This is a genomic window from Candidatus Accumulibacter phosphatis, assembly GCF_012939955.1.
GTDB classification, from domain to species: Bacteria; Pseudomonadota; Gammaproteobacteria; order Burkholderiales; family Rhodocyclaceae; genus Accumulibacter; species Accumulibacter delftensis.
In genome coordinates, this window is sequence record NZ_SPMY01000013.1 from 1 (window position 1) to 51,136 (window position 51,136).

Here is a 51,136-nt window from a genome sequence, read left to right on the forward strand (position 1 = left end):
CCCCGGCTGGCCGGTGATGGCCTCGATCGGAGCCGGCACAATGGAAGGATGTCCGGCGACGGCCGGGAAACGCATCTGCCGACCGTCACCGCGGCGTTGGCCGAAGCACAGGACGCTCGCCCCGCCGCAATTGTCTCCGTCGGTTTTCTGTGTGCTAACGAACAGACGACGGGGGCTTCGTCGCCACAACATGGCACTCGATCGGATTTTGCCATGCGCACTGCAAGCACGACGCGGCGCAACTTCCTCCTGACATGCACAGCAGGGCTTCGGCCCATCAATCGGAGTTTCGACATGAACAAAAAATTTCTCCTCCCCGGCCTGGTGATCGCTGCGATCACCTTTGGATCATTCGCGACCGGTGCCAGAGCTGGCGATGGACCCATTGTCCACGAGGCTGGTGGTTTGTCCTATGTGTCGGGCGGTGTGGGCGATGAGTCGCTGCAGCGGCTCAGGGAACAGGTCAGTGAGTTCAATCTGAAGCTGGTTTTCGCCATGGCGTCCGGGGCATTTCTGAGCAACGTGCGGGTTGCCATCGCTGACGGGAACGGCAAGACGCTTCTCGAGGCGATCGCCGATGGGCCGTGGTTCCTGGCGAAATTGCCGGTGGGCAAGTATCGGGTGGTCGCCACTTACGCCGGCAAGGCGATCGAGCGCTCCGTTGCCGTTGACGCAACGGCGCTCAATACGGTCGATTTCCGTTGGGAGCACGAGTAATAGCGGCGGTACGGTCGCTGCAAGCTAGCCTGGTACGCCACTGTACAGACTGCGCCGGGTCATGCGCCCAGACTTACCGTCTCAGCTGGCGTGGCCAGGAAATCCGTCCACCTGTGTGGGTTGTTCCCCGCTGGTCGCCGTGTACGCGGCCTTGGTGGCGAAGCACCTGCTGCGACGCAGGATGATGATGGCCGGTCGGCCATTTCGCCGTTCGGGTAATGAACACTAGGGGCTTGATATGGACTGGAAGGTCGTCGAAGGGAACTGGAAACAGTACAAGAGCAAGATAAAAGCGCAGTGGCGCTGCCTCACCGAAGAGCAGCTCGATTTGATTGCCGGCAAGCGCGTCGAACTCGTGGACAGGATTCAGGAGACCTACGGCACTAGCAAGGACGAGGCCGAGGCGCAGATCAAGCGCTTTGAAGAGCGTAACAAGGACTAGCGACCATAACAGCTCGCCTGATCCGATCAAGGCCATGCGCCGGGCGGCATTGCCCATTACGTCAGGTCGCCGAGGCAGGCGCTTTCTTCACCGGACTCATATCGCGACCGACTCTGGACCCTGCACCGGCTTCATTTCGCCAGCGTCGCGTGTCAAGTCCTGCGGGGGAATTTCATTGCGGCGTGCGGCTGACAGGCGTGCGAACGGGTGTGGTGATGCTTCAGCGATTGTTGGGCCCCGTCGCTGGATTCTGGAAATCGTGAGGCCCGACAGCTGCAGATACAGGAGGCAATCATGTCTTTACTACTATGGGCCGTACTGGGACTCATCACCGGGCTCATCGCCGCCCGAATCGTTGGCGGAAGCGGGCAGGGCGCCGTCATGGACATCGTTCTCGGGGTTGTCGGCGCGCTCGTCGGCGGCTGGCTCTTCAATACTTTCGGGATGGCCGGCGCCGGGGCATTCAAGCTTCCCGGCCTGCTTGTGGCCGTCGTCGGCGCGAGCACGCTGCTGCTGGTGTACCACGCTGCCTTGCGCGGCGTTCGGGATGCTCTGTTCAACCTCGATCTGGACAATCAATCATGAACGGACTTGGCAAGCATCTTGCCGCATTCTTGCTGGCGGTCATGCGGGTGTCCGCCGCGGCTTGCGCGTCCACCGCCAAGTAGGAGGGGAGCGGCGGGCATGTGGACGACAGCCAAGGCCTCGCTCGCATATGTGCGCCAGCGTACCGAGTCCTTCTTTCCTTCCGATTAAGCTGAACAGGGTGCTCAAGTGCACCAGCAGGCGCGCATCGGGGCAATTCACGGTTTGCCCGAATACTGAACACGAAATCCTTTCACGTTTTTCCATCACAGGAGCCATTGCCATGTCAAAGAGAGATGACTACATCGAAAAAATGAAACTTCAACTCGATAAAACGAATACAAAGATGAACGAGTTGGACGCCAAAGCCAAAGTAGCGAAGGCCGATGCACGCGAGAAGTACGAGGAGGAAATGGGCAAGCTACGCCAACAGTCCCAACGCGCTCTCGCCAAGCTCGAAGAGCTGAGAGTTGCCGGCGAAGACTCCTGGGACACCATGGTTGCAGAAATGGAAAAGATTCGCGACGCCTTCGTTCATTCCTTCAAGTACTTCAAGTCGCAGCTATAAACTGAACCGCAGGAGCGACGAATGAAAAGCCTTCTCGCATCAGCGCACGCGGCCACTGGGCGGCGCGCCACTGTTAGCAGCTAGCCGGACCGGTAGTCCAGGTCCGGCGCCTCCGCTTGCGCCCGGCATGGTAGCCGGCGCGGTGCGCGCACGACGCACCAACGATGTGAGCAGGTGATTAAGGGCCACCTTCCAGTATTCAGGCGATTCGGGCGCGGCGCACACAGCGCCACACAGCGCCAGGCTTTTCATTCCGTCTTCGCTGCCAGGGGCGATCACAGCAATCGCATCCCTCAGCCAGCTCGCCAGAAGCGGTTCATCAGGGGCTTTACGCTGGCACCGTGGACAAGGATGGACATCGTAACCACGATCAGGGTCATGTGGATGAGTTCCAACGCCATCTCTTCCGGCAAGCCGTGTTCAATGGCGTACATCAGATAGTAGAGCGAGCCGATGCCACGTACCCCGAACCAGCCGACCATGCCGCGAACGCGCGCCGGCGCGTGCGAACCGAGCAGCCCGATGGCAACGCTGAGCGGGCGAGCGACGAGGAACAGGAACAGCGCGAGGCTCACCGCTCGCCAACTCCACGAATCGAGAAACAGCGAGCCGCCGACGAGCAGGATCAAGAGCAGTTCCGAGAGCCTCTCAAGATGTTCCTTGAAGATCAGCGAGCCTTCGCTGACGGTTGGCACGGGATCGCCGCCACCTGACGTGGCGACCGGGTCGTGCCCGGCAAGCCCTTTTTCCACGTTGGCGGCCCTGGCACTGATCAGCCTGACTTCGGTCTGTCGAAGCGACACGGCGGCAAAGAACACCGCGAGAAAGCCCCATGCATTGACCAGTTCGCTGAGGCCGTAGACGACGCCGATCAGTCCCAGGCCGAGGAAATCGTCCATCAGCTCGTGGTCAAAGCGTCTGCTGCGCAGAGTCCAGCCGAGCCGACCGAGAGCGGAACCGAGGACGACGCCGATGGCGATCCCGGCAACGGTCGCCCACAACACATCGACGAGCACCCAGCGCAGGCCGAAATCGCCGAGGTCGTGCAAGCCGAGCAAACCCAGGCCGAGCATTACGAACGGGAAGGCGCTACCGTCATTCATGCCGGCTTCGCAGGTGAGATTGAAGCGCAGGCGGTCGCGGTCGCCGGGATGGCGGATTTGAACGTCGGTGGCGAGGACCGGGTCCGTTGGCGCCACGATGGCGCCGAGAAGCACCGCTGCGCCGATGGACAGCCCGAGCACGTAGTGGGCGAAGGCGGCAACCATGGCCACGGTCAGGACCATCGATGTCGATGCCAGAAGGAGCGGTGTGCGCCAGCGGTCGAGTTGCATCGGGGCAGGCATCTTGACCCCGGCGGTGAAGAGGGAAATCAGCACCGCCACTTCGGTCAGCACTTCCAGCAGTGCCGATTCCTTGAGCGGGTTGAAGTGAAAGGCGTTGAGCAGCGTCGGCCCGACGAGCAGGCCGATGGACAGGTAGATGATCGCCGAGGTGACCGGCAGACGCTTGATGAACGACGGGGTCAGACCCATGACCAGCAACAGGCCGCCCACCAGCAGGAACCACAGTGGTCCAGTCATCGCAGCGTTCCCCTTGCGAATGTCGCGAATGCTGTGCTGCCCCTCGCCGCCCTTGCCGGCGGACGGAGCAGGTCAACGATACGCCAGGCATGGCAGCGCCGCGCGTGCACTAGGCCGTGGACACTTCGTCGGTGCGCACGAGAAAGCTCTTGAGGACGCTCGGTCCGAAGCTGGTGACCATCGCCACATCGGCGGCATCGCGGCCGCGCGCCATCAGGATGCGTCCGATGCGAGGAACGTTGTTGCGGGCGTCGAAGGTGTACCAGCGGCCGCCGAGGTAGACGTCGAACCAGCCGGAGAAGTCCATCGGACCGGGCACCGGCGTGATCCCGATGTCGCCCAGATAGCCGGTACAGTAGCGGGCCGGTATGTTCATGCAGCGGCAGAAGGTGATCGCCAGATGAGCATAGTCGCGGCACACGCCGGCGCGCTCGTTGTAGGCATCCCAGGCCGTCTTGGTCGAACGGGCGAACTGGTAGCCGAACTGGATGTGCTGGTGCACAAAATCACAGATCGCCTGCACCCGCGCCCAGCCGGGCGGCGTGTGCTCGAACAGACGCCATGCCTCGGCGGACAGTCGATCGGTTTCGCAATAGCGGCTGCCGAGCAGAAAGACCAGCGTCTCTTCCGGCAGGTCCTGGAGGGCGATCTGTTGCGCCTGCGCAGCGATATCGTCCACCTGGCCCGAATCGCGTACGACACCGTCGGCAAAGATGCGGATCTCGCCGGGCGGGGCGACGATTCGGCTACACCAGTTGCCAAAGCCGTCGCGATAGGCAACCACTGGTAGCGCGGGATCGGTCATCAGGTGGGCAGGCACCACGACGTCATTCATCCGTGAGTAGTGGATGTCGAGCATCAGGATCATCGGGGTCGGTTGCGCGCACGCATAGACGATGTCATAGCCGATGCGAATTTTCATGGGAGCTTCCTGGTGGTAGGTGAGTTCATGGAGAGCAAGGCACGCCGTGGGTCGTCAGCGTAGTGCCGACGCCAGCGTCGTCACTACGGCGCGGCGCAATTGCCGCCACAGGCGCGGCTGGGCGAGCACCAACGCCTGGTTGAGTTCAATCTCGATCCCGACATACTCGCTGGGCGCGAAGCAGCGGCGCATGGCAGTGGTCAGTCCGTCGTTCTTCCCATGGTACGGGTAATTCCGGCGCACGCGCAATTCGGCCGAATGTTCGGCCAATGCTGCCTTCCAGCGGGCCGCCAGCGCCACCTCTCCTGGTCGTGCCGGGTCATATAACAGGCCGATGTCGGCGTTGCGGACCTGGCCGTCGAGGACCGGGGTGAAGCTATGCGACGAAACATGGATCACCCGCTGCCCGGCCGCTACCGCTTCCGCCACCGTGTTCATCAGCCGCTGCCGGTAGGGCGCGTAATGGCGCGATACGATCGCCTGCTTGCTCGTCGGCGATAGCGCCCGCGTCGCATCCGACCACGCTTGTGGACTGGACAGCGATCGATTCAGATCGACCAGCAGGCGGCTCACCGTCGATGTCACCAGGGGTGCCTGCAGGGCCGCGGCGAGATCGCGCGCCATGATCAGGGCGCCGCGATCGTAGCCGCGATGGCTGGACAAGCGGGCCTGCCAGCCATGAAAGAGGTCGACGTAGGCGGCGGGGATGCGCTTGCCACCATGCTCGCAGGTGACGACATGGAAGTCGCGCAGGTGCTCCGGGATGCTGGCTGGCGACCGCAATGACTCACCAGACCAGGGCTGGAAGTTCTCGAAACACACGGCGAGTGCCTTCGCTCCAGCTCTGGTGCAAGGAGGTGAAGTAGGTGTCGCCTTCGGCAAAACGGCGTCGCATTCGGATTTCGAGGCTGTCACGTTCGTAGCAGATGAGGTCGATCGGCATGCCAACCGAAAGGCTGCTGCGCATCGTCGAGTCGAACGACACGAGAATACACTTTGCGGCGTCCGCAAGGTTTGTCGAACCGACGATGACGCGGTCGATGAGCGGCTTGCCGTATTTGGTTTCGCCGGTCTGAATATAGGGTGTGTCGCCACCGGCCTCGATGAAGTTGCCTTCGGCATGGATGCGGAACAGGCGTTGCCCTTCGCCGCGGATTTGCCCGCCGAGGATGAACGACGCGTTGAAGCTGATGCCGCTCGCTTCCAGAGACGGACCATCACGCCGTTCGATGTCGCGCATGGCGTCGGAAACCAGATTGGCCATGTCGAACATGGTGCGCGCCTTCCACAGCGACGCCTTGTTGTCCGGATCTTCGCCGCGCTGGGTCAGGACGCTGATGATCGCCTGGGTGCCGGCGAGATTGCCAGAACTCAGGAGGACTATTGCCCGCTCGCCCTTGCGCTCGAATACCGTCATCTTGCAGAACTTCGCGAAATTGTCGATACCGGCATTGGTTCGAGAATCCGACGCAAAAATCATGCCCTCGTCCAGCAGTACGCCAACACAGTAAGTCATCCTGCCGTCCCCGAGTGAGTGCGGTCACCTGAATCGAAATGTCAGAGTGACGCTGCAGATAGCTTTGCCATGAACAATTATTTCGCCTCGCAGCCTGGCCTTGATAGCGCGTGCCGCGCCTATGAGCACAGGAAACGAAGAAGCCGGCAATGGCGGCTTCTTCGTTCAAGCGAAGGGCAGCGATGCCCATTGCGGCTACGGTTTCAAGGCGTCCTTGACCGCGTCCCTGGCGTCTTTGAGGTTCTCTTTCAGGTCGCCGAGATGTTCCTGGAGTTCGCCTTCAGCCTGGTTTTTCAATCCCTTTGCCTGCTGCTCGGTGCTGCCGACCAGTTTTCCGACCTCTTGCTGAATTTTGCCGCCCAGGTCTTTTGCTGCGCCCTTGACTTGATCTTTGTTCATCGTGAACTCCTGACTTGTGGTTGATACCTCTGATAGGCGAGCCAGCTTCGGTTCGTCTTGCGACTCCTGGTCATCAAACAGGCGATGCCTGGTGTCGATGTAGGGAGTCTGATCGCAAACGGGGGTCAAGTTCTGTGCGCTAGGAGACATAGGCGCTTGCGCGGGTGTCGGTGCCTGCATGTGCGGTTCGCCCTGCGCGTCGGGCAAAGTCCGCACGCAGCGCTGGTCGGCGCGACGGACGGGCCGTCCACTTCAGGGCGTGACACCACCCCGGGTCGCTCGCCACGCGGGCCTCCCCCCCACTGCCGGATGTGCGCCACCGCACAGACGGTGTTCGTCATTTTGACTACGCTGCGGTTGAGAACTCGACCCGCTGCCGAGTCGGGCGGCGGCTGGCTCTTCAATACTTTCGGGATGGCTGGCGGCGGGGGATTCAACCTCTACAACCTGTTGGTAGCGGTTGTCGGCGCAAGCGTGCTGTTGCTGTTGTAGCACGCGGTTTCACGCGGCGTTCGCTAGGCCGAAAGTCCTGGCGAAGGTCGCTGTCGAGGCGCGGCGTATCGATGGCGCGCCGGAATCTGGAAGTTCTGTTCAACCTCAATCAGGAGAATCAATCATGAAGCAACTTGGCAAGTATCTTTCCGCACTGTTCCTGGCGGTAACGCTGGCCTCCGCCGTGGGATGCGCGTCAACCGCGAAGCAGGAGGGGACCGGCGAGTATGTGGACGACAGCGTCATCACCAGCAAGGTCAAGGCCGCCATATTCAACGAGCCCAGCCTGAAGTCCGCCGAGATCAACGTCGAGACCTTCAAGGGCACGGTTCAACTGAGCGGCTTCGTGAGTTCGCCGACGGCGATCAGCAAAGCGGTTGCGCTGACCCGCAGCGTCGGCGGCGTCACCTCCGTCAAGAACGACATGCGGGTCAAGTGAGCGCTGGCACGATGAGCATTCGCGGCCAGCGCCGGAGCATGCAATCCGGCGCTGGCCGCGGAGCGCCGGCCGCGCTCGAAAGAAGTCGCGCAGCCAGGCCGATGAGTGACTAGCGTGCGCTCAGCCGGCAAACACCCGCAGAATCCGGGGCCCTAGCGATGCCTTTGCACTTGCCTGCCGCGCGATCCACCGCGGACCGCGATGCCGAGTCCCCGCCCAGCGAAGTTGCGGCGGCGTCCGACGCGTCCCAGCCGACGCTTCGTATCGGGTCGGGCACGCAGAATCTGTCGCTGGCCGTCCTCGCCACGCTAGCCGTGGTCTTCGCACTGGAATGGGCGCAACTTTTTGTCATCACCCTGCTGCTCGGACTCCTTTTCGCCTACACCCTGAATCCTCTGGTCGTCTGGCTGGAAAGGATCAGGGTCCCGCGCGCACTGGGCAGCAGCGTGGTGATGGTGGGGGTCGTATGTGCGCTCACTCTGGGGGCCTACTCCTTGCGTGGGCAGTTTCAGACCATCCTCGATCAGGTACCGGCGGCGGTGAGCAAGTTGTCGACCGGCCTCGCCAGTGTGCGCAAGGGCGAGACCAGTACCATGCAGAAGGTGCAAACCGCTGCCAGCGAGATCGAGAAGGCGACCAGCCAGGCGGCAGGTATTGATTCAAACCCCCGACGGCCGGCAACGCGCGTCATTATCGACACGCCCGGCTTCAAACTCGGCGACTTCCTGTGGGCCAACTCCGTCGGCGCCGTGGGACTGATCGGCCAGGCAGCGATGGTGCTCTTCCTGACTTTCTTTCTCTTGCTGTCCGGCGACACGTACAAGAGGAAGCTGGTGCGACTCGCGGGTCCGACGCTGGCGAACAGGAAGATCACCGTTCGCATCCTCGATGACATCAACGCCTCGGTCCAGCGCTACATGTCCATGCTCCTGGCGACCAATGTGCTGGTGGCGCTGCTTACCTGGCTGGCACTGCGCTGGATCGGTCTCGAGAACGCCGGCGCCTGGGCCGTGGCCGCAGGCCTGCTGCATGTCATTCCCTACTTCGGTCCGGCGCTTACTGCCGCCGCCATCGGCATGGCCGCCTTCCTGCAGTTCGGCACCCTGTCGATGGCGCTGCTGCCCGCCGGTGCGTCGTTGGCGGTCGCCACTTTCGTCGGCACCTTCGTCACCACCTGGATGACCGGCCGGATCGCCAGGATGAATACCGCGGCGGTATTCGTCTCGCTGCTCTTCTGGGCCTGGCTGTGGGGCATCTGGGGAATGCTGCTGAGCATCCCGCTGACGGTCATCGTGAAAGTGGTGGCTCAGCATGTGGAGCAACTTGAGCCGGTGGCGGAACTGCTCGGAGAGTAGGCGGCACACATCCCTCGCCGTGCTGCCGTGCTTGACGATTTCGTTTTAACGGTCATGACCGTTTGTGCGCAGTAACAGCAGTAAGTCTAGCTCCCCCGGCCCTTCTCCCGCAAGGGAGAAGGGAGTTTCGTGAGTCGCATGCGCGACTTTCACATCAAGAATAGGACCCCTTCAATTGAACGTCGACAGCAAGCGCAGCAGCTTTTTGCGGCCATTGAAAGCCCGGCTACTCGGTGATGGGGGGCTACGGACCTTGCCTGACGCAGAACCCCCCGTTGCGCTCCGAGTTGTACAGCGCCGATCAAATGGCGCTGCACGGCGAGGTGCTCGCGGCCGCGCACACGCTGATTGCTGGCCAGGCACCGGACCGGCTCCTGGCTCGGCTGGCAGACAACGAAAGAACCCTGGTTGACGTGTGCCAGCTGCTGACGACGGCGGCCACCGAGAGCCGCCGGATGATGCCGGCCGGGGAATGGCTGCTCGACAATTTCTATCTCATCGAAGAGCAGATCCGCACGGCCAAGCGGCACTTGCCAAAGGGCTACAGCCGCGAACTCCCGCGCCTGGCGCACGGGCCTTCGGTCGGGCGTCCGCGGGTGTACGACATCGCGCTGGAGACCATTGCGCATGGCGATGGCCGCGTGGATATTGACAGTTTGAGCGGCTTCGTGGCGGCCTACCAGGGCATCAGCCCGATGCGGCTGGGCGAGTTGTGGGCGATCCCGATCATGCTCCGCCTGGCAGTGATCGAGAATCTGCGTCGCGTCGGCGTGCGCATCGCAGCCAGTTGGGCCGAGCGAAACCTGGCCGCTACCTGGGCCGAGCGGATGGCGGAGACGGCAGTCAGCGATCCCAAGAGCCTGATCCTGGTGATCGCCGAGATGGCGTCCTCGGATCCTCCGATGGTCGGCGGCTTCGTCGCCGAACTCGCGCGGCGCCTGCAGGGACGGGGTCCCACTCTGGCACTGCCCCTGACCTGGATCGAGCAGCGCCTGTCGGAATCGGGTCTGACCATCGAGCACCTCGTGCAAGCGGAGAACCAGCAGCAGGCCGCCGATCAGGTCTCGATCAGCAACAGCATCGGCAGTCTCCGGGTCCTCGGCGCGACGGACTGGCGCACCTTCGTCGAAATCCAGAGTGTCGTCGAGAACACCCTGCGTGAGGATCCGGGCGGCGCCTATGGGCGGATGGATTTCGCCACCCGCGATCGATACCGCCATGCCATCGAGAGGATCGCGAAGAAGGCTTGCCTATCCGAGGGCGAGGTCGCCCGCAAGGCGGTCGAGCTGGCGCGCATGGGCGCAGTCGCGATCGCTGCTGGCGGCGGCGCTGGCGATAGCCATCGCGCCGGGCACGTCGGCTACTACCTGATCGACAAGGGTTTGCCACAACTCGAGCGCGCGGCGCAGGTGCGCCGTTCCGGCGCCGAGGCCTTGCGCAAAACGGCAGCTCGCTTCCCCTCACTGGTGTACCTGGGCGGCATCGCGCTGATCACGGTGATCGTCGGGGCAAGCTTGCTGGCGCAGGCGTTTGCCGCCGGGGCGCCGGGCTGGCTGCTGGTGCCGATCGGCATCGTCTCGCTGCTGGCTGCCAGTCAACTGGGCGTAGCGCTGGTGAACTGGCTGGCAACGCTGCTCGTGGCGCCGCATCCCCTGCCCAGAATGGATTTCAGCGAAGGTATCCCGGCCGACGCACGCACTCTGGTCGTCGTCCCGACGATGCTTACCAGCGCTTCCGGCGTGGAGGATCTGGTCGAGGCGCTGGAAGTCAGGTTTCTGGCAAATCGCGATGAACGCCTGCACTTCGGCCTGCTGACCGATTTTCGCGATGCCCGGCAGGAGTCGCTCCCCGAGGACGATGCGCTGGTCATTCTGGCCGGGACGAGGATCGGCGAGCTGAACGCGAAGTACGGCGGTGACGGGACCAGGATCAGGGGTGACCTCTTCTTCCTCTTCCATCGCCCGCGACGTTGGAACCCCGAGGACCGGCTGTGGATGGGTTACGAGCGCAAGCGCGGCAAGCTCGCCGAGCTGAACGCGCTGCTCCGCGGGGGCACCGGGAACGGCTTTGCGCTTGTCGTCGGCGATCGCGCGCTCCTGTCGTCCGTCAAATACGTGCTGACGCTGGACACCGATACGCAACTGCCGCGCGATGCGGCGCGGCAATTCGTCGGCACCATGGCACACCCGCTGAATCGCCCTGCCTACGATGCAGCGAAGCGGCGAGTCACCGCGGGCTACGGTATCCTGCAGCCGCGCGTGGCGATCGGCCTGCCGGCGACGAACCGCTCGCGTTATGCGCGCCTGTATGGAGGCGAGCCGGGCATCGACCCCTATACGCGCGCGGTCTCGGATGTCTACCAGGACGTGTTCGGCGAAGGCTCGTTCATCGGCAAGGGAATCTACGACGTCGATGCCTTTGAGCAAGCGCTTGGCGGGCGCTTCCCCGAGAATCGCGTCCTTAGCCACGATCTTCTGGAAGGGTGTTACGCACGCGCGGGACTGCTCAGCGATGTGCACCTGTACGAGGATTACCCGATCCGCTATAGCGCTGACGTGAGCCGGCGCTACCGCTGGATCCGCGGCGATTGGCAGCTGGCGGGGTGGCTGCGCAGGCGCGTTCCGGGCGCGACTGTCGGGGCGGACAACAGGCGGCAGAAAAACCCGCTCTCGATGCTGTCGCAGTGGAAGCTCTTCGACAACCTGCGGCGCAGTCTCGTCCCCGCGGCGCTGACGCTGCTCCTGCTTTCGGGATGGACGCTGCTTGCGCCGGCCTGGTTGTGGACCCTGGCAGCGATCGCCATCATGCTGCTTCCGCCCCTCTGCGCCACTCTCCTCGACGTCTTCCGCAAGCCCGAGGAGGCGCTCCTGAGGCAGCACCTGGCAAGCATCACGCGCTCGGCTTACCGGCACTTCATGCAGCTCCTGTTCGAACTCGCCTGCCTTCCGTACGAGGCATTCTTCAGCCTGCAGGCGATTACGCGCACGGCCTGGCGGATGCTGGTGACACGCTCGCGATTGCTCGAATGGAATCCGTCGGGGGAAGCGGATCGCGAGGCGGGCGAGCGCGACCGTGGCACGCTTGCAGCCTGTTTTCGGACGATGTGGTTTGCCCCGGCGATGGCCGCGGTGACGACGATGTACCTGGCGGCATCGAGCCCGGCGGTGCTGGCGGTGGCCGGGCCGATCCTGCTCCTGTGGTTCGCCTCGCCGCTCATTGCCTGGTGGATCAGCCGCCCGCTGGCGCCTCGCAAGGCCAGCCTGAGCGGCGAGCAAACGCTCTTTCTACGTGCGCTGTCGCGCCGCACCTGGGCGTTCTTCGATCGCTTCGTCGGCCCGGACGAGCACTGGCTGCCGCCGGACAATGTCCAGGAGTATCGCGTTGCCGCGGTGGCGCATCGCACATCGCCGACCAACATCGGGCTGGCGCTGCTGGCCAATCTGTCGGCCTACGACTTCGGCTACCTGGTGGCCGGAAAAGTCCTCGAGCGTGCGGCGAATACGCTGAATACGATGGACGCTCTGGAACGACACCGCGGGCACTTCTACAACTGGTACGACACGCAAACGCTGCAACCGCTGCTGCCACGGTATATCTCGACGGTGGACAGCGGCAACCTTGCCGGCCATCTGCTGACCCTGCGCGCGGGTCTGCTGGCCCTTGCCGACGACAGGATACTACCGGTGCAGCTGTTCGAAGGCCTGGGCGACACGCTCAGGATTCTTCTTGGCGAGGCGGACGAAGTGGCTGCGGCGCAGGCGACGGCATTTCGGAAGGAACTGGAATCGGCGTCGGCTGCCCGTCCCGAGAGCCTCACGGCGGCGCGCGCATGCCTCGCGCGTCTGGCGAGCAGCGCCGCCGAACTTGCCGCCCTGGTCGCGGGACGTCCGCATGGCGGGGAGATCACGGCGCCCGAGCAGGAAGAAAAAGCTCGCGACGAGGGCTGGGCGCCGGCGCTTGCGCGTCAATGCCGCGAGGCCCTGGACGAGCTTTGCTTCCTTGCTCCGCGGCAAGTTCTGCCGTCGCTACCGGGTGCGCAAGAGGGGCTTGCCGCTGGCGCTGCAATACCGACGCTGCGCGAACTGGCCATGGCAGGTAATGGCCGGGCCGGCGACAGGATGGCAGTGATCGAGCAACTGGCACTGCAATGCCTGCAATTCGCGCGCATGGAATATGACTTCCTTTACGACAAGTCACGCCATCTGTTGAGCATTGGCTACAACGTCGCCGAGCGGCGTGTTGACTCGGGCTACTACGACCTGCTGGCCTCGGAAGCGCGCTTGTGCAACTTCGTGGCGATTGCGCAGGGTCAACTGCCACAGGAGAGCTGGTTCGCCCTGGGGCGCCTGCTCACCGGCAGCGACGGAGAACCGGTTCTGCTGTCTTGGAGCGGTTCGATGTTCGAGTACCTGATGCCGCTGCTGGTGATGCCGACCTACGACAACACGCTGCTCGACCAGACCTGCAAAGGGGCGGTCGCCAGGCAGATCGAGTATGGGCAGCTGCGCGGCGTACCCTGGGGACTGTCGGAATCGGGCTACAACACGGTCGACGTGCATCTCAACTACCAGTACCGTGCCTTCGGGGTACCCGGCCTGGGACTCAAACGCGGACTGGCAGACGATCTGGTTATTGCCCCCTATGCCTCGGCCCTGGCGCTGATGGTGGCGCCCGAGCAGGCCTGCCTGAATCTGCAGCGGCTCGCCGCCGAGGGCTTCATGGGCAGGTTCGGTTTCTTCGAAGCGATCGACTACACGCCTTCACGGCAGCGCCGCGGGCAATCGCACGTGGTGGTGCGTTCCTTTATGGCCCATCACCAGGGCATGAGTCTTCTCGCGCTGGCCTATCTAGTGCTGGAGCGTCCGATGCAGCGGCGGTTCGAAGCAGAGCCGCTGTTCCAGGCGGTCATGCTGCTGCTTCAGGAGCGCATTCCCAGGACGACGGCCCTGTTTACGCACACCGCCCAACTCTCGGCGATCCGCTCGCCGTCGCTTGCGGCGGAAACGCCGATCCGGGTGTTCAGCAGCCCCGACAATCCGATCCCGGAGGTGCAGTTGTTGTCGAACGGCCGCTATCACGTAATGGTCAGCCAAGCAGGCGGCGGCTACAGCCGCTGGAAGGATCTCGCCGTCACGCGCTGGCGCGAAGATCCCAGCGGCGATCACTGGGGCACTGTCTGCTACGTTCGCGATGCCCAGAGCGCTGCCTTCTGGTCGACCGCCTATCAGCCGACGGCCAAGCGCCCGCAGCACTATGAAGCGATCTTTTCCGAGGGGCGAGCCGAGTTTCGCCGCCGCGATTCCGTTGCTGCCGTTGCTGCTGGTGCTGAAGACGGCGAATTTGAAACGCACACCGAGATCATCGTCTCGCCGGAGGATGACATCGAGTTGCGCAGGGTGCGCATCACCAACCGATCGCGACAACGCCGGGTAATCGACGTCACGAGCTATGCCGAAGTGGTGATCGCGCCGCCGGCCGCCGACGTCCTGCATCCGGCCTTCAGCAATCTGTTCGTGCAGACCGAGATTCTGCGCGACTGCTGCGCGATCCTGTGCACCCGTCGGCCCCGCTCGCGCGGCGAGCAGGCGCCCTGGATGTTCCACCTGATGACCGCGCACGGGGCCGATATCGGCGAGGTGTCCTACGAGACCGATCGCCTGCGCTTTATCGGCCGTGGCAGAAGTTCTGCTGCGCCCCTGGTGATGAGCGACCCCGCGGCGCTTTCCGGCAGCGAGGGTTCGGTGCTCGATCCGATCGTCGCCATCCGCTGTTCGCTGGCGCTTGATCCCGAGCAAACGGCCACCATCGACATCGTTTCTGGCATCGGCAGCTCCCGCGACATGGCCTTGAGCCTGGTCGAGAAATACCAGGACCGGCACCTCTCGGACCGCGTCTTCGATCTGACCTGGACGCACAGCCAGGTGGTGCTTCGCCAGCTCAACGCCAGTGAGGCCGATGCGCAGCTCTACGCGCGTCTGGCCAGCTCCGTCATCTACGCCAACCCTTCGCTGCGCGCGGACGCGGCTGTGCTGAGCACGAATCGCCGCGGGCAGTCGGGGCTGTGGGGTTACGGCATCTCCGGTGATCTGCCGATCGTGCTGCTGCAGATCGGGGATGCTGCCAATATCGATCTCGTGCGCCAGTTGGTACAGGCGCACGCGTACTGGCGCCTGAAGGGACTGGCGGTGGACCTGGTGATTTGGAACGAGGATCACGCCGGTTATCGCCAGCGCTTGCAGGAACAGATCCTGGCATTCATCGCCTCGGGCGTCGAAGCGAGCGTGATGGACCGGCCGGGCGGCATCTTCGTGAGGTCTGCGGAGCACCTAAGCAGCGAAGACCGCGTTCTGCTGCAGTCGGTCGCGCGTGCCGTCATCGCCGACGGCCGGGGAACGCTGGCCGAACAACTCGACTATCGTCGGCTCGCAGAGCCGCGCGTACCCCGGCTTGTGGTGACGCGCGCCCAGCGCAGTGAGGATCGGCCCGACACGACTGGCGCCAGTGAGACGGCGCGCAGCGATCTGATCCTGTTCAACGGGCTGGGAGGATTCACCCCGGACGGGCGCGAATATGTCATCACCCTGGCGCCCGGCCAGGTGACGCCGGCACCGTGGGTCAACGTTCTGGCGAATCCGGGCTTCGGGACGGTTGTCTCGGAGAGCGGCGTCGGCTACACCTGGAGCGAGAACGCGCACGAATTCCGTCTCACTCCGTGGCACAACGACCCGGTCTGCGACGCCAGCGGTGAAGCCCTCTACCTGCGCGACGAAGAGAGCGGCCACTTCTGGTCGCCGACGCCCTTACCCGTGCGTGCCGCGGCGCCCTATGTGAGCCGGCACGGATTCGGCTACAGCGTCTTTGAACATTGCTCCGGCGGCATTCGCTCCGAACTATGGATCTACGTGGCCATCGACGCCGCGGTCAAGTTCTCGGTGCTCAAAGTGCGCAACGAATCGGGGCGGCCGCGCAAACTGTCCGCGACCGCCTATATCGAGTGGGTGTTGGGGGATGTGCCCGCGAAAACGGCCATGCATGTCGCCACCGAGATCGATCGGCGCAGCGGCGCCCTGTTCGCCAGAAATCCCTATAGCGCGGAATTCGCCGATCGGCTTGCTTTCTTCGACGTCGATGACACGCAGCGCAGCCTGAGCGGCGACCGTACGGAATTCCTCGGGGGCAACGGCACGCTCGGCGATCCGGCTGCCATGCGCCGCGCGCACCTGTCCGGCAGGGTGGGCGCGGGTCTGGATCCATGCGGCGCGATCCAGGTCGGCTTCGAACTGGCCGACGGGGAGGCGCGTGAAATCGTCTTCCGGCTCGGCGTCGGGCGCAACGCCGATGACGCCGGCGAGCTTGTGCAGCGCTTTCGCGGCCCATTGGCCGCGCGCGGCGCACTCGAAGCGGTGTGGCAGTACTGGAAGCACACGCTCGGCGCGGTGCAGGTGGAAACACCCGACGCGTCGGTGAATGTCCTGACCAACGGCTGGCTGGTGTACCAGACACTGGCCTGCCGTCTCTGGGGGCGCAGCGGATACTACCAATCCGGCGGCGCCTTCGGCTTCCGCGACCAGTTGCAGGATGTTATGGCGCTGATCCACTGCGCGCCCGAGCTGGTGCGCGAACATCTGCTGCTCTGCGCCAGCCGGCAGTTTCAGGAGGGAGATGTCCAGCACTGGTGGCATCCACCGTCGGGCCGTGGCGTGCGCACGCATTGTTCGGATGACTACCTGTGGCTGCCGCTGGCAGTGTGCCGCTACGTGAGCAGCAGCGCGGACACCGGGGTGCTCGATGAAGAGGTGCATTTCCTTGAAGGCCGTCCGGTAAACGCCGGCGACGATTCCTACTACGACCTGCCCGGGCGCTCCGCCGAGGCGGCCAGCCTCTACGAGCACTGCGTGCGCGCCATCCGGCACGGTCTGCGCTTCGGCAATCACGGCCTGCCGCTGATCGGCTCGGGCGACTGGAACGACGGCATGAACCTGGTCGGCATCGGCGGCCAGGGCGAGAGTGTCTGGCTCGGCTTCTTCCTTTGTGAAGTGCTCGGACATTTCACCGCCCTGGCGCGTGCGCGCGGCGACGCGGTCTTCGCCGAGCGTTGCACGGCCGAGGGCGCGCGGCTGCGCCAGAATCTCGAACGTCATGGCTGGGACGGCGCGTGGTACCGTCGCGGCTACTTCGACGACGGTACACCGCTCGGCTCGGCAAGCAACGCCGAATGCCAGCTGGATTCAATCTCGCAGAGTTGGTCGGTGCTCTCCGGGGCGGGCGACGCGCTACGCGCGCGCATGGCCATGCAGGCGGTGGACCTGCGGCTCGTGCGCCGCGAGCACGCGCTCATCCAGCTTCTCGATCCGCCCTTCGACAAGTCGAATCTCGACCCCGGCTACATTCGCGGCTACGTACCGGGCGTGCGGGAGAATGGCGGGCAATACACGCACGGCGCGATCTGGGCAGCCATGGCCTTCGCCGCCCTGGGCGACGCGCGGCGCGCATGGGAACTCACGGCCATGATCAACCCGGTGAATCATGCCACTACGGCGCAAGGTGTCGCCACCTACAAGGTTGAACCCTACGTCATGGCAGCCGACGTCTATGCGCTCGCGCCGCACACCGGGCGCGGTGGATGGACCTGGTACTCCGGCTCGGCCGGCTGGATGTATCGGCTGATCGTCGAAACCCTTCTCGGCGTCAGGCTGGAGGGGGACCGGCTGACTCTCGCTCCGTGCGTGCCGGCGAACTGGCCGGCATTCAGGATTCACTACCGTTACCGGGAGACGGTTTATCACATTGCCGTTACGCAGGAAGGTATTGGCGAGCAGGGTGCGCAGGTTCCGATGACCGTCACGGTTGATGGCGAAGAACGAGGCGAGCAGGGCATTCATCTGGTGGACGATCATCGCGAACACCTGGTCGAGGTGGTCTTGCGTGCCGGGTGAGACGGTGCTTCTCGCAGTGCACGCCTGCGGATAAGGCGAAGCCTCGACGACCACTTTTGGGTTTTTTTTTTCGCTGCCAAGGCCCGGGCGTCTGGCGACCGGGCGGGCCGATCCAGGCACAGCGTCGCCTGGTGCCGCACTCGGCTCAGATAAGCCAGCGTTCGTCTGCCGGCTCAAGGTCGTCGCCGTTCTCGTGCGCCGCTTCCGGGGGCGTGGTCGTCGCCTCACCGGCAATGACTACCCGGTTGCGCCCTTGTTTTTTCGCCTGGTAAAGAGCTGCATCGGCGCGCTTGAGAGCCGCCTCGAGCGAGCCGCCCGAAGCGTCTGCCAAACCCAGACTCAGAGTCACCGGCAGGCTGTTGTCTTCGCCCAGGTCGATGCAGTTGTCCGCCGTACGCTGACACAGCCGCTCGGCAAGGCGATGTGCTTCCTCGAGCGTTGTTTCCGTAAACAGGAAGGCGAACTCCTCGCCGCCGTAGCGACACACCCAGTCCGACTGGCGCAGGGTGTGGCCAAACAACTCGGCGATGGACTTCAGAACCCGGTCGCCGACGGCGTGTCCGTGGCGGTCGTTGATGTCTTTGAAGTGATCCATGTCAGCCATGCCGACGCAGATCGGTCGCGCGTAGCGGTGGGCACGTTTGAGCTCGTCCTCGGCAAGAGCCATGAAGTGTCGGCGGTTGAACATCCCCGTCAGGCTGTCGGTCGTCGCCTGAACGTGCAGTTCCTGGCGAGCCTGCTGGTTCTCGTGCATGACGTCACGCAACTGGCCGATGGCGCCCTCGAGGGCCCTGATCTCGGTCATCGAGGCGCTTGAAAAGGGCGTTAGCGCATGCCCGGAACGCAACTCGCACAAGGCCTCGTCCATTTTTTGCAGGGGACGGATCAGATGACGATGGATGAGGAACAGAAAACCGCCAACGAAGACGGCGACCAGTGCCAGCACCAGCGCCAGCTTGAACTGGCTGCGCAGCATGGTCGCCGACATCAGCTGCAAATCGTCGGTGGCCAGGTTGGCGCCCTCGATCGAGAAGTCGTCGGCCAGGAGGCTCAAGCGATTGGAGAGCGTTTCCCATTCGGCGTAACGCTGCTCGGTCATGCCCTCGCGTGCGGCGCGCACGAGAAAGCTTTCAACTTCACTGGCCAGCGTCGCTGTTCTGCGGTCGGCGAGCATGGCCGGGTGGCTGCTCAGCAGACTGACGATGAACAAGGCCTGTTGGCGGGCGACGGGCGTGCGGCCGGAAAAAACGCGCTCGCCGTCGAGGCGCAGCTGTTCGATGTTACGCGCCAGGCGAAACTGTTCCAGCGTACTCGGGACGGTGTTGTTCAGCAGGCGCGCCGAACTCGCCAGCACCTGCCGCTGATCGCTCGCCAGCCAGACGATCTGTGCCACGAAAGCAAGCCCGAAGAGCGCGCCAAGCAAGGCAAGAGCCTTTCCGGCAGGCCAGCTACGCTGCGTCCAGTGACGCAGCGATGTTCGCCAGTCGCTCATCAGTACATGTCGAAGGGAAAATACCGCCGCCAGAGGCGAGGGTAGCTGCCATCCTGGCGCATCTCATCGAGCGCGAGATTAAGCTGCTGGCGCAGCTTTTCGTCCGTGCGCGCGAGGACGATATGCACGCTGCCGCCCAGTTCATCATCGACTAGGCTGGGGCCAACGAAGATGGGCGTCGACGTTGCGCTGGGGTCGAGCGCAAGATAGGCCAGCAGGGTTGGCACGAATGCAAAATCTGCTTCTTGATTGTCAAGGGCCAGGAGGCACTCGCTGACCGTCCCCAGGTCGATGAGCTCGAGGGCCTGCGTTTTCGCGATGCGGCGCAGATAAGCGTGCTGCTGGGAACCGCGGACAGACGCCACGCGAACCTCGCGCAGCGTCTGGATGGTGAGCTCGCCTGTGGATTGGCGGGCATGGCGGGCGATGCGTAGCGCAGTGTCTGGAAACGCCAGCAGGCGGCTGGAGGAACGCCAGATGGGATGGCTGAACGCGACCTGCGCCTCGCGAGCCGCGGTGCGCAAGTGATTCCCGAAGCCAAGTTCGAAACGCTTGCTTTCGATTCCGGGAATGATCGCGGCAAATTGGGCGTAGGAATAATCGCACCTGGCCTTCAAGCGGCGGCAAACTTCGCGCGCCAGGGCGAGATTGAAATCGGCGAGCAGTGTCGATCGGCTGGCCATCGCTCGCCCAGCGACCGGCTGCGGGTTTACCGCCGCCTGCGAAATAACCACCCGCAATTCGAGCGCCAGCGCGCTGCCCGCTGCGAGGAGAGCGGCGCAGCAAAGCGCCAGCAGTGGGCCATTAAGTGTTCTGGCGAGCGCCTTTGCAGCCGCCTGTGGCAACGCCGAGAAGCGACGCGAATCGTAGCCCCGTCGCAAGCCGGCGATCCGGACAGGGCTGCAGATCGGCGGGCGGAGGAGAGCGGTCAACGGTCGTTTCCTGGACTACTGCAAGCGGAAGGGAAGGTGCTCGGTGTTCAGGCGATCGAAGCGCCCATCGCGCTTGATCCGGTCGAATGCAGCATTGATGCGGTCACGCAGTTCCGGATTTCGCGGATCGACGCTAAAGCACACCTCGCCACTCAGTTCGGGTGCCTGCAAGACGGTGGTCTGCAGGCCGAGGGGCTGGATCAATGGGTCCTCCCGTAAGGTCAAGGCGGTGGCCATCGGCATCAGCACCGCGTTGACCTTCCCCCCGCTCAGCAGCGCCGGAAGTTCGGAGTGATGATTGACCGTGCTGACCTGCCAGCCCTGCGCCCTGGCATAGCGATGCTGCGCGCTGCCGGCGACCGCCGCCACCCGAGCGGTCGCCGCACCTGGCTCGACGCCAGGTTTGGCAAACCAGATGCTGTTCGAGTGGTAGTACGGTTTCGAGAAGAGGACCCTGGCCTGACGTGCCGGCGTGGCGAGTAGACTGACCGCTGAAAAATCGAACTCTCCGGCAGCCACCGCATCGACGACATCAGCAAGTTCGACAACGGTCAGCTCGCAACGGACTTTCATTTCCTCGCACAAGGCGTGCGCCACGCCGACGTTGAAACCCGCCGGCTTGCCCGTTTCATCGGTGTAGGACATCGGTGGAGAGTTGCTGAGAATGGCGACGCGCAGGGCACGTTCGCCGGCCTGTGCCGGCACGCCCGAGGCAAGAGCCAGGAGCAGCAAGCCGCAGGCCTGGCTACGTATCCGGGTCTTCATCACCGCGCTCCCCCTGATGTCGCAGACTTCCAGTCTAACACCCACCAGGGCCGCGTGCTCTCGTGGCACGCCACAACAGACATTCTCGGCTGCCGGCCCTCGGCAAGACGCAGGCTTGCGCACCGGCTTGCCGGACGCGCTACGCATGGCTTTTCCGCTTGTGCCGAAAGCGCTGAATCTTGTACCTTGTCGGAATGAACCTCAGCTCGCTGCTTTCCTTTTCCTGGCGCATGCTGCGCCGTGACGCGCGCGGCGGCGAGTTGCGCCTGCTGGCGGCGGCGCTGGTCGTCGCCGTCGCGGCGCTGACCGCTGTCGGCTTCTTTACTGATCGCGTGCGCCAGGCGCTCGAACGCGAGTCGCACCAGTTGCTCGGCGCCGACCTGCTGTTGGTCTCCGACCAGCCGTGGCCGGCGACGTTTGCCGACGAGGCGCGCGCAGGTGGCCTGCAGGTGGCCGAAACATGGACTTTCCCGAGCATGGTCAGTCATGGCGACGCTGCCGACATGCGTTTGCAGTTGGCCGAGGTCAAAGCGGTCAGCGCCGCTTATCCCTTGCGCGGCTCGCTGCGCGTTGCGCCAGCACTGAACGTCCCTGACGCAGCGGCCGAGGGCATCCCCGCGAGCGGTGAGATCTGGATCGACGAGCGTCTGGCGTCGGCGCTGGCGGCGCGTGTCGGCGACCAGCTAAGCGTCGGGCAATCGTCACTGCGCGTTGCTGCCGTGCTGACCCTGGAACCCGATCGCGGCATCAATTTCTTCAGCGTCGCCCCGCGCTTGCTGATGAACCTCACCGATCTGCCAGCGACCGGCTTGCTGCAGGTCGGCAGCCGCGTTGGCTATCGCCTGCTGGTGGCCGGCGACGCGGCGCTCGTCAAGCGCTATCAGCTGGACATCGAAACGCGCCTGCAGCGCGGTCAGCGCATGGAAGACGCGCAGAACGGTCGGCCGGAGATTCGTACCGCGCTCGATCGGGCACAGAAGTTCCTCGGCCTCTCGGCCTTGCTGACCGTGGTGCTGGCGGCGGTGGCCGTGGCCCTTGCCGCCCGGCGCTATGTGCAGCGGCATCTCGACCCCTGTGCCGTGATGCGCTGCCTGGGGGCGACGCAGCGGCTGCTCCTGCATCTCTATCTCGGGCAGTTCGCCGTCCTCGGCCTGCTCGCCGCCGGGGCCGGCTGTGGCATCGGTTATCTGGCGCATTTCGCGCTGCACGCCTGGCTGGCGCCGTTGTTGGCGACATCGCTGCCGCCACCAGGCGGGCTACCAGTCGTGCAGGGCGTGGCGGTGGGCCTGTTGTTGCTCTTCGGTTTTGCCGTTCCGCCCCTGTTGCAGCTGAAGAAGGTGTCCACGCTGCGCGTCCTGCGCGGCGAGTTGGGAAGCCCGCAAGCCGGCTTGCTGGGTGGCTATCTGCTCGGTTTCGTGGCTCTCGCGGCGCTGATGTTCTGGATCGCCGGCGAAGTCGCGCTGGGTGCCTACGTGGTCGGTGCTTTCACTGTCGCCTTGGCCGTGTTCTCCTTGATTGCCCGTCTGGCAATCCGCCTCGCAGCGGCAGCACGCGGCGGCGCCGGCAGGTCTGGCGGCATCGGCTGGCGCTATGGTTTGGCCAGCCTCGAACGACGGGCGTCCGCCAGCGTCGTGCAAATCGTCGCCCTGGCCCTCGGTTTCATGGCCCTGATGTTGCTGACCGTGATCCGCGGCGATCTGCTCGAGGCCTGGCAGAAAGCCGTTCCGCCAGATGCGCCGAACCGTTTCGTGGTCAATATCCAGCCCGAACAGGTGGCGCCAGTGCGCGCCGTGCTGGCCGCAGGGGCCTTGTTTCCAGAGCTGGCGCCGATGGTTCGTGGACGCCTGATCCGCATCAACGGTGCCAAGGTCAGTGCCGCCGACTACAGCGACGATCGCGCCCAACGCCTGATCGAACGCGAATTCAATCTGTCGATGCGTGCCGACCTGCCCGAGGGCAACAGCGTGAGTGGCGGACGCTGGTTTTCGGCCGCTGATCTCGCGGCCGATGGCCAGGATGCTCAGGTGAAGGCCGGGGCGAATGACGAGGCCGCGGCATCGCTGGAGGAGGGGCTGGCGAGAACGCTGGGCCTGGCCGTCGGCGACCGCATCGACTTCGCAGTCGCTGGCGAGACGGTCGCCATGCGCGTGGTCGGCCTGCGCCACGTCGACTGGGACACGATGCGCGTCAATTTCTTCGTGCTGACGCCGCCGGCAGCTTTGCAGGGCTATCCGGCGAGCTGGATTACCAGCTTCCACCTGCCCACCGAGAAGGCGGAGCTGATTACGCAACTGCTGGCCGATTTTCCCAATCTGACGGTCATCGATGTCGCCGCCATTTTGCGCCAGCTGACGTCGATCATGGACCAGGTAGCGCAGGCGGTGCAGTTCATTTTTCTGTTCACGCTTGCCGCCGGGGTCATCGTTCTCTACGCGGCGCTGGCTTCGGCGGCGCAGGAGCGACGCTACGAACTGGCGGTGATGCGCGCCCTCGGCGCCCGTCGTGAGCAGCTGCGACGCGCCTTGCTGGCCGAGTTTGCAGCGGTCGGCGCGCTGGCCGGCCTGATCGCCTCGCTGGGAGCCATCGCCATCGGGCAGTTTCTGGCGCGCGAGGCCTTCAACTTCACGGTGGCGATCAATTTCTGGCTACCGCTGGCGGCCATTGTCTGCTGCGCGACCCTGGTCACTGCGGCGGGCTGGTTTGCCGCGTCGCGACTGTTGCTGACGGCCCCGCTGGAGACGCTGCGTGCCGGTAGCGCCTGAGTCAGCGGTGCACCAGCCGTGCACCAGCCTCGGCCACCCTCCGGCTGACACGGTGACACGCGCCGACGCCAGCGCAGGCTTGGCTGCTGCCGAGAGTAGTGATGCTTTTCGTTATCATGGCTGTGCCAGCGGCACGACCGCGTGGCGCTGCTCGGGGTTCGCTCGGCGACCCATTTCTTTGCCAATACGTTACCAATCGCTGCACGCAGAAGGAGTTTGAGAATGAAGGGCAAGACATTACTGGTGTTGCGACACGGGAAATCGGACTGGAGTACCGGCGAGGAGGATTTCGATCGCCCGCTGGTTGGCCGCGGTCATCTCGGCAGCAGGAAAATGGGGGCCTTGATCAGGCACCTGAAGCTGCGTCCGGATGTCGTCCTCAGTTCGCCCGCCGCGCGCGCACGGGCGACCACCGAAGCGGCTTGCCAGGCGATGGGGCTGGCGGCGAAGAAGATCAGCTGGGACGAGCGCATCTATGCCGCACCCACCGAGTTCCTGCTGGCGGCGCTGGCTGATTGCCCGCCGGGCGCCGAGCGCGTGATGCTGGTTGGACATAATCCCGGCGTGGAGGATCTGGTCGCCTACCTGGCGGAAGGCGAGCTCGACATCCCGGACGACGGCAAGGTCCTGCCGACGTCGGCGCTGGCGCAGCTGGAAGTATTTGCCGATTGGTCGAAGCTGACGCGCGGCTGCGCGACGCTGGTCGCGCTGACCCGACCCGGGCAGGTACCCGACGACCTGCCGGCCGCCGATGACGAAGACGAAGACGACCCGGAGGAGGAGGACGATAGCCGGCCCGTTCCGGACTATTTCTACACCCAGTCGGCGGTCCTTCCTTATCGCCTGCTCGACGGCAAGTTGCAGATCATGCTCATTGCCTCGCGCAAGGCGACGCGCTGGGTAATCCCGAAAGGGGTCAAGGAGCCCGAGCTGTCCTTGCGCGACTCTGCCGAAAAAGAGGCCCTGGAGGAGGCGGGTATTCGTGGCCAGCTCGACGACGAAGCGATCGGCGACTACGACTACAAGAAATGGGGTGGCGTGTGCAAGGTCACCGTCTTCCCAATGGCGGTCAGCGAAAGCGTGCCCGAAGAAGAGTGGGAGGAGAGCCACCGCGAGCGGCAATGGCTGGAGCCGAAGAAGGCCAAGCGCCTGATCGCCGAGCCGGCCTTGCGCAAACTGGTCGACACCTTGGCGAAAAAGATAGCCAAAGGGCTGGCCAAGGAACGCTGAGGATGCCCTGAAGCGGCCGCGCCGCCAGGTGGTGCCGCTGGCGGCGGCTCCTGGCGCCGGCCTGCGGGCAAGCGCGATGTTGGCCCACCAAGGCTGTCGGTGGGCCTGCCGATCAGATGACCCGGATACGGATCACGTGCTCGACCTTGGCGATGGCGCGGAGCACGTCGTCACCGGGTAGCGTTTCGACGTCCACAATGTTGAAGGCCAGTTCGGCACGGCTCTTGTTCACCATGTCGACCACATTGACCTTGTTTTCGGCGAGCACCGAGAGGACCTGACCAAGCACCCCGGGGACATTGTCGTTCGAGAAGATGATGCGCGCGGTGCCCGGGCTGCGCTCCATGCTGATCTTCGGGAAGTTGACCGAGTTCTCGATGTTGCCGTTTTCCAGGTAGTCGACAAGCTGGTTGGCGGCCATCACCGCGCAGTTCTCTTCGGATTCCTCGGTGCTGGCGCCGATGTGCGGCAGGGCGATGATCTGCGGGTGTCCAAGCAGAGAGGGTTCGGGAAAGTCACAAACATACTTGCCGAGCTTGCCGGCGGCGAGACTCTCCAGCACGGCCGCTGCGTCGACGATCGTGTCGCGCGCAAAGTTGAGCAGGACTGCGCCGGGCTTGATCGCCGCCAGGGTGTCATTGTTGATCATGTGCCGGGTGCCATCGACGGCCGGCACATGCATCGAAACGTAGTCGGAACGTGCCAGCAGCGACTGCAGGTTCTCCATGCGGCTGACCTCGTTGGAGAGGCGCCAGGCGGCGTCGATCGACAGCACCGGGTCGAAGCCGACCACTTTCATGCCCATTGCCAGGGCCATTTCGGCGACCATCGAGCCAATCGCCCCAAGGCCGACGATGCCCAGGGTCTTGCCCTTGAGCTCGTTGCCGGCAAAGCGCGATTTTTCCTTCTCCACGCGCGGCGACATTTCCGCCGGATCCTTGAGATCGGCGAGCGATTGAACGAAGTTCATGCTGTCGACGATGGCACGCGAGCTCAGCAACATGCCGGCCATGACCAGTTCCTTGACCGCATTGGCATTGGCGCCCGGGGTGTTGAAAACGACGATGCCGAGCTTGCCGTACTCGGCGACCGGCACATTGTTGACCCCCGCGCCGGCGCGCGCCACCGCCAGGAGCGACTGCGGCACTTCGATGCCTTGCAGCTTCTGACTGCGCAGGAGGAAGGCGTCGGGGTGGGCGATGTCGCTGCCGACTTCATACGCCTGACGCGGGAAACGATCGAGACCGCTGAGCGCGATCTTGTTGTAGGTTCTGACCTTGTACATGGAAGTGTCGCTCGCAATTGGAGGTTGGGTGATGAAGCTGCCCTTACTGTGAAAGTCGCGTCCGCGACTCACGAATCTCCCTTCTTCCCCCTCGGGAGAAGGGCCGGCGGAAGGGGGGGCAGTCATGATCTGCGGTATCTCGACAAATCATGACTGTTAGCCGGTTCGCGACTCCGCGGCTCAGGCCGCGACCTGCGCGTAGGCCCAGGCCAGCCACGGCATCAGCGCTTGCAGATCGGCGGTCTCGATAGTGGCCCCACACCAGATGCGGATTCCCGCCGGGGCGTCCTTGTACGAGCCGATGTCAAAAGCGACGCCTTCGCTGTCGAGCAGCTTGACCAGCTTCTTGACGCGCTCGGCGTCGAGTTCGAGACTCAGGCAGACGCTGGTGTTGGAGCGCGTTGCCGGATCCTTGGCGAGGAAGGAAATCCAGTCATTGGCGGCGACGAAATCGGCAATCACGGCGAGATTGGCTTCACTGCGGGCAATCGCTCCCTGGACGCCGCCGATGCTTTCGATCCACTGCAGGGCGTCGAGGTAATCGGCGACACACAGCATCGACGGGGTATTGATCGTCTCGCCGCGGAAAATACCTTCGTTGAGTTTGCCGCCGGAGGTCAGCCGGAAGACTTTCGGCATTGGCCACGCCGGGGTGTAGGACTCGAGGCGGGCGACGGCGCGCGGGCTCAGGATCAGCATGCCGTGCGCACCTTCGCCGCCGAGGACTTTCTGCCACGAGAAGGTCACCACGTCGAGCTTGTCCCACGGCAGATCCATGGCGAAGACGGCCGAGGTGGCGTCGCAGATCGTCAAGCCGGCGCGATCGGCCGGGATCCAGTCGCCGTTTGGCACTTTGACGCCCGAAGTCGTGCCGTTCCACGTGAACACCACGTCGTTGGAAAAATTGACCTGCGCGAAGTCGACGATATCGCCATAGTCAGCCTTGAGTGCATTCACGTCGGCAAGCTTCAACTGCTTGACGATGTCGGTGACCCAACCCGAGCCGAAGGACTCCCATGCCAGAACGTCGACGCCACGTGCGCCAAGCAGCGACCACATCGCCATCTCGACGGCGCCGGTATCTGATCCGGGAACGACGCCGACACGGTAACCCTCGGGCAGTCCGAGAATTCGCGCGGTCTCCGTACACGCCAGCGCCAGTACCTTCTTGCCAAGCGCCGAGCGGTGCGAGCGGCCGAGGGTGTCTAGCGACAGGGCATTGACGTCATAACCGGGACGCTTGCTGCACGGTCCCGACGAGAAATTGGGGTTTTTCGGTTTTGCTGTGGCTTGCATGATGGCCTCTATTCGGGAGAAGAAAACCGCTGAACACGGGCTTGGCCAAGCGCTGGCAGCCAGCGTCGAACAAGAGCGAGATTGTAACAGAGTGTCTTTTCCCAGGCAGCAGGCGCGCGCTGCTCACAGGATTGTGCGCGGGTGCGCACAAGCGGGTCTCTGCCGGCCCGGAAAATTCGCCACAATCTGGGTCGTCCTTTTCCGGCCATCGCCTAAAGAAATCTGCGCTGGTGTCGTAATAGTCTGCAGTGTACCGCCGCCGGTCCCTCTGTTCCCCGCCAGCAGACCGGTTTTCTACAGGAGTCTTCGCAATGCCCGAGATGATCGATGATGCCAACTGGCTTGCCGGCTTGCCCGCCGCGGCGTCGGTTGACCTGGCGCCCGCTGGTGAACCCTGGAAAGTGCTGTTGGTCGACGACGAGCCTGACGTGCACCCCGTTCTCCACCTGGCCCTGGACGACGTACGCATTGACGGACGTGGGCTGCGGCTATTCGATGCGCTCTCGGCGGAGGAGGCGAAACTGGCGCTGACTGCCCACCCGGACATCGCCCTGATCCTGCTCGACGTGGTCATGGAAAGCGACCGCGCCGGTCTCGATCTGGTGCGCTACATCCGCGACGAGCTGGCCCGGCGTAGTGTGCAGATCGTTCTGATTACTGGGCAAGCGGGTTACGCGCCACAGCGACAGGTGGTCAGCGACTACCAGATCGACGGCTATCTGCTCAAGTCGGAACTGAGCGCCGAGCGGATTTTCGTTGCCGTGCATTCCGCCATCCGCGCACATCGCTTGATGCGCGAGCAGGAAAGCCTCCAGGCAGACCTTCATCAGAAGGTGCAAGAGCTGGACGCGACCCTGGTGGTTCTGCGCGAGAGCGAGAGTAATTTGATCCGTGCCCAGTCGGTCGCCCATGTCGGCAGCTGGACTTACGAGCTGGGCCGCAACGAAATGCGCCTGTCGGCGGAAACCTGCCGCATCTTTGGGCTGTGCGCCGGGACGGTGGGTAGTTACCAGAGCTATCTGGCGCGCGTCCATCCGGACGACCGCGCCGCGGTCGAGGACGCGTGGCAGGCGACAATGGCCGCGGGCACGGTCTTCCAGCACGAACACCGGATCATGGTCGGCGAGACAGTGCGCCATGTTCGCCAACAGGCGGATCTGAGCCGCGCCGCCGACGGCACTCCGCTGCGTTGCCTGGGAACCACTCAGGACATCACTGAACGCAAGCAGGCCGAGGAGGAGTTGAAGCGCTCGAACGCCGAACTCGAGCAGTTCAGCTATGCCATTTCGCACGATCTGCGCCAGCCTTTGCGAATGGTCGCCAGTTACATGCAGTTGCTCGGGATCAGTCTCGCCGAGCAGCTCGACGGCGAGCAGCGCGAGCATTTCAAATTCGCCATCGACGGTGCCCGCCGCCTCGATCAGATGCTGGTTGCATTGCTCGAATACTCGCGTGTCGGTCGCTTGGGTGAGCCCCCCGCGTGGCTGGAAACGCGAGCCATCGTCGACGAAGCCCTGCTTTTCCTGCAGCCGGCGATCGCCGAGGCGCAAGCGAAGATCAGTGTGCGCGGCCATTGGCCACGCGCCTGGGTGCGTCCCGACGAGATCCTGCGCCTGCTGCAGAACCTGATCGCCAACGCCGCCAAATTCCGCCTTGCCGGGCGCTGCCCCGAGATCCGGGTGGCCAGCCGGGTGGCGCGCGGGCAGTGGTGCCTGAGCGTTGCCGACAATGGCGTCGGTATTTACCCGGGGCAGCTCGGCCGACTGTTTCAGGTATTCCAGCGCTTGCAGAGCCGCGCCAATTACGAAGGCAGTGGTGTGGGCCTGGCGCTGTGTCGCAAGATTGCCGAGCATCATGGGGGACGTATCTGGGCCGAGTCGGCGGGTGACGGGCAGGGGAGCCGCTTCTGCGTATCCTTGCCCCTCGCCGGGGATGGCGGCTGATGACCGCGGCTGAGCTGCCCGCCATGCGGCAACAACGCTATCTCGCCGCCGATCAGGCCCGTGGTACGATTGCCAGCTGCGCTGTCGAGCCGCTGCTGCAAGCACTGTTGTCGATCCTCGCCAATCGCCTCGCCGCCGCCAACGCCTTGTGCAGCATGGTCGCTGCGCACGGCCGCTGCCAGCCGCATAGAGGGAAATGAAGATGATCGGCAAACGCAGTTTCCCCTTTGTTATTCTCCTCGCCGAGGATGAGCCGGCTGACGCGCATCTGCTGAGTTTGGCATTGACCGAAAACCGCATTTGCGTCGATCTGCAGCACGTTCTTGATGGTCGTGAGGCGCTCGAGTATCTGCACCGGCAGGGTCGGCGTTTTGCCCTGGCTGTCCGTCCTGACCTGATTTTGGTCGATCTGAATATGCCGCGCATGAACGGCCGCGAGTTCCTTGCCGCGATCAAGGGCGATCCTGTCTTGTGTGACATCCCGGTCGTCGTCCTGAGTACCTCGGAAGTCGATCGCGACGTTCGCGACAGCTACCGCCTCGGTGCCGCTGGCTACATCACCAAGCCCCTCGACATCAGTGAATTCATCGTCGAGATCGGTCAACTGACCGACTACTGGCTCTCTCTGGTAAGGTTGCCCGAAAATCGATGAGCAATGAGCACTGACCAACGCGCAGCGGGCATCGCCATGATGAACATCGAGCATATGTTGCGGATCAGCCCGGCGATGCTCGACGAGGGAGAGACGGAGAGTAGCGGATGAACAAGTCGACCCGACGGCCCATCTCGATTCTGGTGATCGAAGACGATCCCGGCGATCTGGGACTGATCCGAACCAATGTGCGCCTTGCTGGCCTGCGCAGCATGGGCCAGGACGACCCCGTAATCTGGGCGTCAACACTCGCCGACGGGATGGCTGCCGCCGCGGTCAGCAAACCCGACGTGATACTGCTCGACTTGTCCTTGCCCGATTCGTCCGGAATCGCCACCGTGGAAGCGATGCGTGCGACGGCTCCCGCTGTTCCGATCATTGTCCTCACCGGTCAGGATGACCATCAACTCGCCGAGGCCGCTCTGCACGCAGGGGCGCAGGACTATCTGGCCAAGGGGCAGTTGTTCCAGCAGGATGCACTGGGACGGGCGATACGGCATGCGCTGGTTCGCCAGAAACTCGAATCACGCCTGCGCCTGTTCGACGCGGCCCTCAACGCTGTGGCCAGCGGCATCATGATCACCGACGTGACCGCGGCGATCACGTGGGCCAATCCCGCTTTTACGGAGATCACCGGCTTCACGATGTCGGAAGTCGTCGGCCGTAATCCCGGCGCGATGCTCAACTCCGGGAAGCAGGACCGGCGCTTCTACGAGGGCATGTGGCAGACCATTCTGGTCGGGCGCGTATGGACCGGCGAGCTCGTCAACCGGCGCAAGAACGGAAGCCACTTTGACGCGGCGCTGACCATTTCCCCAGTGACCGGTGGCGACGGAAATATTCACCACTTTGTCGCCGTCATGCAGGACATCTCCGCACGCAAGGCCACCGACGAGCGTGTTCAGCATCTTGCCCACCACGACCAGCTCACCGATCTGCCCAATCGCATGCTGCTCAGCGACCGTTTGTTCCAGTCGCTGGCACAGGTGCGCAGGGAGCAAGGAACATTGGCGGTGATGTTTCTCGATCTGGACGATTTCAAGCCGGTCAACGACACCCTGGGTCATGATATCGGTGATCTGCTGCTCAAGGAGGTCGCCCTGCGTCTGCGCGGCTGCGTGCCGAGGAATTCGGACACCGTTGCACGTCTCGGCGGTGACGAATTCGTGGTCCTGCTGGCGCAGATCGACCAGGCTGCCGATGCTGCAGTGGTGGCCCGCAAAATCCTCACGGCGGTCATGCGTCCGTTCGTTATCGGTCCGCACCACATCACGATCTCGACGAGCATCGGCATCGCCGTCTATCCGCAGCACGGCGACGAGGTCAGTGGGCTGTTGAAGAACGCTGATACGGCGATGTACCACGCCAAGAAAGCAGGTCGTGGCTGCTACCGTTTCTTCCGCGAACTCGCTGAAACGACAAGGGCTTAACTTGGCCGACACGCAGCGACAGGCTGACCCCCCGGACATTCGCCGAGCGCCATCGGCAAACGGTGGGGAGGGGCCGTTCTCGCGCTTGCTCGAACAAGACGATGAACAGCCACGGAGCTGGCTTCCTTCGCTAAGCTTCCTCAAGTACACCGCCTGGGCCATTGTTCTTGCGGCAGCATGCATGCTGCTGACCATGCTGCTGCTCATTCCGGATCAGCCCCGGCGGGCTGTTGGGCCAGCAGCCATGGTGCTGCTGGCAAGCACTGCCTTGTGGCTGCTCAACAGCGGTCGGGTGCGCGCTGCGCTGGCGGCATTGATCTGGGGCATGTGGTTGGCCGTGACCGTCCTCTCGCCGTTCTTCGGGGGAGTCCGGGCGTTGCCGATAATTGCCTACCCGGTGCTGATTCTAATGGGTGGTTGGCTGCTGGGCACACGCACGGCAGTCGTTCTCGCGGCCCTGACGGCGACCGTGATTATTGGCTTTGTGGCGGCCGATCTCTCGGCACTGCTGCCGCCCCAGCCGCCAACGCCAAGCATCCTCTACGGCCTGGTGCAGATCACCTGCGTCGTCGTGGCGATGCTGTTGATCATCTTCCTGACGCGCTCGTACCGGCAACGCATTGATGACGTGCGCCGATTGGGCAGCGATCTGGCACAGCGTACCGCCGAGGTCCAGGGCAGCAAAGCCGAGCTCGAGCGCGCGCAGGCGGTCGCCCGGGTTGGTAGCTGGGTCATCGACCTGGGCAGCGGTCAGATCAGAATGTCCGCCGAGACCTGCCGCATCTTTGCCGTTCCCGAAGGCACAATCGGCAGCATTGAAGCGTTCATGGCGCGGGTGCATGTCGATGATCGCCAGGCGCTGCAGCAAGCCAGCGAAAAGGCCTTGGCGGGGAAACCCAGCGCCGTTGAGTTGCGCATCGTGGTCGCTGCGTCGGAGCGCTGGATCGCACAGCACGCCGAGGTCGAGTTCGACGACACCGGCAAACCGCTGCGCAGTGTCGGTACGACCCAGGACATTACCGAGCGCAAGGAGCTGGAAGCCAGCCTGCGTGAGCAACGCGAGTTCTTTCGACTGATTTCGGAGAGTATCGGCGAACACATCGCGGTCCTCGATCTCGAAGGGCGACGGCTCTACAACAGTCCTTCGTATCGGCAGTTCTTTGGCGCTAACAGAGACTTGCTGGGCAGCGATTCATTCGCCGACGTCCATCCGGATGATCGTCAGCGGGTGATCGAAGCGTTCAGGCTGACGGCAAGGACCGGCGTTGGCCAGGAACTACAGTACCGTCTGATGCACCACGACGGCACCGTTCGGCACATGGCGTCGGCCGGAAAAGTGATCAACGACAAGAGCGGTCAGGTGAGCCGCGTGGTCGTCGTATCGCACGACGTGACCGACAAGAAGCAGGCCGAGCAACAGGAGCGGATTGCCGCAACGGCCTTCGAGTCGCAGCAGGGGATGTTCATCACCGATGCCTTCGGCGTCATTTTGCGCGTCAATCAGGCGTTTACCGAGATCACCGGCTACAGCGCTGACGACTGTGTCGGGCGGACGCCCAAACTGCTCAGTTCGGGCCGCCACAAGGCGACCTTCTATGCGGCGATGCGCGACACGCTCGAGCGCACGGGAACCTGGCAGGGCGAGATCTGGAACCGCCGCAAGAATGGCGAGATCTACCCCGAATGGCTGACCATTTCGGCAGTCAGGGACAGCGACGAGCAAGTGACCAATTACGTGTCCACGCTGACCGACATCACCATGCGCAAGGCGGACCAGGAGGAGATTCGGCATCTCGCCTTCTACGACGCACTGACCGGCCTGCCCAACCGCCGCCTGCTGCACGACCGTCTGCGCCAGGCGCTGGCGGCCAGCGCGCGCAGGGGCCGGCAAGGTGCTCTGCTGTTCATCGACCTCGACAACTTCAAGATGCTCAACGACACCCTCGGGCACGACATGGGCGATCACCTCCTGCAGCAGGTTGGCAAACGGCTGAAGGCCTGCGTTCGCGAACGCGACACCGTTGCCCGCCTGGGTGGTGACGAGTTTGTCGTCATGCTCGAGGATCTTGGCCAGCGTGCGCAGGAAGCCGTTGCTCAGAGTAGCCACATCGGCGAGAAAATCCTCGCCGCGCTCTACTGCCCCTACGATCTGGACGGCCATGAGTATCACAATACGGCGAGCGTTGGCATCACCCTGTTTGGGAGCGCGCACCACGGCGTCGACGAACTGATGAAGCGGGCGGATCTGGCGATGTACGAAGCCAAGAACAAGGGCCGCAATACCTTGCGCTTCTTTGATCCGCAAATGCAGGCGGTGGTGACTGAGCGTGCCAGCCTTGAGAGAGACTTGCGCGAAGCGCTGCAAAAGCGGCAGTTGCTCCTTTTCTACCAGCCGCAGGTGGATGCCGCCGGCGCCGTCATCGGCGCTGAAGCGCTGCTTCGCTGGCGGCATCAGCAGCGTGGCTTCGTCTCACCGGCCGAGTTCATTCCCCTCGCCGAGGAAACAGGGCTGATTCTGCCACTGGGCCTGTGGGTGCTGGAAACCGCCTGCGCACAGTTGGCAGTCTGGGCGGCGCAGCCGGGACGAGAGCAGTTGACGGTTTCGGTCAACGTCAGTGCGCGGCAGTTCCGGCAGCCGAACTTCGTCGACCAGGTACTGGCCGTTCTGGCCAGCAGCGGCGCGAATCCACGGCAGCTGAAGCTCGAACTGACCGAAAGCATGTTGCTCGACAACGTCCAGGAAATGATCGTCAAGATGAGCACCCTGAAAAGCCACGGTGTCGGTTTTTCGCTGGACGATTTCGGCACCGGCTACTCGTCGCTGTCGTACCTGAAGCGCCTGCCGCTCGATCAGTTGAAGATCGACCAGTCCTTTGTGCGGGATTTGCTCACCGATCCCAATGACGAGGTGATCGCGCGCACGATTATCGCGCTGGCCAGCACGCTTGGCCTGGCGGTGATCGCCGAGGGTGTGGAAACGATCGAGCAACGCGACGCGCTGGCGGCGCAGGGCTGCCACGCCTATCAAGGCTACCTCTTCAGCCGGCCGCTACCGGTGGCCGATTTCGACGCCTTCCTGAGGGGCTCGTAAGGCAAGCGGGTGCGATTCCCGGCGCGCACATTAACGGTCATGACACGTGGAGACACCCCAAATCATGAAAGTCATGACCGTTTCCCTCTTCCCCTGCCCGTTCTCCCGCAAGGGAGAAGGGAGTTTCGTGAGTCGCTTGCGCGACTTTCACATTAAGCGAAGCAAACGGGCATCGGCAGTGCGCCACGCCGTGCGACTCAGGCGACGTCGGCGAGCAGTGCGAGTAAAATGCGCGCCATGAATCTGCTTGCTATCGAGACCTCGACCGAGCTTGGCAGCATCGCCCTGTGGCGCGAGGGCGAGCTGTTGCGCCGTGCTTGCCCGATCGGCGTTGCGCACTCTGAAACGCTGCTGCCGCTGATCCGGGCGACGCTGCACGAAGCGGGGCTGCGCCTTGCCGACTTGAACGCGATCGCCTTTGCGGCCGGCCCCGGCTCGTTTACCGGTCTGCGGGTCGCCTGCGGTGTCGCGCAGGGGCTGGCCGTTGCCCATCAGCTGCCGGTCGTTCCGGTTGGCACCCTCGAGGCGATGGCCTTGAGCAGCGCGGGCCAGCGCGTCATCGTCGTGCTCGACGCACGCATGGGCGAGGTCTATTACGCTTGCTATGCGGATGGCGTGGCCTTGGCGACGGTCGCTGTCGCTCATCCGTCGGCTCTGCCGCTTCCGGAGTCCACCGGCTGGCTGGCGTGTGGCAATGGACTGAAGGCGTATCCGCTCTTGCGCGAGCGTCTGGCGCCGTACGTGCAGGAGTGGCAGCCGGAATTGATGCCCGACGCGGGGGCTGTGGCACGCATCGCCGCGCTACGCCTGGCGCGCGGGGAGATGGTCGACGCGGCCGACGCGGCGCCGCTGTATGTGCGCAACAAAGTGGCGCAGACGGTGGCCGAGCGCCTGGCCAATGGTGGCAAGGCGTGAACGCGGTGCTGGCGGCACAGGTGGAGGTACTGCCGCTGAGGCATGGCGATATCGACGAAATGCTGGCCGTCGAGCAGCGCATTTATCCGTTTCCCTGGACGCGCGGCAACTTCGTTGATTCAATCGCCGCCGGCTACAGTGTCTGGGGCTGCCGACTCGCCGCCGAACTGATCGGCTATTTCGTGGTGATGTTGGCGGTGGATGAAGCGCACCTGCTCAACCTGAGTGTCAGCGAGAAATGGCAAGGAGCGGGTTTTGGCGCGCATCTGCTGCGCCACGCCATTGCTTCGGCGCGTCGGGCCGGAGCGACAGTGCTGTTGCTCGAAGTGCGGCCGTCAAACGCCAGGGCCCTGGCTCTCTATCAGCATTTTGGATTTCAGCAGATCGGCGTACGGCGCGGCTACTACGCGGCCGAAGCCGGACGCGAAGACGCGCTGGTACTGCAGCACATCCTTGAAGAGGTCTCGGCATGAGCGACGGAAATCCTCACGGCACGGGTTTGACGCGCCGGCAGTTGTTGCACGAGATGGGCCTGTCGTCGCAGTGGCGGCTGCGCGAGCAAGCGCTGGCGGGGCGAGCAGGCAAGGCAGCGCTCGCTCCACCGCCAACTGCGATTCTGGCCGTGGCAGGCGACGCGACAGCGGCGGTTGAGGTGTTTGAAGTGGTCGAGGCGGTCGAGGCGGTCGAGGTGCTCGCCCCAGCGCCGGTCGCCAGTAGTGCGGCGCTGCCGGCCGTCGACCGGGAGCAGCAGATTGCGCGTCTGGACTGGGACGGATTGCGGCACAGCGTTGCCGAGTGTCGCGCCTGCGGCCTTTGCGAGGAGCGTCGGCAGGCGGTACTTGGCGTTGGCGACAGGCGTGCCGAGTGGTTGTTCATCGGCGAGGGCCCGGGGGTCGAGGAAGACGCTCGCGGCGAGCCCTTTGTCGGACCCGCCGGCCAACTTCTCGATGCCATGCTCGCGGCGATCGACTTGCAGCGCGGCGAGAACGTCTACATAGCCAACGCCGTGAAGTGTCGCCCACCCGGCAATCGTACGCCGGAGAGCGCCGAGATCGCCACCTGTGCGCCCTATCTGCGGCGCCAGATCGCGCTGATCCAGCCACGTCTGATCGTTCTCCTGGGGCGGGCGGCGGCGAATGCCGTGCTCGGCGATAGCGGTTCGCTGGCCAGCATGCGCGGCAAGACCTTCGAGTATCGGGATGCGGACAATGCCGAAACGGCGATCCCGGTCCTGGTCAGCTATCATCCGGCCTATCTCTTGCGCACCTTGCAAGACAAGGCCAAGGCCTGGGAGGATCTGTGCCGGGCGCGGATGTTGATGCGCGCCGCCACGACTCCTGCTTCTCTACCGGCCTAACGATCATGACCGGAATCGTTCGACGGGCGGGGAGGGTAGGGAGCACACCCCCGAATTCCACGCCTTGGTCTTCAGTCTGTCTATTCCCGTAAAAGGAAACCGTCATGCGCATTCGTTTTCTGGCTGTCCTCGTCCTGCTTGCCAGCCTGCTCTCGGGCTGCGGCTACAACACCTTTCAGAGCGCTGACGAGGCGGTGAAGTCGGCCTGGTCGGAAGTCATCAACCAGTATCAGCGGCGAGCCGACCTGGTTCCCAACCTGGTCAGCACCGTACAGGGCTACGCCAGCCACGAGAAGGAAGTCTTCACGCAGGTGACACAGGCGCGGGCGCAGGTGGGCGGTATTCAGGCAACGCCGGAATTGGTCAATGATCCGGCTGCCTTTGCCAAATTCCAGCAGGCGCAGGCCGGCTTGTCCAGCGCCCTGTCGCGGCTGCTGGTGGTCGCCGAGAATTATCCGCAACTGAAGGCGGACGCCGCTTTCCGTGACCTGCAGGCGCAGCTCGAAGGAACCGAGAATCGGATTACGGTGGCGCGCAATCGCTACATCAAGGCGGTCGAGGGCTACAACGTCTCGGTGCGCACTTTTCCGAACAATCTGACGGCGATGATTTTTGGCTACGCGGTCAAGCCGAACTTCACGGTCGACAACGAGAAAGCAATCTCGACGGCCCCGAAAGTTGATTTTTCGGCGCCACTGGGTGCCGGCAAGCCTGCGCCGGCAGGCGTGAACTAAGGTCTGTCGAGCAATGTCCCGTCTACCTGCCTCCTGCCTGCCAGGCTGGCTGCTGAGCCTGTTCTTGCTGTTTGGCGCCGCTTTTGCCGCTGGCGCAGAGCAGGCGATACCGGTGCTGGCGGCGCCGGTCACCGACCTGACCGGCACGCTGACCGGCGAGCAAAGGGCCGCGCTCGACGGCAAGCTGGCAGCGCTCGATCGTCAGAAAGGGGCGCAGATCGCAGTCCTGATCGTCGCCTCGGTCAAACCCGAGGCCATCGAGCAGTACGCGCTGCGCGTCGCCGAGGCCTGGAAACTGGGTCGCCAGGGAATCGACGACGGCGCCTTGTTGCTGATCGCCAAGGAGGACCGACGCCTGCGTATCGAAGTGGGCTACGGCCTCGAGGGCGCGCTCAATGACGCGACTGCGAAACGCATCATCAGCGAGCTCATCACGCCGCGCTTCAAGCAGGGGGATTTTTACGGCGGCGTTGATGCCGGCATCGAGGCGATGCTCAAGGTCGTCGCCGGCGAGCCCTTGCCGGCTCCCGTCGCGCGCGCGTCCAAGTCCGACAGCGGCGACCGTTTCGAGACCCTGCTCTTTGCCGGCTTTATCCTGGTGTTTGTCGTTGGCGCTATGCTGCGCGCCATTTTCGGGCGTTTTCTGGCGGCCGGGATGGTTGCTGCCGCCGCTGGCGTGATTGCCTCCTTCTTGCTCTCGTCGCTGCTGGTCGCGGCGATCATCGCCGTCGTCGCCTTCTTCGTTTCGCTGCTGGTCGGTATCGCCGGCGCTCGGGGGGGGAATTCCGGGCGGCGTGTCGTGGGGTGGTCGGCGAGGGGGCGGGAGTGGCAGGGGCGGCGGTGGCTTTTCAGGCGGTGGTGGGGGTTTTGGTGGCGGCGGCGCTTCGGGGGGCTGGTGATGGAATTGACAAGACTGCTGCGCCACACGATCCTGCCCGACTGGTGGGTCCGGCGCGTGTTTTCGCGACCCCTGTTGCAACGGCTCGAAAGCGTGATCGCGACTTCCGAGTCAGTGCATCTTGGCGAATTGCGGCTGGTGGTTGAAGGCAATCTCTCGCTGCCCGACCTCTGGCGCGGGCAGACGCCGCGGCTGCGGGCGATCGATCTGTTTTCGCAGCTGCGTGTGTGGGATACGGAGCACAACAGCGGCGTACTGGTCTATTTGCAACTGATCGACCGGCGGGTCGAGGTCGTCGCTGACCGGGGCATCGATCGCCGCGTCGGTCGGCCGTTCTGGGATGCGGTCTGCCGGCAGATGGAAGACGCCTTCCGCGCCGGGGATTTCGAGAACGGTGTGCTGCTGGCGCTGACAACGATTACCGAAGCCTTGCGTGAGCACTTCCCGGCGCCGGGCGACAACGCCAACGAGCTGCCCAATGCGCCGCTGCTGCTTTAGGCGATTTCTGTAAAAGAACAGTCCGTCCCTTTCCGGCAATCGTCTTAGGCGATTGCCGGAAAAGAACGTACCAGATTGCGCCGGATTTTCGGTCGGCTTCAAGGCGCGACAACAGGCACATAGTCGAACTATGTAACTGTTGTCGCAACACAGAAGACGGGCGAAAAGACAAGCAAGATGGTATGTTCTTTGACAGAAATCGCCTTAGTTCTCGGCGTCGGCGTAGCGGACGCGCTGGCGGGGCTTGCTGGGCTGTGTCAGGTGACCGAGCGGCAGGACGTGCGTCTGTTTGACATTTTGCAGGGCGATGCTGGTCTTGATGCGCGCGACACCGGGCAGGCAGAGCAGGCTTTTCATCATCAGTTCGGAAAACGAAGCCAGATCTGGAACGAGGATACGCAGCATGTAGTCGGCGTCGCCACTGATCGAGTAGCAATCGATGACTTCCGGCATTGCCGCTACTGCGCTTTCAAAGGTTTCGCTGGCGCTGTCGCCATGGCTCTCGAGGATCACCTGCGCAAAGGCAGTGACGCCAAGGCCGAGTGCAGCGGGGGCGAGCAAAGCGACGTAGCCGGCGATGATGCCGTCTTCTTCGAGCCGCTGGATGCGACGGCTGATCTGCGACGCGGACAGCTTGATCTGCTCGCCGAGAGTTGCGTTGGTGGCGTTGCCTTTCCTCTGTAGTGCGTCGAGAAGTGCAAGATCGTAGCGGTCGATGGTGATCTTTGACATGAATTGCCCAATCTATGCATGAAGTGTGCGCATTATAAGGATGTCCGGAAAAATATCCAACACTTCATGCGTGCTGTTGCGGTCATCAGTATTATCTTGTGACGACATCGGAGACCTGCTCATGAACCTCACCGAATCCCTGCTGCTGGCTCTCAAGGCGCACGGCGCCCGCCAGATCTTCGGCATCCCTGGCGATTTCGCGCTGCCCTTCTTCAAGATCATCGAGGAGTCGCAGATCTTGCCACTGTACACCCTGTCGCACGAACCCGGCGTTGGCTTCGCGGCCGATGCTGCGGCGCGCATCCTCGGTGGGCTTGGCGTCGCGGCGGTGACCTACGGCGCTGGCGCGCTGAACATGGTCAACCCGGTGGCGGCAGCGTACGCGGAAAAGTCGCCGCTAGTGGTCCTCTCCGGTGGGCCCGGCAAGAACGAGTCGAGGGCCGGGCTGCTCTTGCACCATCAGGCCAAGACGCTCGACTCGCAGTTCCAGATCTTCCGGGAAATCACTTGCGACCAGGTACGACTCGACGATGCCGAGCGGGCGCCGAGTGACATCGCGCGCGTGCTCGCCAATTGTCGGCGCTACTCGCGGCCGGTATACATCGAACTGCCGCGGGACATGGTCGCTCAGGCCTGTGCGTCGGTAGTGGCGATGCCCGCTGCGGCGGTCGACGACGAGGCGCTCGATGCCTGCGTCGAGGAAATTCGCGCGCGCCTGCAGCGCGCGAGCAGGCCGGCCTTGATGGTTGGCGTCGAGGTGCGCCGCTTTGGGCTCGAGGCGCGCGTCGCCGAACTGGCACGCCGTCTGGAACTCCCGGTGGTCACCAGTTTCATGGGGCGCGGCCTCCTGGCGGACGCCGATGCGCCACTGCTCGGTACCTACATGGGGGTTGCCGGCCTGCCCGAGGTGACCGAACTGGTTGAGACCTCGGATGGCCTGTTCCTGCTCGGGGTGATCGTCTGCGACACCAACTTTGGTGTTTCGGCGAGCAAGATCGATCTGCGCAAGACGATCCAGGCGCTCGATGAGCAGGTGACCATCGGCTACCATAGCTATGCGCAGATTCCCCTTACGGCGCTGGTCGATCGTCTGCTCGACAGGGTTCCTGCCGCGTCGCGCAGCTATTCGCTAGCGGCGCACAGCTTCCCGTGCAAGATGCTTGCCGATCAGGCGCCGTTGACGCCGACCGATATCGCCGCCGCGGTCAATGATCTCATGGCCGAGCACGGCAAGTTGCCGATTGCCTCGGACATCGGTGACTGCCTGTTCACCGCCATGGACATCGAACACACGGCGCTGGTCGCGCCGGGCTACTACGCGACGATGGGCTTCGGGGTACCGGCCGGACTGGGCTTGCAGGCGGCAACCGGGCAACGGCCGCTGATCCTGGTCGGTGACGGGGCTTTCCAGATGACCGGCTGGGAACTCGGCAACTGCCAGCGCTATGGTTGGGATCCGATCGTGCTGCTGTTCAACAACGCCAGTTGGGAAATGCTGCGCACTTTCCAGCCGGAGTCCCGGTTCAACGACCTCGGGCACTGGGGGTTTGCCGAAATGGCGGCCGGACTTGGCGGTGACGGGCAGCGGGTGGGCAGCCGCGCCGCATTGAAAGCCGCGCTTGACAAGGCGGTGGCGACGCGTGGTCGCTTTCAGCTGATCGAGTTGAGCATTCCGCGCGGTGTCCTGTCGGCAACACTGACGCGCTTCGTTGCCGGCGTAAAGAAGCTCAACGCGTGAAGTAGAGTGGCTTTCTGTGTAAGTCGCGCACGCGACTCACGAACCTCCCTTCTCCCTCTGCGGGAGAAGGGCCGGGGGCGGTAAGAAGTGGTCTGGGCAGCGAAGGGTGGCTGTGCTGCTGCGGCCCGGCGCGTCAATTAATTCAGTGCGCGCTATCGTCGAGGTGAATCACATCATCATGCTGCCGTTGGTTGGCCTGGTGACGGACTTTGACGAGGAACATTGAGGTGCTGAGGAAGAGGCCAAAAAGCGTGATCACCAGGTAGATCGACATCTCCGAGCGAATCATTACGTAGTAGATCCCGGTCATCGCCAGGATCGACAGGTTCTCGTTGAAGTTCTGTACCGCGATCGAGTGGCCGGCTCCCATCAGGATGTGGCCACGGTGCTGCAGCAGGGCGTTCATTGGCACCACGAAGAAGCCGGAGAGGGCGCCGATCAGGATCAGCAGCGGTACCGCCAGCCAGGTGTGGTGCACGAAGTTCATCACCATGACGATGATGCCCATGGCAATGCCCAGCGGAATTACCCGCACCGCTTTGCGCAAGGTGATCATTCGTGCGGCGCCGACGGCGCCGAGCGCGACCCCGACCGCAACCACCCCCTGCAGCATGCTCGACTTCGAGAGGTCGAGTTGCAGGGCGCTTTCCGACCACTTGATGACGATGAACTGGAGGGTGGCGCCGGCACCCCAGAAGAGAGTGGTGACGGCCAGCGAGATCTGGCCGAGGCGGTCTCGCCAGAGCAGGAGCAGGCAATGGTTGAATTCGCGCAGCAGGTACAAGGGGTTTTTGTGCAGCACGCGGTGGTCGACGCCGGTATCGGGGATGTAGAGGTTGAAGAGCGAGGCGAGGACGTAGAAAACGGCAACAAAACAGATCGCCATTTCGCCAACCGTATCGACGCCGGCGTTGAGCAGCGGAAAATCCAGGCTCAGTAGGGCCTCGGCGATGTCCGGTCGGATCAACAGGCCGCCGATGACGACGCCGAGAATGATGGCGCCGACGGTCAATCCTTCGATCCAGCCGTTGGCGACGACCAGCAGACGGTGCGGCAGGTATTCGGTCAGGATGCCGTACTTGGCCGGCGAGTATGCGGCCGCACCGAGACCCACCACCGCATAGGCCAGCAGGGGGTGCACCTGCCAGTACATCATCGCGCAGCCGACGATCTTGATGGCATTGCTGATGAACATCACCCGCCACTTCGGCATCGAGTCGGCAAAAGCGCCGACGAAGGCGGCGAGGAGCACGTAAGAGACCGTAAAAAAAAGTCTTCAGCAGCGGCTCATATTCGCTCGGCGCCTGCATGTCGCGCAGCAGCGAGATGGCTACAATGAGCAGGACATTGTCGGCCAGCGCGGAAAAAAAACTGCGCGGCCATGATGATGTAGAAACCGAAGGGCATTGAGCGTTCTGGAAGGGCTGTTCTTGATATGCTGGGCTTATACCATGAAAGACCGTGACTTGTTAGCGCGGCGCTCGGCAGCGAGGGCGCGCGTCGTACCAGGGCGAGCCCGCTCGCTCTGGCCGGCGCCTCGGTTTTGTGTTTGAATACAAAAAATAACCCGTGAGGGGGGAGAGGACTTATGGCGGATCGTCGCCTGCAGGTTTTTCACGCTGTGGCCAAGCGGCTGTCTTTTACCAAGGCGGGCGAGGCGTTGCACATGACCCAGCCAGCCGTGACCTTTCAGATCAAGCAGCTCGAAGAGCGCTTCAACACCCGCCTCTTCGATCGCGGTGGCGGGCGCATCTCGCTGACTGCGGCGGGCGATCTGGTGCTCGACTACGCCGAGCGCATCCTCGGACTGTCTGCAGAACTGGATATTCGTGTCGCCGAAATGACCGGGCAAATGAGCGGCAGCTTGCTTGTCGGAGCCAGTACGACGATTGCCGAGTTCATGCTGCCGCCGATCCTCGGCGAATTCAATGTGCGTTATCCACAGGTGCGCGTCCGGCTGACGGTTGGTAATTCGGACGTGATCAGCAACGCCATCGCTACGCATACGCTCGATATCGGCCTGATTGAGTCGCCGGTGAGCCTGCCGAGCCTGCAATGCGAAAGCTGTGGCGACGACGAACTGCAAATCGTGTGTACCCCCAGCCACCCCCTGGCCAGCTGCCGCGAAGTCGAGGCGCGCAGCCTGCTGGCGCACGACTTCGTCGCTCGTGAGCCGGGTTCGAGCACGCGCGAAGTGACCGACGGCTACCTGCGCGCCTGCGGCGTCGAGCCCGAAGAGCTCAAGACGGTCATGGAGCTGTCGAGTCCGGAAGCCCTGAAGGGGGTGATGGCGACCGGGCTGGGCTTCTCGATTGTCTCGCGGGCAAGTTTCGAAAAGGAGCGGCAGCTGGGGACGCTGGTCGCCATTCCCTTGCGGCCGCGCCTGACCCGCAGCCTGTCCTTGGTCTATCCGAAGGAGCGCTTCCGCTCGCAGGTGGTTTTGAGCTTCGTCGAGTTTGCCCGCAACAAGCTCAAAGAGCTGCCTGCCTGATGCCGCGCCCGATCGAGGCGCGCATCGACCTCCCGGCGTTGCGTCACAATTATCTTGTTGCCAGACAATACGCGTCTCGTCAGCACCGCGAGGCGAAAGCCTGGGCGGTGGTCAAGGCCAACGCCTACGGGCATGGCCTGCTGCGCGCTGCTGCTGCACTCGGCGACGTCGCTGACGGTTTCGCGCTGCTTGATCTCGACGAGGCCATCGCCCTGCGCCAGGCCGGCATTCGGCAGCCGATTCTCCTGCTCGAAGGCTTTTTCGAGGCCGCCGATCTGAGTGTTTGCGCGGCCCACGACTTGAGTGTCGTTGTGCACCGCCTCGAGCAACTACAGATGCTGCGGCAGGCGACACGGGCGACGCCGAGCATGCACCTGCCGATCTATCTGAAGCTCAACAGCGGTATGAATCGCCTGGGGATCACGGCGGCCCAGTTGCCGGCCGTGCGGCGCGAACTCGAGGCTGCGCCGGCACTCGGCCCGCTGACTCTGATGACCCACTTTGCTGAAGCGGACGGCGTCGCTGACGAGCGCTGCATCGCCTGGCAGCTGGAGCGTTTCCTGGCGATGACCGCGGACTGGCCGGCAGCTGCGAATTTTCCGGTCTCGCTGGCCAACTCGGCGGCCATCCTGCGCTACCCGCAGACCGCGCACGACTGGGCACGGCCGGGGATCATGCTCTACGGTGGCAGTCCGTTCGCCGATGAGGACGCTGCGAGCTTTGGCTTGCAACCGGTAATGACGTTGCACAGCCGCATCCTGGCGGTGCAGGAAATCGGCATTGGCGAACGCGTCGGTTACGGTGGCAGCTTTGTCGCGCCAGGGCCGACGCGAGTCGGTATCGTCGCCTGCGGCTACGCCGACGGCTACCCGCGGCACGCCCCGGGCGGCACGCCGATCATCGTCGCCGGCCGGCGCACGCAGACCCTGGGGCGGGTGTCGATGGACATGCTCGCTTGCGACCTCACCGAGTTGCCCGACGCCGGGGTGGAATAGTCCGGTCGTCCTTTGGGGCGAGGGCTTGCCAGCCGACGAGGTTGCCAGTGCCGCCGGGACCATCAGCTACGAGCTGTTCTGTGCTCTGGCCCGGCGTGTGCCGGTCGTCGAAGTTTGAGCGTGGCCAGGGTAGGGGGGGGGTGCCCGGAAGACGGTTTTTTCGTGTACCGAATGCGGTGCCAGCGCCGCCAAGTGGCAAGGCCAGTGTCCGGGCTGCGGCGTCTGGAATACGCTCGTCGAGACCCTTGCCGAAGCTGTCGCTGCTGGCCAGCAGCGGCGCTTCGCGGCGCTTGGCGGCACGGCAGGACTACAAACCCTCTCGGCCATCGAAGCGCGCGAGGAAGATCGCCTGCCGACCGGCATCAGCGAGTTTGATCGTGCTTTGGGTGGCGGACTGGTTGCCGGCGGGGTGGTGCTGATCGGCGGCGATCCCGGAATCGGCAAGAGCACGCTGTTGCTGCAGGCGCTTGCGGCCTTGGCTCCGGCGCGCAATGTGCTCTACGTCAGTGGCGAAGAATCGGGCCAGCAGATTGCCATGCGTGCGCGGCGGCTGGCGCTGGAGACCGGCGACTTGCGCCTGCTCGCCGAGATCAATCTTGAAAAAATCCTCGCCACGCTGCAAAGCGAACGGCCGCAGGTGGCGGTGATCGATTCGATCCAGACGCTGTGGTCGGAGCAGCTCAATTCGGCGCCGGGATCGGTCGCCCAGGTGCGCGAATGCGCTGCGCAACTTACCCGTTTGGCCAAGCAGACCGGGATCACGGTGATCCTCGTTGGGCACGTGACCAAGGAGGGCGCTCTGGCCGGGCCGCGGGTCCTCGAGCACATCGTCGACACGGTGCTCTATTTCGAGGGTGATACGCATTCCAGCTTCCGCTTGATTCGCGCCGTCAAGAATCGCTACGGCGCGGTCAACGAGATCGGCGTCTTTGCCATGACCGACCGTGGGCTGAAAGGTGTCAGCAACCCGTCGGCGATTTTCCTGTCGCCGCACGGCAGCGAGGTTCCCGGTTCCTGCGTGCTGGTTACCCAGGAAGGTAGCCGGCCGCTGCTGGTCGAGATCCAGGCGCTGGTTGACCAGGCGCACGGCAATCCACGGCGACTGACGGTGGGTCTCGATGCGCAGCGCCTGGCGATGCTGCTGGCCGTGCTGCACCGCCACGCCGGTATCGTCTGTTTCGATCAGGACGTTTTCGTGAATGCGGTCGGCGGCGTCAAGATCGCCGAGCCGGCTGCGGACCTGGCAGTCTTGTTGGCGATCGTCTCTTCACTTAAAAACAAGGCATTACCAGAGAAACTTATTGTGTTTGGTGAAGTTGGTCTGGCGGGTGAGATACGTCCGGCGCCACGTGGCCAGGAACGCCTTCGCGAAGCGGCCAAGCTCGGCTTTACACGCGCCGTGATTCCCGAAGCCAACGCCCCCAGACAGCCCCTGGCCGGCATCGAAGTGATCGCCGTGCGGCGGGTTGAAGAGGCCGTACAGCGTCTGCGCGACCTCGAATAAGAGCGCAATGCGGAGTGGGGGAAGCGCGCTGCAAGTGAGACCGTTCGAGCACAGGAAGGCGCAGGCTTCACCGGGCGGAACGATTCTCCTTGCCTTTCCCCCCCGCTAGCTTGTACCTTGCAGCCACGGCGGACCGCAGTCCGCCGTGGCACGAAAAATGCGCATCTGCGCGCCCGAGACCGACAGACAGAGCTGCCCCGACTCGCAGTGCGCGCTGATTTTCCTTTGCTCATTTGTACAAGGGGAAGCGATCATGGGTCTGCGACTGAAATTCAATCTGGTGCTGTTGCTGGTCTTCGGCGCCGGCATGGCGGTATCGGCTTACGTATCGCACCGACTGCTGGACGAGAACGCCAAGCAGGAAACATTGCGCAGCGCTGGCCTGATGATGGAGTCGGCGCTGTCGGTGCGCAGCTACACCGTGGCGCAGGTGAAACCGCTGCTGACAGCGCAGCTGGAGACGACTTTCCTGCCGCAGACGGTACCGGCCTACGCGGCCACCGAGGTCTTCAACAAGCTGCATAGCAAGTACCCGGATTTCAGCTACAAGGAGGCCACGCTCAATCCCACCAACCCGCGCGACCGCGCGGTCGATTGGGAGAGCGACATTGTCCAGAAATTCCGTGGCGATGGGAGCGTCACCGAGTTGGTCGGCGAGCGTGACACGCCAACCGGCCGCATGCTCTACATCGCGCGGCCAATCACCATCACGGACCCGGCGTGTCTAGCCTGCCACAGCGTTCCCGCGGCGGCGCCCGCGTCGATGATCAAGATCTACGGCGACAGCAACGGCTTCGGCTGGAAACATATGGAAACCATTGGCGCACAGGTCGTCTCGGTACCCATGTCGCTGCCGCTGGCCAATGCTCGGCGCACCTTCGCGACCTTCATGATTTCGCTGGGGAGCGTCTTCCTGGCCACTTTCGTGGTCCTCAACCTGATGCTCTCGCTATTGATCATCCAGCCGATTTCGACGCTCTCGGCGGCAGCCGACAAGGTGTCGACGGGGGACTTCGACGTCCCCGAGTTCCCGGCGCAGGGTGGTGATGAAATCGGCGTGCTGGCCAACTCGTTCAACCGCATGCGCCGCAGTCTGCAAAAAGCGATCAAACTGATCGAATCCTGAACGCGGAGTGGCCAGGCCATGACTATCCCGGAACGCATCGGCAAGTACGAAATTCGTCGCGAGCTCGGCAAGGGCGCGATGGGCACGGTTTACGAAGGTTTTGACCCGGTCATCGAGCGCCCGGTAGCGATCAAGACGATTCTTGCCGAGTACCTGGCGAACGTCGAAGTGGATTCGGCGGTGATGCGCTTCAAACGCGAGGCGCAAGCCGGCGGCAAGCTGCATCACCCGGGAATCGTCGGCGTCTACGAGTTTGGCGAGGACGAGAAGATGGCGTTCATCGTCATGGAGTACGTGCAGGGGAAGGAGCTGCGCAAGCTGATGCGCGAGCGCGGGCGCTTCGAGTTGATCGACGTCTTCGAGGTGATGAAGCAACTACTCGCCGCGCTCGACTATTCGCACAAAAGCGGCGTCGTGCACCGCGATATCAAGCCCGGCAACCTGATGGTGCTCAGCGGCATGAAAATCAAGGTCATGGACTTCGGCGTCGCCAGGGTCGAGAGCTCCTCGCTTACCCGGGTTGGCTCGGTGGTCGGGACGCCGACGCATATTGCTCCCGAGCAGCTGCTCGGTCTGCCCACCGATGGTCGCTGCGACCTCTGGGCGGCCGGGGTGATCCTCTACGAGCTGCTTACCGGACACGGGCCATTTGTCGCTGAAACGCCGGTTACGGTGATGCACAAGGTCCTCCACGCCGACCCCGCGGCGCCGTCGTCGATCGTCGCTTCGCTGCCGCCCGCCTTCGATGCGCTCGTCGCCCGCGCACTGGCGAAAAAGCCGGACGAGCGCTACCAGAGCGCGCGCGACTTCGCTGGCGCCCTGGTGAGCGCTTTCCTGAAGAGCCGGCCGGGGAGCGCAGCCGGGCAAGTGGCGGAGAAACCCGCGCGCAGCCTTGCCGTTGACAGCGCGCCGACGGCGCCGCAGATGACGCTGCCTCCGGAAACTCTGGCCGAGATCGAGTCGTCGCTGGTCAAGTCTATCGGCCCGCTGGCCAAGCACCTGGTGCGCAAGAGTGCCGCGCACGCCAGGAGCGTCGAGGAATTCAATACCGAGCTGGCGGACAATATTCCCGAGGGTAGCGAGCGCTTTGAATTCCTCAGACGCATCGAGCGGCTGGAGAAGGCACCGTCTGCGTCAATCCCGCCCGTAGCCGCCAAGTCGCCCACGACAAGCACGAGTCCTGCCGACACCACAGCAGCCCAGACGGCCGGGGTCGTCTTCGACCCGGTGATGCTTGCCACCGCCGAGAAGCGCCTCGCGCAGTACGTCGGGCCGCTCGCCAAGGTGCTCATCAAGCGGGCGGCCAACGATTCCGGCGACCTCGGGGAACTGTACCGAAAGCTCGCCGAACATATCGACTCGGAACGCGAACGTGGCGACTTCCTCAAGGGTCTCGGCTAGCAGCGCTTAGCCGCGGGTAGCGCCTGCTGCCCGCAGCTGCCAGCTAGCGCGTGATCGGCTTGTAGCGAATCCGCTTCGGCTTGGCGGCCTCCGCGCCAAGGCGGCGGATTTTCTCTTCCTCATACTCGTGGTAGTTGCCGTTGAAGAAGGACCATTGCGATTCGCCTTCGCAGGCCAGGATGTGCGTGCAGATGCGGTCAAGAAACCAGCGGTCGTGTGAAATGACCAGCACGCTGCCGGCGAATTCGAGCAAGGCGTCTTCGAGGGCGCGCAGCGTTTCGACGTCCAGGTCATTCGACGGCTCGTCGAGCAGCAGGACGTTGCCGCCAGCGATCAGCGTCTTGGCCATGTGCAGGCGACCCCGTTCACCGCCGGAGAGCTGGCCGACCCGTTTTTGCTGATCGGAACCCTTGAAATTGAAGCGGCTGATGTAGGCCCGCGCCGATGTTTCGTACTTGCCGACGGTGAGCACGTCGGCGCCCCCCGAGATCTCCTCGAAAACGGTCTTCTCACCGTCCAGGCAATCACGGCTCTGGTCGACATAGGCGAGTTTGACCGTGCTGCCAATTTCGACTTCGCCGGAATCAGGGGTTTCGGCGCCGATCAGCATCCGGAAGAGGGTGGATTTGCCGGCCCCGTTGGGGCCGATGATGCCGACGATGGCACCGGGCGGGACGCTGAAGCTGAGCTTGTCGATCAGCAGGCGGTCGCCAAAGGACTTGCTGACCTCCTTGAACTCGATTACCTGGTTGCCCAGGCGCTCGCCGACCGGGATGAAAATCTCCTGCGTTTCGTTGCGCTGCTGGTATTCGACGCTGCTCAGTTCGTCAAAGCGCGACAGCCGTGCCTTGCTCTTGGCCTGGCGTGCTTTTGGGCTTTGCCGTACCCATTCCAGTTCCTGTTTCATGGTCCGGATGCGGCCTGCTTCCTGCTTGGCCTCGGTTTCCAGGCGTGCTTCCTTCTGCTCCAGCCAGCTCGAGTAGTTGCCTTTCCAGGGGATGCCCTGGCCGCGGTCGAGTTCGAGAATCCACTCGGCGGCGTTGTCGAGGAAGTAGCGGTCATGGGTGACGGCGACCACCGTGCCCGGGAAGCGCACCAGGAACTGTTCGAGCCACTCCACCGATTCCGCATCGAGGTGGTTGGTCGGCTCGTCGAGGAGCAGCATGTCCGGCTGCGAGAGCAGCAGCTTGCACAGCGCGACGCGGCGTTTTTTCGCCGCCGGAGAGTTTGCCGATCTGCGCGTCCCAGGGTGGCAGGCGCAGTGCGTCGGCGGCCAGTTCGAGCTGGCTGCCGACGTCTGAGCCGGCAGTGGCCAGGATCGCCTCCAGGCGGGCCTGTTCCTCGGCCAGCTTGTCGAAATCGGCATCGGCTTCGCCGTACGCGGTGTAGACCTCTTCCAGCTTCGCTTGCGCCTGGAAAACTTCGCCCAGGCCGGATTCGACTTCCTGGCGGACCGTCGCTTCCGGGTCGAGTTCGGGCTCCTGGGCCAGATAGCCGATCTTGAGGTTGGGCATCGGCGTCGCTTCGCCGATGATGTCGTGGTCGAGGCCGGCCATGATGCGCAGAACCGTCGATTTGCCCGAGCCGTTGAGACCCAGGAGGCCGATCTTGGCGCCGGGGAAGAAGGAGAGCGAGATGTCTTTGATGATCTGGCGTTTGGGCGGGACGATCTTGCCCACGCGGTTCATCGTGAATACGTATTGAGCCATGGCCTTGCGTGTCAATCCGAAGGTGGAAAAGCGGTCGGCAGGCACCCGCTGAATGGCGCCCGAAAGGCGCAAGTCTACCCGAGACTGACGGCCAGTGGCCGGTGAAGCGTCACACGGCGCAATCGAAACCCTGCCATAGACCAAACAAAGCTACCGCCGCAATAGTTTATGCAGCCAAGGCGCCCGACTGCCGCCCCCGCCCGAGC

General features: G+C 63.8%; 35 protein-coding genes and 4 pseudogenes. 26 read left to right on the top strand and 13 right to left on the bottom strand.

Annotation, left to right across the window (positions count from 1 at the left end; all coding sequences use genetic code 11):
• The first annotated feature begins 48 nt into the window (after positions 1 to 48).
• The 4 genes from E4Q23_RS04710 (at position 49) to E4Q23_RS04725 (ending at position 2,312) form a co-directional block, all read left to right on the top strand.
• Positions 49 to 717 (top strand): carboxypeptidase-like regulatory domain-containing protein, encoded by a 669-nt coding sequence (locus E4Q23_RS04710; protein WP_169065565.1) that lies wholly within the window; start codon positions 49 to 51, stop codon positions 715 to 717.
• A gap of 238 nt (positions 718 to 955) precedes the next feature.
• On the top strand, positions 956 to 1,159 hold the full coding sequence (locus tag E4Q23_RS04715) for a general stress protein CsbD (RefSeq protein ID WP_169065566.1): 204 nt from the start codon (positions 956 to 958) through the stop codon (positions 1,157 to 1,159).
• A gap of 294 nt (positions 1,160 to 1,453) precedes the next feature.
• On the top strand, positions 1,454 to 1,744 hold the full coding sequence (locus E4Q23_RS04720; protein WP_169065567.1) for a GlsB/YeaQ/YmgE family stress response membrane protein: 291 nt from the start codon (positions 1,454 to 1,456) through the stop codon (positions 1,742 to 1,744).
• 283 nt (positions 1,745 to 2,027) lie between these two features.
• Entirely contained in the window at positions 2,028 to 2,312 is a 285-nt protein-coding gene (locus tag E4Q23_RS04725) for a hypothetical protein (protein ID WP_169065568.1), read from the top strand.
• 293 nt (positions 2,313 to 2,605) lie between these two features.
• Here E4Q23_RS04725 and E4Q23_RS04730 read toward each other — a convergent pair whose 3' ends face one another.
• From E4Q23_RS04730 to E4Q23_RS25100, 5 genes are all read right to left on the bottom strand, one after another.
• Positions 2,606 to 3,895 carry a cation:proton antiporter gene (locus E4Q23_RS04730; RefSeq protein ID WP_169065569.1) on the bottom strand — a complete coding sequence of 430 codons (1,290 nt, stop codon included), beginning with the start codon at positions 3,893 to 3,895 and terminating at the stop codon, positions 2,606 to 2,608.
• Between the two features lie 109 nt (positions 3,896 to 4,004).
• Positions 4,005 to 4,817, bottom strand: coding sequence for a transglutaminase-like domain-containing protein (locus tag E4Q23_RS04735; RefSeq protein WP_169065570.1), 813 nt, complete (start codon positions 4,815 to 4,817; stop codon positions 4,005 to 4,007).
• Between the two features lie 54 nt (positions 4,818 to 4,871).
• Entirely contained in the window at positions 4,872 to 5,639 is a 768-nt protein-coding gene (locus tag E4Q23_RS04740) for an N-formylglutamate amidohydrolase (RefSeq protein WP_291996063.1), read from the bottom strand.
• The gene (locus E4Q23_RS04745; protein ID WP_169065571.1) at positions 5,605 to 6,333 is read right to left on the bottom strand and encodes a peptidase; all 729 of its coding nucleotides are present in this window, start codon (positions 6,331 to 6,333) and stop codon (positions 5,605 to 5,607) included. Before E4Q23_RS04745 ends, E4Q23_RS04740 begins: the two co-directional genes overlap by 35 nt.
• Positions 6,334 to 6,528: 195 nt before the next feature.
• A complete protein-coding gene (locus E4Q23_RS25100; protein ID WP_423753307.1) occupies positions 6,529 to 6,912 on the bottom strand; it encodes a CsbD family protein in 384 nt (127 codons plus the stop codon).
• Positions 6,913 to 7,089: 177 nt separating this feature from the next.
• Between E4Q23_RS25100 and E4Q23_RS04755 the strand changes: the two genes are divergently transcribed.
• The 4 genes from E4Q23_RS04755 (at position 7,090) to E4Q23_RS04770 (ending at position 17,954) form a co-directional block, all read left to right on the top strand.
• Complete coding sequence (locus E4Q23_RS04755) at positions 7,090 to 7,224, top strand: GlsB/YeaQ/YmgE family stress response membrane protein (protein ID WP_169065572.1); 135 nt, start codon at positions 7,090 to 7,092, stop codon at positions 7,222 to 7,224.
• A gap of 124 nt (positions 7,225 to 7,348) precedes the next feature.
• Complete coding sequence (locus E4Q23_RS04760; protein ID WP_169065573.1) at positions 7,349 to 7,663, top strand: BON domain-containing protein; 315 nt, start codon at positions 7,349 to 7,351, stop codon at positions 7,661 to 7,663.
• Positions 7,664 to 7,821: 158 nt separating this feature from the next.
• A complete protein-coding gene (locus tag E4Q23_RS04765) occupies positions 7,822 to 9,018 on the top strand; it encodes an AI-2E family transporter (protein ID WP_169065574.1) in 1,197 nt (398 codons plus the stop codon).
• A gap of 236 nt (positions 9,019 to 9,254) precedes the next feature.
• Positions 9,255 to 17,954, top strand: a complete 8,700-nt coding sequence (locus E4Q23_RS04770) for a GH36-type glycosyl hydrolase domain-containing protein (RefSeq protein WP_169065575.1) — start codon at positions 9,255 to 9,257, stop codon at positions 17,952 to 17,954.
• A gap of 145 nt (positions 17,955 to 18,099) precedes the next feature.
• On the opposite strand, the gene E4Q23_RS04775 is transcribed toward E4Q23_RS04770, so the two are convergent.
• Genes E4Q23_RS04775 through E4Q23_RS04785 form a run of 3 tightly spaced genes read right to left on the bottom strand, consistent with a single transcriptional unit; the run spans position 18,100 to position 21,188 of the window.
• Positions 18,100 to 19,446, bottom strand: a complete 1,347-nt coding sequence (locus E4Q23_RS04775; RefSeq protein ID WP_169065576.1) for a GGDEF domain-containing protein — start codon at positions 19,444 to 19,446, stop codon at positions 18,100 to 18,102.
• A complete protein-coding gene (locus E4Q23_RS04780; RefSeq protein ID WP_169065577.1) occupies positions 19,446 to 20,378 on the bottom strand; it encodes a substrate-binding periplasmic protein in 933 nt (310 codons plus the stop codon). The genes E4Q23_RS04775 and E4Q23_RS04780 overlap by 1 nt, the downstream gene beginning before the upstream one ends.
• 15 nt (positions 20,379 to 20,393) lie before the next feature.
• Complete coding sequence (locus E4Q23_RS04785) at positions 20,394 to 21,188, bottom strand: transporter substrate-binding domain-containing protein (RefSeq protein WP_336511606.1); 795 nt, start codon at positions 21,186 to 21,188, stop codon at positions 20,394 to 20,396.
• A gap of 134 nt (positions 21,189 to 21,322) precedes the next feature.
• Between E4Q23_RS04785 and E4Q23_RS04790 the strand changes: the two genes are divergently transcribed.
• Both E4Q23_RS04790 and E4Q23_RS04795 read left to right on the top strand, forming a co-directional pair.
• Positions 21,323 to 23,905: an ABC transporter permease gene (locus tag E4Q23_RS04790; RefSeq protein WP_248595249.1), complete on the top strand. Its 2,583-nt coding sequence runs from the start codon at positions 21,323 to 21,325 to the stop codon at positions 23,903 to 23,905.
• Between the two features lie 222 nt (positions 23,906 to 24,127).
• Positions 24,128 to 25,135 carry a histidine phosphatase family protein gene (locus tag E4Q23_RS04795; RefSeq protein ID WP_169065579.1) on the top strand — a complete coding sequence of 336 codons (1,008 nt, stop codon included), beginning with the start codon at positions 24,128 to 24,130 and terminating at the stop codon, positions 25,133 to 25,135.
• Positions 25,136 to 25,247: 112 nt separating this feature from the next.
• On the opposite strand, the gene E4Q23_RS04800 is transcribed toward E4Q23_RS04795, so the two are convergent.
• Both E4Q23_RS04800 and E4Q23_RS04805 read right to left on the bottom strand, forming a co-directional pair.
• Entirely contained in the window at positions 25,248 to 26,420 is a 1,173-nt protein-coding gene (locus tag E4Q23_RS04800) for a phosphoglycerate dehydrogenase (protein WP_169065580.1), read from the bottom strand.
• A 180-nt stretch (positions 26,421 to 26,600) separates the two neighbouring features.
• Complete coding sequence (locus tag E4Q23_RS04805; protein WP_169065581.1) at positions 26,601 to 27,716, bottom strand: phosphoserine transaminase; 1,116 nt, start codon at positions 27,714 to 27,716, stop codon at positions 26,601 to 26,603.
• 311 nt (positions 27,717 to 28,027) lie between these two features.
• Here E4Q23_RS04805 and E4Q23_RS04810 point away from each other — a divergent pair, with 311 nt between their 5' ends.
• The 10 genes from E4Q23_RS04810 to E4Q23_RS23580 all read left to right on the top strand — a co-directional run bounded on the left by E4Q23_RS04810 (position 28,028) and on the right by E4Q23_RS23580 (position 39,234).
• The gene (locus E4Q23_RS04810; RefSeq protein WP_169065582.1) at positions 28,028 to 29,659 is read left to right on the top strand and encodes a sensor histidine kinase; all 1,632 of its coding nucleotides are present in this window, start codon (positions 28,028 to 28,030) and stop codon (positions 29,657 to 29,659) included.
• The gene (locus tag E4Q23_RS04815) at positions 29,659 to 29,859 is read left to right on the top strand and encodes a hypothetical protein (protein WP_169065583.1); all 201 of its coding nucleotides are present in this window, start codon (positions 29,659 to 29,661) and stop codon (positions 29,857 to 29,859) included. Before E4Q23_RS04810 ends, E4Q23_RS04815 begins: the two co-directional genes overlap by 1 nt.
• A 2-nt stretch (positions 29,860 to 29,861) precedes the next feature.
• Positions 29,862 to 30,311 (top strand): response regulator, encoded by a 450-nt coding sequence (locus E4Q23_RS04820; protein ID WP_169065584.1) that lies wholly within the window; start codon positions 29,862 to 29,864, stop codon positions 30,309 to 30,311.
• A gap of 107 nt (positions 30,312 to 30,418) precedes the next feature.
• On the top strand, positions 30,419 to 31,741 hold the full coding sequence (locus tag E4Q23_RS04825) for a diguanylate cyclase domain-containing protein (protein WP_169065585.1): 1,323 nt from the start codon (positions 30,419 to 30,421) through the stop codon (positions 31,739 to 31,741).
• A 1-nt stretch (position 31,742) separates the two neighbouring features.
• Positions 31,743 to 34,832 carry an EAL domain-containing protein gene (locus tag E4Q23_RS04830; RefSeq protein ID WP_248595250.1) on the top strand — a complete coding sequence of 1,030 codons (3,090 nt, stop codon included), beginning with the start codon at positions 31,743 to 31,745 and terminating at the stop codon, positions 34,830 to 34,832.
• A 228-nt stretch (positions 34,833 to 35,060) separates the two neighbouring features.
• On the top strand, positions 35,061 to 35,747 hold the full coding sequence (gene tsaB, locus E4Q23_RS04835; protein ID WP_169065586.1) for a tRNA (adenosine(37)-N6)-threonylcarbamoyltransferase complex dimerization subunit type 1 TsaB: 687 nt from the start codon (positions 35,061 to 35,063) through the stop codon (positions 35,745 to 35,747).
• Positions 35,744 to 36,220 carry a ribosomal protein S18-alanine N-acetyltransferase gene (rimI, locus tag E4Q23_RS04840; protein WP_291996051.1) on the top strand — a complete coding sequence of 159 codons (477 nt, stop codon included), beginning with the start codon at positions 35,744 to 35,746 and terminating at the stop codon, positions 36,218 to 36,220. Before tsaB ends, rimI begins: the two co-directional genes overlap by 4 nt.
• A complete protein-coding gene (locus tag E4Q23_RS04845) occupies positions 36,217 to 37,104 on the top strand; it encodes a uracil-DNA glycosylase (protein WP_169065587.1) in 888 nt (295 codons plus the stop codon). Before rimI ends, E4Q23_RS04845 begins: the two co-directional genes overlap by 4 nt.
• A 104-nt stretch (positions 37,105 to 37,208) precedes the next feature.
• Positions 37,209 to 37,838 carry a LemA family protein gene (locus E4Q23_RS04850; protein ID WP_169065588.1) on the top strand — a complete coding sequence of 210 codons (630 nt, stop codon included), beginning with the start codon at positions 37,209 to 37,211 and terminating at the stop codon, positions 37,836 to 37,838.
• A 13-nt stretch (positions 37,839 to 37,851) separates the two neighbouring features.
• Complete coding sequence (locus E4Q23_RS23580; RefSeq protein ID WP_248595251.1) at positions 37,852 to 39,234, top strand: TPM domain-containing protein; 1,383 nt, start codon at positions 37,852 to 37,854, stop codon at positions 39,232 to 39,234.
• A 204-nt stretch (positions 39,235 to 39,438) separates the two neighbouring features.
• On the opposite strand, the gene E4Q23_RS04865 is transcribed toward E4Q23_RS23580, so the two are convergent.
• Positions 39,439 to 39,966, bottom strand: coding sequence for an Lrp/AsnC family transcriptional regulator (locus E4Q23_RS04865; protein ID WP_169065590.1), 528 nt, complete (start codon positions 39,964 to 39,966; stop codon positions 39,439 to 39,441).
• A 121-nt stretch (positions 39,967 to 40,087) separates the two neighbouring features.
• Between E4Q23_RS04865 and ipdC the strand changes: the two genes are divergently transcribed.
• A complete protein-coding gene (ipdC, locus tag E4Q23_RS04870; RefSeq protein ID WP_169065591.1) occupies positions 40,088 to 41,704 on the top strand; it encodes an indolepyruvate/phenylpyruvate decarboxylase in 1,617 nt (538 codons plus the stop codon).
• A 142-nt stretch (positions 41,705 to 41,846) separates the two neighbouring features.
• Here the strand turns inward: ipdC and lplT are convergent.
• Positions 41,847 to 43,111: pseudogene (gene lplT / locus E4Q23_RS04875) on the bottom strand (lysophospholipid transporter LplT).
• A gap of 181 nt (positions 43,112 to 43,292) precedes the next feature.
• On the opposite strand from lplT, the gene E4Q23_RS04880 reads away from it, so the two are divergent.
• From E4Q23_RS04880 to E4Q23_RS04900, 5 genes and pseudogenes are all read left to right on the top strand, one after another.
• Positions 43,293 to 44,195, top strand: a complete 903-nt coding sequence (locus E4Q23_RS04880; protein WP_169065592.1) for a LysR family transcriptional regulator — start codon at positions 43,293 to 43,295, stop codon at positions 44,193 to 44,195.
• Positions 44,195 to 45,308 (top strand): annotated as a pseudogene (gene alr, locus E4Q23_RS04885) (alanine racemase). The gene E4Q23_RS04880 and the pseudogene alr overlap by 1 nt, the downstream one beginning before the upstream one ends.
• Before the next feature lie 30 nt (positions 45,309 to 45,338).
• Positions 45,339 to 46,694: pseudogene (radA, locus tag E4Q23_RS04890) on the top strand (DNA repair protein RadA); the annotation flags it as partial.
• 253 nt (positions 46,695 to 46,947) lie between these two features.
• Entirely contained in the window at positions 46,948 to 47,820 is an 873-nt protein-coding gene (locus tag E4Q23_RS04895; protein WP_169065593.1) for a Tll0287-like domain-containing protein, read from the top strand.
• 18 nt (positions 47,821 to 47,838) lie between these two features.
• Positions 47,839 to 49,221, top strand: a complete 1,383-nt coding sequence (locus E4Q23_RS04900) for a serine/threonine-protein kinase (RefSeq protein ID WP_169065594.1) — start codon at positions 47,839 to 47,841, stop codon at positions 49,219 to 49,221.
• Between the two features lie 43 nt (positions 49,222 to 49,264).
• On the opposite strand, the pseudogene ettA reads toward E4Q23_RS04900, so the two are convergent.
• Positions 49,265 to 50,930 (bottom strand): annotated as a pseudogene (gene ettA / locus E4Q23_RS04905) (energy-dependent translational throttle protein EttA).
• Positions 50,931 to 51,136: the final 206 nt, after the last annotated feature.

What these genes read in the sequence shown, in the direction of transcription:
- tsaB (WP_169065586.1), top strand. Translation starts at nt 35,061, where the DNA reads ATGCGCGCCATGAATCTGCTTGCTATCGAGACCTCGACCGAGCTTGGC.
- E4Q23_RS04735 (WP_169065570.1), bottom strand. Translation starts at nt 4,817, where the DNA reads ATGAAAATTCGCATCGGCTATGACATCGTCTATGCGTGCGCGCAACCG.
- E4Q23_RS23580 (WP_248595251.1), top strand. Translation starts at nt 37,852, where the DNA reads ATGTCCCGTCTACCTGCCTCCTGCCTGCCAGGCTGGCTGCTGAGCCTG.
- E4Q23_RS04810 (WP_169065582.1), top strand. Translation starts at nt 28,028, where the DNA reads ATGCCCGAGATGATCGATGATGCCAACTGGCTTGCCGGCTTGCCCGCC.
- E4Q23_RS04845 (WP_169065587.1), top strand. Translation starts at nt 36,217, where the DNA reads ATGAGCGACGGAAATCCTCACGGCACGGGTTTGACGCGCCGGCAGTTG.
- E4Q23_RS04820 (WP_169065584.1), top strand. Translation starts at nt 29,862, where the DNA reads ATGATCGGCAAACGCAGTTTCCCCTTTGTTATTCTCCTCGCCGAGGAT.
- E4Q23_RS04815 (WP_169065583.1), top strand. Translation starts at nt 29,659, where the DNA reads ATGACCGCGGCTGAGCTGCCCGCCATGCGGCAACAACGCTATCTCGCC.
- E4Q23_RS04715 (WP_169065566.1), top strand. Translation starts at nt 956, where the DNA reads ATGGACTGGAAGGTCGTCGAAGGGAACTGGAAACAGTACAAGAGCAAG.
- E4Q23_RS04800 (WP_169065580.1), bottom strand. Translation starts at nt 26,420, where the DNA reads ATGTACAAGGTCAGAACCTACAACAAGATCGCGCTCAGCGGTCTCGAT.
- E4Q23_RS25100 (WP_423753307.1), bottom strand. Translation starts at nt 6,912, where the DNA reads ATGCAGGCACCGACACCCGCGCAAGCGCCTATGTCTCCTAGCGCACAG.
- E4Q23_RS04895 (WP_169065593.1), top strand. Translation starts at nt 46,948, where the DNA reads ATGGGTCTGCGACTGAAATTCAATCTGGTGCTGTTGCTGGTCTTCGGC.
- E4Q23_RS04865 (WP_169065590.1), bottom strand. Translation starts at nt 39,966, where the DNA reads ATGTCAAAGATCACCATCGACCGCTACGATCTTGCACTTCTCGACGCA.
- E4Q23_RS04850 (WP_169065588.1), top strand. Translation starts at nt 37,209, where the DNA reads ATGCGCATTCGTTTTCTGGCTGTCCTCGTCCTGCTTGCCAGCCTGCTC.
- E4Q23_RS04725 (WP_169065568.1), top strand. Translation starts at nt 2,028, where the DNA reads ATGTCAAAGAGAGATGACTACATCGAAAAAATGAAACTTCAACTCGAT.
- E4Q23_RS04745 (WP_169065571.1), bottom strand. Translation starts at nt 6,333, where the DNA reads ATGACTTACTGTGTTGGCGTACTGCTGGACGAGGGCATGATTTTTGCG.
- E4Q23_RS04880 (WP_169065592.1), top strand. Translation starts at nt 43,293, where the DNA reads ATGGCGGATCGTCGCCTGCAGGTTTTTCACGCTGTGGCCAAGCGGCTG.
- E4Q23_RS04710 (WP_169065565.1), top strand. Translation starts at nt 49, where the DNA reads ATGTCCGGCGACGGCCGGGAAACGCATCTGCCGACCGTCACCGCGGCG.
- E4Q23_RS04765 (WP_169065574.1), top strand. Translation starts at nt 7,822, where the DNA reads ATGCCTTTGCACTTGCCTGCCGCGCGATCCACCGCGGACCGCGATGCC.
- E4Q23_RS04825 (WP_169065585.1), top strand. Translation starts at nt 30,419, where the DNA reads ATGAACAAGTCGACCCGACGGCCCATCTCGATTCTGGTGATCGAAGAC.
- E4Q23_RS04900 (WP_169065594.1), top strand. Translation starts at nt 47,839, where the DNA reads ATGACTATCCCGGAACGCATCGGCAAGTACGAAATTCGTCGCGAGCTC.
- E4Q23_RS04760 (WP_169065573.1), top strand. Translation starts at nt 7,349, where the DNA reads ATGAAGCAACTTGGCAAGTATCTTTCCGCACTGTTCCTGGCGGTAACG.
- E4Q23_RS04775 (WP_169065576.1), bottom strand. Translation starts at nt 19,446, where the DNA reads ATGAGCGACTGGCGAACATCGCTGCGTCACTGGACGCAGCGTAGCTGG.
- E4Q23_RS04805 (WP_169065581.1), bottom strand. Translation starts at nt 27,716, where the DNA reads ATGCAAGCCACAGCAAAACCGAAAAACCCCAATTTCTCGTCGGGACCG.
- E4Q23_RS04795 (WP_169065579.1), top strand. Translation starts at nt 24,128, where the DNA reads ATGAAGGGCAAGACATTACTGGTGTTGCGACACGGGAAATCGGACTGG.
- E4Q23_RS04730 (WP_169065569.1), bottom strand. Translation starts at nt 3,895, where the DNA reads ATGACTGGACCACTGTGGTTCCTGCTGGTGGGCGGCCTGTTGCTGGTC.
- ipdC (WP_169065591.1), top strand. Translation starts at nt 40,088, where the DNA reads ATGAACCTCACCGAATCCCTGCTGCTGGCTCTCAAGGCGCACGGCGCC.
- E4Q23_RS04770 (WP_169065575.1), top strand. Translation starts at nt 9,255, where the DNA reads ATGGGGGGCTACGGACCTTGCCTGACGCAGAACCCCCCGTTGCGCTCC.
- E4Q23_RS04720 (WP_169065567.1), top strand. Translation starts at nt 1,454, where the DNA reads ATGTCTTTACTACTATGGGCCGTACTGGGACTCATCACCGGGCTCATC.